39 protein-coding genes and 3 pseudogenes (2 of these 42 cut by a window edge) are annotated in these 57,671 nt (G+C 46.0%); 32 read left to right on the forward strand and 10 right to left on the reverse strand.

The window, feature by feature from the left end; all coding sequences use genetic code 11:
• The 5 genes from yycF to J2X75_RS18220 all read left to right on the forward strand — a co-directional run.
• Positions 1-674, forward strand: the 3' portion of a protein-coding gene (gene yycF / locus J2X75_RS18200; RefSeq protein WP_074092884.1) for a response regulator YycF. Its footprint begins 49 nt before the window's first position; the window shows 674 of its 723 coding nt (coding positions 50-723); the start codon falls outside the window, past its left edge; its stop codon occupies positions 672-674.
• Positions 674-2,524, forward strand: coding sequence for a cell wall metabolism sensor histidine kinase WalK (gene walK, locus J2X75_RS18205; RefSeq protein WP_076216658.1), 1,851 nt, complete (start codon positions 674-676; stop codon positions 2,522-2,524). Before yycF ends, walK begins: the two co-directional genes overlap by 1 nt.
• Positions 2,508-3,788 carry a YycH family regulatory protein gene (locus J2X75_RS18210; RefSeq protein WP_310338668.1) on the forward strand — a complete coding sequence of 427 codons (1,281 nt, stop codon included), beginning with the start codon at positions 2,508-2,510 and terminating at the stop codon, positions 3,786-3,788. The genes walK and J2X75_RS18210 overlap by 17 nt, the downstream gene beginning before the upstream one ends.
• A gap of 272 nt (positions 3,789-4,060) precedes the next feature.
• Positions 4,061-4,804 (forward strand): two-component system regulatory protein YycI, encoded by a 744-nt coding sequence (yycI, locus tag J2X75_RS18215; RefSeq protein WP_036612041.1) that lies wholly within the window; start codon positions 4,061-4,063, stop codon positions 4,802-4,804.
• A 6-nt stretch (positions 4,805-4,810) separates the two neighbouring features.
• On the forward strand, positions 4,811-5,617 hold the full coding sequence (locus tag J2X75_RS18220) for an MBL fold metallo-hydrolase (protein WP_036671861.1): 807 nt from the start codon (positions 4,811-4,813) through the stop codon (positions 5,615-5,617).
• Here the strand turns inward: J2X75_RS18220 and J2X75_RS18225 are convergent.
• Positions 5,586-5,798 carry a hypothetical protein gene (locus J2X75_RS18225; protein WP_310338672.1) on the reverse strand — a complete coding sequence of 71 codons (213 nt, stop codon included), beginning with the start codon at positions 5,796-5,798 and terminating at the stop codon, positions 5,586-5,588. The genes J2X75_RS18220 and J2X75_RS18225 overlap by 32 nt on opposite strands.
• 757 nt (positions 5,799-6,555) lie before the next feature.
• Here J2X75_RS18225 and J2X75_RS18230 point away from each other — a divergent pair.
• The 4 genes from J2X75_RS18230 to rlmH all read left to right on the forward strand — a co-directional run bounded on the left by J2X75_RS18230 (position 6,556) and on the right by rlmH (position 9,903).
• The gene (locus J2X75_RS18230; RefSeq protein WP_091012220.1) at positions 6,556-7,833 is read left to right on the forward strand and encodes a S1C family serine protease; all 1,278 of its coding nucleotides are present in this window, start codon (positions 6,556-6,558) and stop codon (positions 7,831-7,833) included.
• A gap of 299 nt (positions 7,834-8,132) precedes the next feature.
• Positions 8,133-8,657, forward strand: coding sequence for a hypothetical protein (locus J2X75_RS18235; RefSeq protein WP_310338676.1), 525 nt, complete (start codon positions 8,133-8,135; stop codon positions 8,655-8,657).
• A gap of 349 nt (positions 8,658-9,006) precedes the next feature.
• Complete coding sequence (locus J2X75_RS18240) at positions 9,007-9,174, forward strand: CxxH/CxxC protein (RefSeq protein WP_017691462.1); 168 nt, start codon at positions 9,007-9,009, stop codon at positions 9,172-9,174.
• Positions 9,175-9,423: 249 nt separating this feature from the next.
• Positions 9,424-9,903, forward strand: a complete 480-nt coding sequence (gene rlmH / locus J2X75_RS18245) for a 23S rRNA (pseudouridine(1915)-N(3))-methyltransferase RlmH (RefSeq protein ID WP_310338680.1) — start codon at positions 9,424-9,426, stop codon at positions 9,901-9,903.
• 153 nt (positions 9,904-10,056) lie between these two features.
• Here rlmH and J2X75_RS18250 read toward each other — a convergent pair whose 3' ends face one another.
• On the reverse strand, positions 10,057-12,081 hold the full coding sequence (locus tag J2X75_RS18250; protein WP_310338681.1) for a right-handed parallel beta-helix repeat-containing protein: 2,025 nt from the start codon (positions 12,079-12,081) through the stop codon (positions 10,057-10,059).
• 274 nt (positions 12,082-12,355) lie between these two features.
• On the opposite strand from J2X75_RS18250, the gene J2X75_RS18255 reads away from it, so the two are divergent.
• Positions 12,356-13,441: a 5-methyltetrahydropteroyltriglutamate--homocysteine S-methyltransferase gene (locus tag J2X75_RS18255; RefSeq protein WP_310338683.1), complete on the forward strand. Its 1,086-nt coding sequence runs from the start codon at positions 12,356-12,358 to the stop codon at positions 13,439-13,441.
• Positions 13,442-13,469: 28 nt separating this feature from the next.
• Complete coding sequence (locus J2X75_RS18260; RefSeq protein ID WP_310338685.1) at positions 13,470-14,960, forward strand: aldehyde dehydrogenase family protein; 1,491 nt, start codon at positions 13,470-13,472, stop codon at positions 14,958-14,960.
• 251 nt (positions 14,961-15,211) lie between these two features.
• Here J2X75_RS18260 and J2X75_RS18265 read toward each other — a convergent pair whose 3' ends face one another.
• The 4 genes from J2X75_RS18265 to J2X75_RS18280 form a co-directional block, all read right to left on the reverse strand.
• Positions 15,212-15,664 carry a HEAT repeat domain-containing protein gene (locus tag J2X75_RS18265; RefSeq protein ID WP_150365056.1) on the reverse strand — a complete coding sequence of 151 codons (453 nt, stop codon included), beginning with the start codon at positions 15,662-15,664 and terminating at the stop codon, positions 15,212-15,214.
• A 91-nt stretch (positions 15,665-15,755) separates the two neighbouring features.
• The gene (locus tag J2X75_RS18270) at positions 15,756-16,721 is read right to left on the reverse strand and encodes a YndJ family transporter (RefSeq protein ID WP_310338688.1); all 966 of its coding nucleotides are present in this window, start codon (positions 16,719-16,721) and stop codon (positions 15,756-15,758) included.
• A 262-nt stretch (positions 16,722-16,983) separates the two neighbouring features.
• Complete coding sequence (locus J2X75_RS18275; RefSeq protein ID WP_310338691.1) at positions 16,984-18,891, reverse strand: ATP-binding protein; 1,908 nt, start codon at positions 18,889-18,891, stop codon at positions 16,984-16,986.
• A 40-nt stretch (positions 18,892-18,931) separates the two neighbouring features.
• The gene (locus tag J2X75_RS18280) at positions 18,932-19,645 is read right to left on the reverse strand and encodes a response regulator transcription factor (RefSeq protein ID WP_105600608.1); all 714 of its coding nucleotides are present in this window, start codon (positions 19,643-19,645) and stop codon (positions 18,932-18,934) included.
• Between the two features lie 205 nt (positions 19,646-19,850).
• Between J2X75_RS18280 and J2X75_RS18285 the strand changes: the two genes are divergently transcribed.
• Positions 19,851-21,215 carry an ABC transporter substrate-binding protein gene (locus J2X75_RS18285; protein ID WP_310338695.1) on the forward strand — a complete coding sequence of 455 codons (1,365 nt, stop codon included), beginning with the start codon at positions 19,851-19,853 and terminating at the stop codon, positions 21,213-21,215.
• Positions 21,216-21,421: 206 nt separating this feature from the next.
• Here the strand turns inward: J2X75_RS18285 and J2X75_RS18290 are convergent, their stop codons facing one another.
• Complete coding sequence (locus J2X75_RS18290) at positions 21,422-22,048, reverse strand: hypothetical protein (RefSeq protein ID WP_310338697.1); 627 nt, start codon at positions 22,046-22,048, stop codon at positions 21,422-21,424.
• A 577-nt stretch (positions 22,049-22,625) separates the two neighbouring features.
• Here J2X75_RS18290 and J2X75_RS18295 point away from each other — a divergent pair.
• The 8 genes from J2X75_RS18295 to J2X75_RS18330 all read left to right on the forward strand — a co-directional run bounded on the left by J2X75_RS18295 (position 22,626) and on the right by J2X75_RS18330 (position 38,317).
• The gene (locus J2X75_RS18295; RefSeq protein WP_310338700.1) at positions 22,626-25,313 is read left to right on the forward strand and encodes an Ig-like domain-containing protein; all 2,688 of its coding nucleotides are present in this window, start codon (positions 22,626-22,628) and stop codon (positions 25,311-25,313) included.
• A gap of 265 nt (positions 25,314-25,578) precedes the next feature.
• A complete protein-coding gene (locus J2X75_RS18300) occupies positions 25,579-27,702 on the forward strand; it encodes a 5'-nucleotidase C-terminal domain-containing protein (RefSeq protein WP_310338702.1) in 2,124 nt (707 codons plus the stop codon).
• Between the two features lie 386 nt (positions 27,703-28,088).
• Positions 28,089-34,076 (forward strand): DUF7601 domain-containing protein, encoded by a 5,988-nt coding sequence (locus J2X75_RS30425; RefSeq protein ID WP_310338705.1) that lies wholly within the window; start codon positions 28,089-28,091, stop codon positions 34,074-34,076.
• A 22-nt stretch (positions 34,077-34,098) separates the two neighbouring features.
• A complete protein-coding gene (gene srtB, locus J2X75_RS18310; protein WP_310338707.1) occupies positions 34,099-34,875 on the forward strand; it encodes a class B sortase in 777 nt (258 codons plus the stop codon).
• 457 nt (positions 34,876-35,332) lie between these two features.
• Positions 35,333-35,878: a 50S ribosomal protein L25 gene (locus tag J2X75_RS18315; RefSeq protein WP_091035311.1), complete on the forward strand. Its 546-nt coding sequence runs from the start codon at positions 35,333-35,335 to the stop codon at positions 35,876-35,878.
• A gap of 664 nt (positions 35,879-36,542) precedes the next feature.
• The gene (locus J2X75_RS18320) at positions 36,543-36,830 is read left to right on the forward strand and encodes a hypothetical protein (protein ID WP_310338711.1); all 288 of its coding nucleotides are present in this window, start codon (positions 36,543-36,545) and stop codon (positions 36,828-36,830) included.
• Positions 36,831-37,149: 319 nt separating this feature from the next.
• Positions 37,150-37,710 carry a DUF4303 domain-containing protein gene (locus J2X75_RS18325; RefSeq protein WP_310338713.1) on the forward strand — a complete coding sequence of 187 codons (561 nt, stop codon included), beginning with the start codon at positions 37,150-37,152 and terminating at the stop codon, positions 37,708-37,710.
• 265 nt (positions 37,711-37,975) lie between these two features.
• Positions 37,976-38,317 carry a hypothetical protein gene (locus J2X75_RS18330; RefSeq protein ID WP_047841001.1) on the forward strand — a complete coding sequence of 114 codons (342 nt, stop codon included), beginning with the start codon at positions 37,976-37,978 and terminating at the stop codon, positions 38,315-38,317.
• 81 nt (positions 38,318-38,398) lie between these two features.
• Here J2X75_RS18330 and J2X75_RS18335 read toward each other — a convergent pair whose 3' ends face one another.
• Positions 38,399-39,121: a YheC/YheD family protein gene (locus tag J2X75_RS18335; RefSeq protein WP_289390758.1), complete on the reverse strand. Its 723-nt coding sequence runs from the start codon at positions 39,119-39,121 to the stop codon at positions 38,399-38,401.
• 125 nt (positions 39,122-39,246) lie between these two features.
• On the opposite strand from J2X75_RS18335, the pseudogene J2X75_RS30390 reads away from it, so the two are divergent.
• From J2X75_RS30390 to J2X75_RS18365, 7 genes and pseudogenes are all read left to right on the forward strand, one after another.
• Positions 39,247-39,378 (forward strand): annotated as a pseudogene (locus J2X75_RS30390) (DinB family protein); the annotation flags it as partial.
• A gap of 211 nt (positions 39,379-39,589) precedes the next feature.
• A complete protein-coding gene (locus J2X75_RS18340; protein ID WP_310338719.1) occupies positions 39,590-40,684 on the forward strand; it encodes a bifunctional glycosyltransferase family 2/GtrA family protein in 1,095 nt (364 codons plus the stop codon).
• Positions 40,684-42,975, forward strand: coding sequence for a glycosyltransferase family 2 protein (locus J2X75_RS18345; RefSeq protein WP_310338722.1), 2,292 nt, complete (start codon positions 40,684-40,686; stop codon positions 42,973-42,975). Before J2X75_RS18340 ends, J2X75_RS18345 begins: the two co-directional genes overlap by 1 nt.
• A gap of 11 nt (positions 42,976-42,986) precedes the next feature.
• Positions 42,987-44,840 carry a hypothetical protein gene (locus J2X75_RS18350; RefSeq protein WP_310338726.1) on the forward strand — a complete coding sequence of 618 codons (1,854 nt, stop codon included), beginning with the start codon at positions 42,987-42,989 and terminating at the stop codon, positions 44,838-44,840.
• 338 nt (positions 44,841-45,178) lie between these two features.
• The gene (locus J2X75_RS18355) at positions 45,179-48,046 is read left to right on the forward strand and encodes an S-layer homology domain-containing protein (protein WP_310338729.1); all 2,868 of its coding nucleotides are present in this window, start codon (positions 45,179-45,181) and stop codon (positions 48,044-48,046) included.
• A 132-nt stretch (positions 48,047-48,178) separates the two neighbouring features.
• A complete protein-coding gene (locus J2X75_RS18360; RefSeq protein ID WP_310338732.1) occupies positions 48,179-49,933 on the forward strand; it encodes a sensor histidine kinase in 1,755 nt (584 codons plus the stop codon).
• A complete protein-coding gene (locus J2X75_RS18365) occupies positions 49,908-50,633 on the forward strand; it encodes a LuxR C-terminal-related transcriptional regulator (protein WP_310338734.1) in 726 nt (241 codons plus the stop codon). The genes J2X75_RS18360 and J2X75_RS18365 overlap by 26 nt, the downstream gene beginning before the upstream one ends.
• Positions 50,634-50,736: 103 nt before the next feature.
• Here J2X75_RS18365 and J2X75_RS18370 read toward each other — a convergent pair.
• A pseudogene (locus J2X75_RS18370) lies at positions 50,737-50,917 on the reverse strand (ABC transporter ATP-binding protein); the annotation flags it as partial.
• On the opposite strand from J2X75_RS18370, the gene J2X75_RS18375 reads away from it, so the two are divergent.
• The gene (locus J2X75_RS18375; RefSeq protein ID WP_310339495.1) at positions 50,911-51,231 is read left to right on the forward strand and encodes a leucine-rich repeat domain-containing protein; all 321 of its coding nucleotides are present in this window, start codon (positions 50,911-50,913) and stop codon (positions 51,229-51,231) included. The pseudogene J2X75_RS18370 and the gene J2X75_RS18375 overlap by 7 nt on opposite strands.
• Before the next feature lie 158 nt (positions 51,232-51,389).
• Here the strand turns inward: J2X75_RS18375 and J2X75_RS18380 are convergent, their stop codons facing one another.
• Positions 51,390-52,481: a GntR family transcriptional regulator gene (locus tag J2X75_RS18380; protein ID WP_310339464.1), complete on the reverse strand. Its 1,092-nt coding sequence runs from the start codon at positions 52,479-52,481 to the stop codon at positions 51,390-51,392.
• 439 nt (positions 52,482-52,920) lie between these two features.
• On the opposite strand from J2X75_RS18380, the gene J2X75_RS18385 reads away from it, so the two are divergent.
• From J2X75_RS18385 to J2X75_RS18400, 4 genes and pseudogenes are all read left to right on the forward strand, one after another.
• Complete coding sequence (locus J2X75_RS18385) at positions 52,921-54,537, forward strand: xylulokinase (protein WP_310338738.1); 1,617 nt, start codon at positions 52,921-52,923, stop codon at positions 54,535-54,537.
• A gap of 1 nt (position 54,538) precedes the next feature.
• Positions 54,539-55,234 carry an L-ribulose-5-phosphate 4-epimerase gene (locus J2X75_RS18390; protein ID WP_047840995.1) on the forward strand — a complete coding sequence of 232 codons (696 nt, stop codon included), beginning with the start codon at positions 54,539-54,541 and terminating at the stop codon, positions 55,232-55,234.
• Positions 55,235-55,509: 275 nt separating this feature from the next.
• On the forward strand, positions 55,510-56,928 hold the full coding sequence (gene araA, locus J2X75_RS18395; RefSeq protein ID WP_310338743.1) for an L-arabinose isomerase: 1,419 nt from the start codon (positions 55,510-55,512) through the stop codon (positions 56,926-56,928).
• A gap of 166 nt (positions 56,929-57,094) precedes the next feature.
• Positions 57,095-57,671 (forward strand): annotated as a pseudogene (locus J2X75_RS18400) (AAC(3) family N-acetyltransferase) (its annotated part continues 173 nt past the right edge of the window); the annotation flags it as partial.

Below are 57,671 nucleotides of genomic sequence, written 5' to 3' on the forward strand. Positions count from 1 at the left end.
TTCTGAAGTTTAATTTGGAAAAAGAGGGGTACGAGGTCATCTGTGCATTTGATGGCATTCGTGCGGTTGAACTGGCGTTATCCGAGAAACCGGATCTGATGCTGCTGGACCTGATGCTCCCGGGCAAGGACGGTATGGATGTCTGTCGTGAGGTGCGCGCTCATCTGGAGATGCCGATCATCATGCTTACCGCCAAGGATGGCGAGATCGACAAGGTACTCGGATTGGAATTGGGTGCGGATGATTACGTGACAAAGCCGTTCAGTACGCGTGAGCTGCTTGCACGGGTGAAGGCACAGATGCGCAGACGGCAAAAGCTCGCGATTACGGCAGAAGCGCCGGAAGATGAGGAAAAGCAGGTTATGCGGTTATTTGATCTGGCGTTTGATATGGACATGTACACGGCTTACAAAGGCGGGGAACCGCTCGATCTGACCCACCGTGAGTATGAACTTCTCTATTATATGGCGAAGCATTCTGGCAAGGTTATGACACGGGAACATCTGCTGCAAGCGGTGTGGGGATATGAATATTTCGGCGATGTACGCACCGTGGATGTTACGATTCGTCGTCTGCGTGAGAAGATTGAGGAGAATCCAAGCAAACCGGAAACGATTCTGACACGCCGCGGGCTCGGTTATCTCGTGCGCAGTGCCAAAAGCGTGGGGATATAATGGGCCGATTCGCGCGATTCTCGTTCTTCCGAACGATTCAGGCGAAATTGATCATTATCTATGTACTGCTGATTCTGATTGCGATGCAATTGATCGGGGTTTATTTTGTGAGCGCGATGAAGAACTCACTAACGAGCAATTTTACGGAAGACTTGCAGGCGCGTGCGGAAATGCTATCAGTTCTCGTGGGGGAGACGATGGCGGGTGGAGAAGCAGAAGCTGGCGAGGACAAAACGGAAAATCTGCGTGTGCTCGTGAACAACCTGTTCAACATTAACGGTGCCGAGATTCAGGTGCTGGATGCCAGCGGCAAAGTTCTGACAACCTCGCTAAGTTCACATTCGGATTATGTGGGGCGCAAAAATACCCAGACCGTTGTCAGCCGTGCGCTGCAAGGCATTCGGGACAATGAGGAATATATCGTGGACGAGGATAATGTTCGCAAAAAAGTCGTCGCCAAGCCGGTGCTGTCCGGCGGCAAGATCATCGGCGCGGTCTACATCGCGGCATCCATGAACGAGCTGTATTCCACGATGGAGGGAATCAACAAAATCTTTATCTCCGGCATTCTGATTGCCTTGGTGTTAACGGCGGTACTTGGCGTGATCTTGTCCCATACGATAACGCAGCCGATTAAAGAAGTGACTCGGAGAGCGACAGCGGTCGCAGAAGGTAACTTTGATCAGCAGACACCTGTATTTGGCACGGATGAGATCGGTCAACTCAGTCGGGCTTTTAACTATATGACCAGCAGGCTTAGGGATGCACTTTCACTGAATGAAGAGGAGAAGGAGAAGTTGACTTCCATTCTGACGAATATGAGTGATGGTGTGGTGGCTACGGATGAGTACGGTAAAGTCATTCTCGTAAACCGTCGTGCCAGCAGCATTCTGGGTATGCATCCTGCGGATATTGAAGGAAGACACTTCGCCATATTACTGGGCATTGATCCGGAGGATGCGGAAGCCCTCGCGAGTGGTTTCACAGGTTCAACTTTGCTGCAGATTGCACCCGCTGGACAAGAAGAGCCCGTGGTTATTCGGATGACGTTCACACCAGTTCATCGGCGTGAACGGGGGATCACGGGAACGATTGCCGTACTTCAGGATGTTACTGAGCAGGAAGAGCTTGAGGCATCCCGGCGTGAATTCGTGGCCAATGTATCCCATGAACTGCGTACACCACTGACTACGATCAAGAGTTACGCGGAAGCACTGGATGACGGTGCACTGGAAGATCCGCAGCTTGCCGGTCGTTTCGTTGGTGTTATACAGAACGAGACGGAGCGAATGATACGACTGGTTACGGATCTGCTGCATTTATCGCGGCTTGATTCCAAAGAGGCTTTGCTGCGGAAACAACCAACTGACATTCTGGAAATGTTGGAGGAAGTGACGGATCGCTTCTCATTCCAGATGCATCAGAAGGATATTCAGCCTGTACTATCTGTGGAGAATGATATTCCGGCTGTTCCACTGGATCGTGACCAGATTGATCAGGTGCTCGATAATGTCGTGTCCAACGCGCTGAAATATACATTGGAAGGCGGCACCATTACGATTGCGGCTAGACGCAGTGATGAACACACACTTGCCATCTCGGTATCGGATACCGGAATGGGTATCCCACAGCGTGATCTGGATCGCATTTTTGAGCGGTTTTATCGGGTGGACAAGGCTCGTTCCCGCAGTATGGGAGGCACAGGGCTAGGACTGTCCATTGCCCGGGAAATTGTGAAGGCACATGATGGCAGTATTTCTCTGGAATCTGAAGTAGATGTGGGCACGACAGTAACGTTTACACTGCCGATGCGTGAGAAAGGGGGTGAGCACCGTGAAGGAACGGATTAAATCCTTGGTGCTTGCTGCCCTTGTTGTAGCCAGTCTGGTTCAGAGTTATTTTCTAATCTACCGTTTGCCCGGAGGCGGGGATTCCATCGTGACGTCAGAGACGAACTATGTGAAGACGGAAAATATGGGTCAGGAACGCAATATTGAAGAATTGATTTTCCCCGATCAGATGATTATTCATCTGGGCCAGGATAAACATACGGTGTTTTACCCTGGCAATACGTTCTATCAGTTGATCTATTCAAGGTTGCAGGGGCGGGCGTTCGATGATTTTCAGCGCCGCAGTGTGCAATCGGTGAACTGGGATCAGATTCGCAAGGAGAACCCTGGGTTTGAGCTATCGTTCAAAGAAGGTATTCCCGTAGCATTGTTACAGCGAGTGATGAGGCTCGGGACGGATTCCTTATTCCAGGGGGAGACCATAAACCGAATCTCGATCTATACGTCCAAAAATGAAACGAAGGCCCATGCGCTGTTCTTCAGCGCCAAGGGAGACGTGGTATACGAAGCAACGCAGGCGGACCTGACAGTACAAGACGTACAGCAGCATGTTGACTTCGGTACGAACTGGACGCCATATACCTTGATGGAGGGCGGGTATTATATCCCGACGGAAGCGTTGGAGACGATTGAGGCGGATGTGCCAACAGGCCAGTTCACGGTTGAGCAGATGCAGCGCAGTCTGTTCTTCGATCCAAGCATGACCCGGAATATCCGGGAAAAAGATGGATCGGAGATCTATACTGATAGTAAACGTAGTCTGCAGGTAAAACAGGAACAGCGCTGGATCAGTTACACCGATCCGGCGGCACCGCCTGCGGGACAGATTGATCCTGCGAAGGATGCGCTGTCTGCGGTTGATTTTGTGAATCAGCATGGTGGCTGGAAAGGCCGGTCGCGCATGATGCTGGAGACCGCCGACAGCAAGACACGGCTTGAATTCCAGCAGTATTACGGCAGTTATCCGATTATGGATTCCATGCAGTTCCGCTTTGGAACGATCAGCATGGAGATGCAGCAGGAGACGGTATCCAGCTATGAACGATCACTGGAATACCTGAACGAAGGTGCAGAGACGAAGAAATCGGTCAAACTACCTGGCGGAGACAAGCTGAAGGCTCTTATTAAAAAGGTAGCAGGTGAAAATCGCCAGGTTGTGGACGTGTACCCGGCTTATCGTCCTTCTTCGATTGAGGACGGACTAAAGCTGATTCCGGTATGGGTGATCCGCTTTGGCAATGGTGAGGAGACCACCGTATCTTGATGGGTTGTAGTCATTAAACTAAAGAGTAGCTGTACTTTATCACTACGCGTGCAGAATAACCTTCCGATCGCTGTTACCCCCAAATTTCTTGAACTCCCTTTAATAAGGGGAAATCTGTTGGTAAAGGCGAACGTTCCGCTTCTTCAGGTTATTTCTGTCCTCTCCGTTGTCGTATAGCTTTAAGTTCAAAGGCTAGTAAACGGCTAGTTCCGGTGGAAGGGTAGGCAATTTGAGAAAGTATTTCAGCCAGTTAACTGAAGGAGGTGGATGTTTTGGATTGGGGACGGGCAAAAAATGTGTTGATCTATGCCTTTCTGCTGCTTAATCTGGTGCTGGGATACCAGATCTGGATGGATGCACGAGAAACGGCCGGAGCCAATCTGGACTTCACCTCACTGGCAGATAATACACAGCAGGCGATGGAAGAGAAGGGCATTCAGGTGCTGGCTCCGATTCCAAATGAAACGCCGAAGCTGCCAAAGTTGTCCTATGAGTTCATTGAAGAGGACAAGGCCGGCGTTGATATGGAACTGGAACAGCCTGTAGATAGCAAGCTGATCTTCTCGCAGAGTGAGCTGGAAGATGCATTAGAGCGTGAGATTCCACAGATCGGGACATACCGGCTGGATCAGCTGATGGCCGAGGATGGGGCTTTTGTGCTTCACCCACTGGTGGATGGCAAATGGCCGCTCTTCAATGTGAGTCTGGAGCTATTCTACAGCGACCAGAAAATAACGGGTTACCGTCAAACTCCAGTGCGGATTACAACCGCAGAGGAGAGCGATCAGCAGGTGCTTCCGGCGTCGAAGGCGCTGGGAACGCTGATCGAGAACTTTTTGCCAAATGATGCAATTGTCAAAGATATTCAGCTGGGCTATTACGGCCAGTTGTTCAATTCAGATATACAGGTAGCGATGCCGGCATGGCGGTTCGTGCTGGAAAGTGGCGAAGTGTTGTACGTGCAGGGCATCAGTGGGGATGTATTCAGTCCCAAGACAGACAAACCAGGGGAGTAATGCGTTATGGGGATATATTTTACCGTGTTATCCAGCGGTTCGACAGGTAATGCCACAGTCATACAGCATGGGGGTACCTCTCTCATGATTGACGCGGGTCTTAGTGCGAAGCGATTGGATGCACTGTTTCAGGAAAGGGAGATTTCTGGGGCAGAATTGGACGGGATTCTGGTTACACATGAACATTCCGATCACATTAAAGGACTAGGCGCGATGTCTCGGAAATATAATTTACCAATCTACGCGAATCTGAATACGTGGGCGGCACTGGAGAAGTCGGTTGGGGCGATTCCAGAGGAAAACCGGAGGGTATTTGAGACGGGTGAAAAGCATGATTTTGGGTCACTGCGCGTGGAATCCTTCGGGATATCGCATGATGCAGCTGAGCCGGTAGGTTATACATTCGATGATGGTACGGAGAAGTTGTCTGTTGCAACCGATCTTGGGTACATGAGCGACAAGGTTCGCGATGCCATCTCTGATTCTGACGTGCTGGTGCTGGAGGCGAATCATGATGTCGAATTGCTGCGTATGGGGCGTTATCCGTGGAACACCAAGCGCCGGATTTTGAGCGACATTGGGCATTTGTCGAACGAAGCGGCAGGGGCAGCGCTTAGTGAACTGATGAACGGACGCATCAAGCGCACGTATCTGGCACATCTTAGCCGAGATCATAATATGATGGACTTGGCGAAAATGTCGGTGCGCGACGCGATGGAGAGCCGTGGATGTTTTTATCGGGACCATGAGTTCAAACTCTGTGATACGTATTACGACCGTCCTACGCCATGGGATAGGGTGGGTGAGCCATAAAGCTGTCCAGTTCGGCGGCTTTGAGCTCGACTTCCTCGCGGGTTAGAATGCCTTTATCAATAAGCAGTTCAATGATGGTACTGAGTGCAAGCGTGTTGCGATAGTGTTCTTCCTTGAGATCGGCCAGCTTGGCCGCCATATGAACTTCATCCATGGCTGTGAGTGTACGTGTGCGATCCATATATATCCTCCTCTATGAAGCTTCGAAATGTCTTTTACTATTATTGTAGTCAGGCTTGATGGAAAACATTCCTCTTTTTGCCGCTAACATTTGTGTGATGAGACGTGTATGCTGAACCTGTGAATATGCAGGGGTAAAAAAGTTCTTCAAATTTGCCAAAATGGCGCTTAGCGGACCGGATTTTGTGGTGATAGATACTATGGACCTTTATTGTTAAGCGCGTTATAGCGGAAATTTGCTTTAATTTTCGTAAATATGCAACTTTTTGTGATTTGACGTGTTTAGTATATGAGGAGCATTGTGATTTTGGCTGTTTTGCGTGTGAAATGGCATGTCATAGAATGCGAGAGCATGATTGATAGAGTCACTGACAGAATGGCGTGTCCGTTCTGTTGTACATAGACGCTGTATCTTGATTTGATGCCGGGATGCGGCGATATGCAAGACCATTTTATAAAATTGCAAAAAAGCATGGGAAGCGAGAGGTTATTTACGGTACGCACGTAACGAAAGACACAGAACGAGGCTGGAGAAGCGTAGCGTTCGCCGGAAAGCTTTCTGAAGGAAAGCTACTTCGGGAGCATACGCTATGAACAAATTTCACCCTGAAAGTGGGATGGAAATTTGTGAGTAACAGCGATCGAAAGCTCGGCTGTGGCTGGAGTGGGGTAACGTAAGAACACCATCGTTGAACCATGCGACAACTTAGGCGGCAGTCAGGGTCTTGATGCGTGACAACGAAGGGGAGAGGATCACGATGGGATTGTTTGGAGACGATTTTTATTCAACCAAAGTATCAAGACGCGCCGAACCTGAACAGAAAGGCAAACTTCAGATCATCCGCCCTGGAGGCAGGGCACGTGGACGTGACCGCTGGAGCAATCCGCGCAGATCGCGTACGGGAATCAGTTCCACAGTGAAGGTAGCTGTGATTAGCTCGGTGATCAGCTCCATCGTGACCGTCATGCTGTTTAGCTTCATCACACAGCCCACATCGTTACCGCTGGCGAATGCTACAGGCAACGGTGGTGGAGGCAGTGCACAGGCAACACAGGCAGCTGATCCATACGACCGGATTATCCAGGCAGCAGCCCATGTTCGTCCTTCCGTGGTGAGCATTGTGAACCATAAAACGGGTAGCAGTCTGTCGATGGAAGATTCGGCGCTGGGCTCAGGGGTCATTTTCAAGAAGGAAGATGGCAAGGCCTACATTATGACCAACCACCACGTCGTGGAGGGTGCGAGTGATCTGGAGATTGTGACCGTAGATGGGGAGACACATAAAGCGAAGCTGGTCGGTAAAGACCGTGTGAGTGACATTGCTGTACTATCCGCAGAAGATAAAGGGCTGGGTGCAGTCGCGGAGATCGGTGATTCCAGCAAACTTCAACGCGGTCAAACGGTGCTGGCGATCGGGAACCCGCTCGGTCTTGGCGGTACGCTGACATCCGGAATTGTCAGTTACACGGATCGTATTCTACCTGTATCGATTAATCAGGACGGGGTGTACGACTGGGAGCAAAACGTGATCCAGACGGATGCGGCGATTAACGAAGGCAATAGCGGCGGTGCTTTGGTTGATCTAAACGGCAAAGTCGTAGGAATTAATACCATGAAGATCTCGGATACGGGTGTTGAAGGACTCGGCTTCGCGATTCCGATGAACGAAGTGATGAAAACGGTAGATTCCCTGCTACTGAACGGCAAAGTATCTCGTCCATACCTGGGCGTGTACACGGTTGATCTGAGCAACCCTTATGCACCACTGGATGACGAGCAGCGCAAAGATCTGAAGCTGCCATCTCATGTGGACAGCGGTGTGGTTGTGCTGGAGGCATCGGGTCCGGCATCTGATGCGGGTATGAAGCTGAATGATGTCATTACGGAATTTGACGGGCAAAAAATTACCTCCACGCTGGATCTGCGGAAGTATCTGTACGATGAAAAGAAGATTGGGGATACGATTGAAGTGACCTTCTACCGGGATGGCAAAGCTGAGAAGGTATCAGTGAAGCTGACGGATAAACCGGAGTAAGGGAAGATCAACGAGCGATCCCATAATGTTGCGTGGATTGAAATAGGGAATGCTAGAAGAGTGATCAGATCAACTGACCACTCTTTTTTAGTTATTATGGTGGACTTGTTCGTTCGACAGTAAATGAGTAGATCAACCATTTTTATGTTCTCATGATCAGTTAGACCCGGAGCCAAAGGAGCAGATACATAAGACTAGGGCTGTGGTAAACTGTTGTCAATATGTTGGAGACGGTCGCTGATGCAATAACATCTGTTTGTCGATCACATTTTTATTTTAGAATGGAAGGGGTATTTATAATGAAACGGTTGAGGAAAACGATGCTTGGGGGAACGAGCTTGGCGCTGTCACTGTTTATGCTGTCTGCTTGTGGATCTGAGGTAGCTACGACAGGAGCATCCGTGGATACAAGTGCTCTGCAAGAGAAAATTGCTGGGCTTGAGAAGAAACTGGTGGAGCAGGGAGCCAAGAGCGTTGAGCAGGAGCAAAAGATCGCAGCACTTGAGACCAAGTTGAATGAGCTGAGTACAAGTGTGATTACGGTAGGTGAGGCTGGTGGTCAAACGCCTGTAGCATCGGGAAACAACGGATCGGCCGGGAAAGGCGATGGGGTGCTGATTACCTTTGCCCAGTATGAGAAGCTTGAGGTTGGCATGTCTGTGGGAGATGTCATCGAGATCCTCGGCGGCGAAGGTGAAGCGCTGAGTGAAGCGGAGAATATGGTGGTTTACAACTATAAAGGCACAGCCGGCAATGGTGCCAATGCAGTTATTGCTTTTCAAGGTGGCAAGCTGTTGACGAAGGCACAGTCGGGATTGAATTAAAAGAGTATGGGTTAGAGGCTATTCTTAGAATGGATTGGAACAGAATAGGGGAATACGTAACTCTGTTTTCGCAATTCAGGCGTAGGCGCAGGATTCATTTGCTATGTGAATTGGATTGTTACTGTCAGAGGAGCATTCTTTTCAGGGTACCGTGGAGGTATCGGGAAGGATGCTTTTTGTGTTCTTTTACGGCGAATGGAGAGGTTTGGTGGAGGTTGGGCACGATAAATTAGGGCTGGGGGTTTCTTTTCGGCGGCAGGTGTGATAGAACTGAGAAGTGGCTATCCTGTAATGGGATAAGCGGTTGTGAATCGGGAACATAGCTGGTTACAGAAAGGATGCTTAACGGATGTACGTTGTATGCAAAGAACACGTGGACATTGCCATCGACATGTTTGTCGATGAGTATGAGGACGCTCCAGATATCGTTGATCTGAAGGAGACGGAATTTGCCGATTGGGACCCGCCTGCGAAGTGCGCAGAGTGCGAACAGCATGCGGAATTTCTCGTCGTTTAGCGTACTGTAGGACTTAGATGGCCGGTGGCGTGACTTAAGGTGACGCTTCGGGCTGACTTTCCATCCGGTATGAACATCACAGCAAGAAGCCAAGGAGAGCGTGATGAGCGCTCTTTTTGTCTTTGTGGGAGAATCACGTTAGAATTTGGAGAAATGTGTAGTATAGATAATATGGTTGGAACGAACGATGCTATGAAGCATCTTACTTATAGAATATCTCGCAAGACAATTCAGGAGGAATGGATTTTCATGTTTATTCAGATTATTGGCGTAGGCAAATTGAAGGAAAAATATTTGACGCTGGGTATTCAGGAATATGCCAAGCGGCTCGCCCCGTACATCAAGTTTCAGATGATCGAGGTCGCAGACGAAAAGGCGCCCGATACCCTGAGCGAAGCTGAGGTTCGGGCGGCGAAAGAGCGCGAGGGCGAACGCATCCTCGCGCATGTGAAGAGCGAGGCGCATGTTGTCGCGCTCGCACTGGATGGCCAGCTCTGGAGTTCTGAGGAGCTGGCATTGGAGATCGACAAGCTCGGCACGTATGGGACGAGCCATGTCGTGTTTGTCATCGGAGGAAGCCATGGGCTCTCCGATGAGGTGCTGCGCCGCGCGAAGCAGCGCTTGAGCTTCGGGCGCATGACCCTGCCGCATCAGCTTATGCGGCTGGTATTGGTGGAGCAGATTTATCGCGCTGTGAAGATCAATCGGGGGGAACCGTACCACAAGTAACAGCGGAATGCTTTTGATAAAAGTAGAGATCACCCTAAAGAAAAAAGAGCATCTTTCACCAAAAGAGCCTTTATCCCGATTAGCGGAATAGAGGATTTACACACAAAGAGGATCCAATCACCTAAAATCATGACTGGACCCTCAATCATAAACTTAAATTTCAAAATCAAGAGTACCCTTTTTGGTTAATTCAAAGGGACCAGGTGTGACAACTGCATCGGGTCTCTTTGTTCCGAAGAAATCGGAGTCGAAATGATATGGAGTGCTGTCCGGCTCCTCATACTTCATATCGGCGTGATACGTTCTTCCAAGCAGATCTGTGGTAACTAACATTGCAGAGGTTCCCCGAAGCAATTCCGGATCATGGATCTGAATGTGCACCTTACCTAGCGCAGGATCAATCTCAACGTTTATACCCTTCTGAGTATATATATCCGCATCGGATTCATGAGTACTTGGAACCGAATGGTTAAGAAATACATTGCCACCCATAGCTACCGGAAGAACCGCATTGCCTATAAAGAAATCCTTCGCGGCATCACCAAGCTCCATAAGCTCCTCTTTGGTGTATTCCCACCATTTCTTATCTTTCACATCAGGATGTTGATCGTAGCCTCCAAGTCCCACAGCATGCAGATAACATATGGAATTGTCCGGAACACCATCCATGACCGTCTTCCCGTCCGCTCCAACTTCATCTCTTGGTTTAAGTGGAAGATGCTCAAAGAAGGTAATAGGCACAGGCTCCTTATTAGGATCATTGTCACCCAAGAAGATATTGTTGTAGTACCTGTCATCGCCCCCCGTGATATTGGAGTATCCGGCCATGGCCGTCTCGTGAGGGAAGTGATATGGGGTAATACGGGTAATCTCGGAACGAACGACAAATCGGCCTGCAAATAAATTATGAGCAAATGCCCCGCCCTGAGCCATATTTCTGAAATTCATCGGAGAGAGAAATAGATTGTGATCGACCATATATGGACCATGGCACACCTCAACGAAGAGGTCTTCTGAAATGTTGTCAAAAAATACATTACGGCTGATGCGAGTGCCCTGTGCCTGCCAGTCCAGCCAAAGCGCACGGTAGCAGCTATACATGATATTCTCGCTGATTTGAGTATCCAGGGAAGCATGCAGTTTAATTCCCGCAACTTCGGCACCATGTCTGAGTCGTTTGTGGTGAATATTATAAATACGGTTCCGATAAATGCGGCTGAACGCTGCTCCCATATGACCCACAATGCCTGCCTGTTCACAATCATGAATCACATTACCTCGAACAGTGTGACTACCGACGCGATCTTTATGCCAGCCGGAGCGTAATGCTCGTAAAATAACCTCCTGCTCCCGTTGAGTACCACCTTTACTATGCTTCTCCAAAGACTTGCTGTGACCTGTACCGATTTCGGTACCCAGGCTAATCCCAACGCACTTCGATTCACTGATGATATTGTTCTCAATAATCCAGCCCTTGCTCCAGTGAGGTCCAATCAAACCTTCCTGATAGTCCGTAGGCGGTGCCCATTGAGGAGAGGCTTGACGAAGTGTGAAGCCACTCACGGTGATATAGTTAAGTCCCGGTTTCTCAGGCCAGAAGCAATAAGGACGTACATTAATTTCTACATTTTCCTTACGAGGGTCTTTTCCACCAAAGTTGGCCCAGATTTTGGTTGTCGTAGAACCAACCTCGGCATACCATTTTAACAATGAATCCTTGGGATACTTGGCTTCGGACCAAACTTCAGGGTTGTTAACGCTTTCAATACTATCGCATTCATACAATGATTTGCCATCCAAATAGACATCGCCGAGATGAATTGGGAAGGGCCCATCAAATAACCAGTCTCCACTGAGCTCTACCTCATAGGGATTACGAACGGAAAAGATGGAATTGAGCACTTCTGTGCTCCAGACATGGTTTCCTTCAGACTTCCAGTTGGTAATCCGCTCAGCTCCTGTAATCACTACTTCCCCGTCTCCTGCGGATCGATATACGATTCTATGCTCCGCTGTTCCCCCATTAGCCGGGTTAACCCATTCCCTGTATACTCCCGCATGAACAATAACTGTATCACCAGCCATGGCATAAGCCGCAGCGCGTGATATGGTACGAAGGGGCTGATCCGCTGTTCCTTTTCCTTGATCATTCCCATGTATGGATACATGATATTCCATAACAACTCTCCTTCTATTTTAAAATTATTGTTGTATCCCGTTATTATACTAGGAAATAAATATAATGGGAGAGATAGGAATTCGAATATTAGGCTAAATTGATATTGATATAAGGTAAACTACATCCACTACCCTATGAAGTTGTGTTTTTTTGCTTTTGAGGTCTTCTAGCTATTGTTAAAAGCTATGACCAGTCATGCATTTTTCATATAACAAGCATTCCTTTCCATCATGCTATACTCATTAGACTAAAAAGTTAGAAGGAGAAATAGTTATGATACCATTTCGTAATGATCATGTAGGTAGCTTTCTACGTCCTGCAGATTTAAGTCAGGCACGTGAACAATATAAATCAGGTAACATCACATATGAGGAATTAAGAGCTGTGGAAGATAAAGAGATTATTCGAATTATTGAAAAGCAAAAGGAAAATGGCGTATTGGCAGTTACGGATGGTGAATTCCGCAGAAGCTGGTGGCATTTTGATTTTCTGGGCGGCTTGGATGGCGTAGAGTTGTATGAGCAAATAGACGGGCCAAAATTCCATAACATGCAGACTCGCAAGGGCGGGATTCGTGTTGTTGGTAAAGTTGATTTCTCGAGTCATCCCTTTGTTAAGGATTTTGAGTTTTTGAAAAAGCATGCAGGTGACGCAGTGGCGAAACAGACCATTCCAAGTCCCAACATGCTTCTATATCGTTTGGAAAATGGCGCCAATATCTATACGGATCGGGAGCAATTCCTTCAGGATACGATTTCGGCATATCAAAAAGCCATTCAAGCTTTCTATGATGCGGGATGTCGATACCTGCAATTAGATGATACCGCTTGGGCAGACCTATTCTCAGAAGCTGGTCACGATAAGCTGCGTGCTAAAGGTCTGGAACCGGCAGAAGAGTTGAAAACGATGCAGCGAATGGTTAACGAAACTTTGGCTCATAAACCGGCAGATTTAGTTGTGACGATGCATATTTGTCGCGGTAACTATAAATCAAATTATTTCTCAACGGGTGGTTACGAGTACGCTTCTGAAGTTATCTTTGGAGGCTTAAACGTAGATGGATTATTCTTGGAATTTGATGATGAGCGCTCAGGTGGTTTTGAGCCATTACAATATGTGAATCGAAAAGATTTGAAAATCGTACTTGGTTTACTTACATCGAAAACAGGCGAGTTAGAGGATAAAGAACAAATTAAAGCCCGGATTGCAGAGGCGGCAACCTATGTACCACTTGAGCAACTTTGTTTGAGCCCACAATGTGGTTTTTCATCTACAGAAGAAGGTAATATTCTAACGGAAGAACAACAATGGCGTAAACTTCGTTATGTGAAGGAAATTGCAGAAGAAGTTTGGAATTAATCCAACTAAATAACGGAGGGGATGTAAAATGACAATTCAAGCAGACCAAGAGACAGTTATCGTTGAAGCGTTCATTAATGGTCAAAATGTAAAATCCCTTTCGCAGTTTACAAAAGAAAATCCGGCCAACCCAACCGAGATCGTAGGCTATTTCCCTGTCACTACGAAAGAACAAGCGGTTGAAGCGATTGAAGCGGCGGCAGTGGCCTTTAAAACCTGGAAGCAGACCTCCATTGATGAACGCATTACCATGATGCGCAAGGCGATCGAGAAGATTAGAGCAGCTGAGAGTGAAATTGTGCATTTGCTGTCCAGAGAGCATGGCAAGCCCCTGTATGATGCACACGGTGAGATATATGTTTCGTTAATGTGGATGGAGTTTGCATGTAATGAAGTTACATTGGCTCTACAGGAAGAGATTCAAGAGCATGAGAATGGTAAAACGATTCTTTCCTATGATCCCATTGGTGTGGTGGCAGCGATTAGTCCATGGAACTACCCCATTGCTTTATCTACGATTAAGATCGCTCCTGCCTTACTTGCGGGCAACACGATTGTGCTTAAGCCCAGTCCATATGCGCCGCTGGCGGCAGCGAAGGTGGCAGAGATTATTGCGAGTGAGTTCCCGGCTGGTGTAATCAATGTCGTTCATGGTGATGCGGATGTGGGCGTTGAACTGACTACGAATCCTCATGTTACGAAGATCGCCTTTACAGGTGGGACCGCGACCGCTAAGCATATTATCAAAGCAGCTTCGGAAACGATTAAGGATATGACGCTTGAGCTTGGTGGTAATGATGCGGCTATCTTCTTGGAAAGCTTTGATGTTCATGATGAGCGAGCCATGCGCCGGATTGTCATTTCTAATTTTTTGACAACAGGACAGATCTGTATGATTGCCAAACGTGTGTATGTACACCGTTCTATTTATAATGAGTTCGTGGAAAAATATATAGAAGCGGCGAATCGTTGGATTCGAATTGGTGATCCCTTTGATTCAAATACGACGGTAGGCCCGGTTAATAACCTGAAGCAGAAGAATTACGTGCTTGGTTTGGTGGAAGATGCGCAAAAGCGCGGGGCTAAGGTCATCCCTCTCGGGAAAATTCTGGATCAGAAGCTGTTTGACCAAGGTTACTACCTACAACCTACGCTTGTTTTGGGTTGCGATGTTCATGATCCGATTGTCGTAGAGGAACAGTTTGGCCCTACGGTTCCGATTCTGCCATTTGACGATGAAGAGCAGGTTATTCATCTACACAATGAAAGCATATATGGATTGACGAGTTCTGTGTGGGGGAAAGAAGAGGATGCCATCTCCGTCGCACGTCAACTCGAAGCTGGAACGACCATGATCAATACAGCTGCTGTGCAGGGGCTCGACGTTCGGTTCCCTTTCGGTGGCTTCAAGCAATCGGGTATTGGCCGTGAATACGGCGCGGAAGGTATCCGCACGTATACAGAAAAGCATGTCATCAACGTTCCGAAGACACTGGATCTTCCTTATATACCAGAATAAATCTTATAGCACACAACTTCTCATCATACAGGGAATGTGTATGTGAAATTGAATGTATGCTCTAACTTTGCGCTTTGTTTACTGATTTTTAAGAATCAGTAGACAGGGCGTTTTTTTGTCAGATCAGTTTGTCAGTGGTGACTTTTTTAGAGAAAAAAAACCATATCTGGTGGAGATGACGCAGAAGAAATAAAGAAGCCACTCCATTTTTGGAGTGGCTTTGTATTCAGCTATTACACGGTGAACGGCGGCTATCTTCTACCTAGTGTCTCCCAAATTCCATGGAGCCAGGAGTCGAACTCAGCATCTTTGTCGCCCTCGTAAGTATCATAGAGATCCAGACGTGTCTTTTGCAGTTTTTCCTTAAATTCCTCAAATGTGTGACCTTCAGGAAGGCTTTTTTTGATCCGCAGCAAAATTTTGTTAGTCCCTTTAAACAGCTCACCTTTGTTTTTGGCAGGCATTTGTACATCTTCATCCAACTGGTTCAGCTTGAGATATGCGGCTTCGCGCACTTGAAACACTTGATCATTTTTCAAAACATGCTGCAGCAACTTAATGGTAGGTTCTGTATTCCAGTTCCCCAATTCGTTCACCGCATTCAGTCTGTCTCTCCAGCTTGACGTCCGATTAGCCGCTCGTTTGAGCTCTTCAAAGTTTTCCGGTAGTTGGTTAACTGCTCCAGTATCATGGTTGTTCGTCAAAATTCAATCTCCTTAATCATCGCCATCTCGGCAGAATGATGAATGTTATTTATGTGATCACTATTATAGCACGAACCTGACTAAACTACTCCTATGAAGCCGATTGGCTAGCCTTTTCCTTAATGAAGTTTACTGTGTACACCCAACCAATCAGTCCACATAAAACAAAACCAAACGCATACAGAGATCCGTAAATGGGAATAAAATCGAGTATGGTTAAGGAGTACATATTTTTCAGTAACGGATAGAAGATGGAAATAACAACCACTGTGTAAAAGGCTAGGCAAGAAAGGCCTAAAAAGATGGTTGCCTTAATATCCAAAGTTTTTTTTCTCAAGTAAGTAAGGAGATAAGCGGTGTAAACCACAATATTACAGGCGAACAAACTGACACCAATGTATTCAATTGGCTTGGAGAAAATCATACCAATAGCAATCAATATGGGTCCGATGATATCGATGGCAACAACCCAAGGATACCAGCTTTTCTTCGTCATGATGCGTCCCAGTGCACCAATAAAAATTGGAACGATCGCAGATGAAAAATGAAAGTGAACCGAGCTTAATGCATGCGTTGCAGGATTAGCCTGGAAGAGGTTTACTTGATATTGATATAAAGTAAACCAAATGCCCCCAATAAAAAAATAAACGAGCCCCGCGCCAATCGCTATTTCCGCTGCTTTTCCTTTAGAGATCACAATAGTGGTCAAGCCATAGATGCCAAGCAGCAGTGTGAACAGTAGCCACCCAAGGGACAGAATCCCTGGGATTGTCGTACTTTCTAACCCCCACATCTTATTACTCATTACCGAAGCTAGAGTAAAAAGCGCAGCGGGAAATTGAAGCCATTTCATAGCAGCATAAATCACTCGTTGATGTTTACTTTTTACGTCATGGTTCAAAAGCGAAATCACAAGAGGCACAATGACGAAAGCCGCAAACAGTAGAAATTTTTCAACAAGTTCGAATTGAAAGTAATCAAGGGAAAATATCAGAATGGTTATGATTCCACCGGGAAATGCGGGTGATCTCATGAGTTGCTTTAAGGAACTATTCATGGGGTTTCCTTTCTAACCTACGTTTATCGTAAGATCTGTCTGCCGATCAGTACTATGATTTTCCCAAGAAGACGAAAGCTGGATATATTATGAAACAGTGCTTTAGTAAAGGAAAAGGAGCTGTGGTATCGAATGAATAAGAATATAATTTCTTCCTGGCTTAATATTGTAGGGTTAAACATGCCGATACTGATTTCCTTTACTAGGTCTGTCCGGCGATACTCTTATTGTAATTCAGTGGTACTGAAATGTAATATTAATTTCAAAAATCAGTTGAATCCTGTAAGGGTGCGCTTTGACCATTAGCTTTTCGTTCATAATTTTTCTTCACAGGAATTTCGAAGCTCCAGTCTCCGGGGAGCAGACCCTGCTGACCCGGGCCATCGGATAGGATTAACTGGTTTACGTTGATCCTCAGCAGGAACTGGTCTGGAGGTGGCGAGCTCCCAATAAAGTAAAATCGGATGGTTCCGTTTTTGGCCAAAACTACACCTGAATCCGTGGCGATTCCGGGAACCGCCTTTATCGTTGAAGCATCCAAAGTAAAAGTTGGCTTGACCGATTTTTTTTTCACCCACTGCAACTCCGATATCTGGTTAGAATGCTTCATTGAGTATTGGATGCTGAGGCTCTGACCGTCGAAAAGGTAATCATGAATGAGAAGTGTATAGCCTTTGTCTGTCTTGCCTGTTATTAAAGCCATCTCGTTATTTCCGCTTGTTGACGTCAACGTTGAATCGTCATTTTCAGAGAAGATGGAAGGCAACTTCACCACGAGATTAGAGGTAAATGAATTCTTCATACTGAATAGTACCACTGCACAGACGAGCAGCAAGATCATGGGTACAGCAGCTATCCTGGAGAGAGACAGGTGTCGAAGCCAAGGAAATATTCTTTGTTTTGGTAAAAGGTCTTGTTCCGGAAGCACGGTCGGTAACCGATTGATTTCGTTTTGAACTTCTTCCGCAACAGCCACTTGCGTCTGATTAGGTCCGAACCTCGATAACCGTGTTTCAAACCAGGTTGCCTTTTTGTTGCTGTGCGCAGTGATGCCTCCTCCGTGCACCTCGACAATACTTTTTGTTATGGCGAGACCGAGACCTGTACCTCCGGTCTGCTTCGACCTGGAGCTGTCTACGCGGTAGAAACGATCGAAAATAAAGGGTAAATCCCGCTCGGGAATGGGGACTCCATAGTTTTGGATTCGCACAACTAGCATATCTCCATCTTGTGCAATATCAATATCGATATATTTGCCCGTCCGCCCGTACTGGATGGCATTGGCGAGTATATTCTCGTAAGCCCGTACCAACAATGCCCCGTCCGCTTGAATTTTGAAGTCTCCCTCTTGGACGTTCAGCCTAATTACCATGCCTGCACTCTCGGTAATCGGTACGAATTCTTCGGCAAGCTGGCCAATTAACCCGGTCATATTAAGCTCGCTGAGTTCCAGAGGCATGCCGTTGTTGACCCGTGTATATTCGAATAATTCGTCGATCAATCGCTGAAGCGCCAAAGATTTCTCGTATGCAATGTTGACGTAATAACGCATCTCCACCTCATCCTGATAACGATCGTTCTCAATGACTTCGAGAAAACCGAGAATCGAGGTCAGTGGAGTTCGCAGGTCATGAGATACACCAGTGATCAGATCATTTTTGGTCTTTTCCGCCTTGCGTTCCTCTGCAATCGAATGCTTCAACTGCATGCTCATACGGTTGATGCTGAGTGCTACCTCTCCCAGTTGATGATCGGCAATTTCCGGGATTTGATGGTCAAACTGCCCGCTCGCAATCTCCCCCAGACCGCGTGTGATTTCCGCAAGATAATGATCCCATTCGCTGCTCAATTGATTCATACTCTCCGTGATGACGCTTAACTCATCCTTACCCTTAACCCTTACAACTTGCCCGAACCGCCCTGCCGATATTTCCTGCAATCCTGTGTTGATTTCGCGTAAATCCCGAACCAAGCGGAGGCTGGTTAGGAAGAAAGTGATGGGAAACAGAACGATACCGGTAATGATCATCACGCGAACGGACCCGGCATATTCAATGAGCCAATTAATCGGGACAGCCACATATTCAATTTTTTGCAGCGCTCCCGCCATGACATACCCCAAAAAAATAGCTGCGCCTGTTAAAACCAGGCTTGCAACCATGATCAGCATTAATCTCCACCGAATCGTATACAGCCACTGTGGTTGGATCCTACTCACCCCTTGCTTTTAAATCGCTTTCGATTTTGTATCCAATCCCCCACACGGTTTTAATGATCCGCGGTTCACGTGGATTGGATTCTATCTTCTCACGGAGCTTACGGATATGAACCATGACGCTATTCTTCGACTCCATAAAAGGCTCGTTCCAGACTTCTTCGTAGATGCGATCCATACTCAGCACCATCCCTCTATTGACAGCCAGCATATGAAGGAGCGCGAACTCGCGGGGAGTCAATTTGATTTCCTGTTGATCGACCGTTACCGTGTGGGATGCATTATTAATCACTACGTTTTCGATATGTATTTCGTTCGCATTGCCCAAAACGGAGTTGAACTGGTTCATTCTTCGAAGCTGCGACTTGATCCGTGCGATCAGCTCGAGCGGGTTGAATGGTTTGGTTACGTAGTCATCTGCGCCGATGCTGAGGCCTGATATTTTATCGATATCTTGGCTTTTAGCGGACAGCATAATGATGGGAATTGGATTCGTCTCTCGTATTTTCATACACGCCTGCAAACCATCCATCTTGGGCATCATTAGATCCAGTACAATTAGATCAACCTGCTTGGTCTGCAGAATCTTCAACGCCTCCATCCCATTTGCTGCTTGCAGAAGCTTGTAACCTTCGTTATTGAAATAAATACTCATTAATTGGATAATTTCCGCTTCATCATCCACCATTAGAATTGTGCTTTCCGCCATAGATCCTCCCTTGATTCCTGTATCTCCCTTAAATTGAAGAGTAGCACGATAATTATAAGCGATATTTCTTATGCATTGAATAACGTCAGGATGATTTAAGGAAATGATAAGAAGTTCGGTAGTGAGATGATAAGCTTTCACTTCTATACTGAGTACAACACAAGCGAATAATCGTTTGAACAATACATGAGTGGAGGTTTTATTTTTGAAGCATAAGGTATTACAGAAGGCCATGCTCGTTAGTCTAAGTGTTATGTTAATCGGTATTTCAACCGTTTTTAGCACAGGCAAGCAAGTTTTTGCAAATTCGGACAACGAGGCAGATTCGACACGTACTTTAAAAGTATTGTACTGGAATGAAGATGATTTCAAAATGACATATGGAGATCTGTTTAGTCAGAAGTACCCGAATGTAAATATTGAAGTAGTTACACCTGGAGGTATGGAAGCGATTAGGGATTACAACGGGGCCATCCAAAAGTATTCACCGGATCTTGTGATGCTACCCCCTTACCAATACCAACAAATGTCTAAAGATAAAAAACTGGTCGATTTAGAACCTTTAATTAAACGAGATACGTATGACACGACAACGTTATACCCCGGCTTGCTTGATGAATTGAAGGAACAAGGCGGTGGCAAACTTTATGGGTTAAGCCCAAAAGCGGATTCGTACGCTCTTCTGTATAATGCTGATTTATTTAAAAAGTACAATGTTAAAACACCAACGGATGGGATGACATGGGAAGAGATATTGAATCTTGCTAAGAAATTCCCAACCAAGGGAGATAAGAACTCCCGAATTTGGGGCCTAAGCTCCTTTGGATCCAGCAATTTGGTAATGGATATCGCCAGAACAGAAGGATTAACGTACTTGGATCCAAACACCCTAAAGGCTACTGCAAATACAACTGCATGGAAAAATGCTTATCGTCTATCGAGTGAGGCAACGAAGTCCGGAGTACTTGACGAGCTGATCAGTCTGTCCGGCAAAAGTTACTTGGAAAGTAATTCGTTCATTATGGGACGATCTGCTATGAAAGTAGCCTCTATTAGTCAGTTGCAGTCCCTGCAAGCAGCAAAAAATAGTGTGAAGAATTACAAACCTTTCACACTTGGTATTGCTGCCGGCCCTGCGGCTAAGGACCGAAAATCAACAGGCAACGTATATATTCATGAGATATTCGCGATTCCAGCAGGCGCATCTCATGTTGATGCCGCTTGGGATTTCATCAAATATTTCAATGGAGAAGAATACGCTAATGAATACTATAAACCCAAGAACTCGAATAATAGTATCGGTGCTCCTCTATCTCGCATGATTAAAGAGTACTCCGGTTACAAGTTGGATGCATTCTACAAATTACAACCTAATCTGGATTCATCGATAACAAGTTATGTTCTCATGAACAAGTCACCAAATTTTGAATTGAGATTTCGGTCAATTGTATTGAAAGAATTGACACAGGTAGCAAACGGGAAGAAAACATTGGACAAAGCAACTGCTGCTATCCAATCCAACACTCAAGCCGTTGCTGATAAATTGAAAAAGGCTCAGGTGGCAAAGTAATAGAATCTCTAGCCTTTTATAATTCCCCGAAATATAGAGATTGGGACAGTTCATACGACAGTATATAGAGGTCAACCGTTTTTACTGGTTGGCCTCTTTTTGTTAAGTGATGGGTCTATCAACTTCCTCGGAAAACAAAAAAAGAGCCGCGTATCACGCAGCTCTCCATCGTACTTTAGTTCATTCCGTTCCAGTTCTCTTCTCTTTTAGCGCCCGCCCGTATTCGAAGCCCAGACAGGAATCCAACTGTTCGGATAATTGCTATTGGTCAGCGTTGTGTTATACAGAACTAAATTACCATCACTTTGCATGACTAGTGTGTCACCCGTTGTGTTAGCTGGTAAGCTGCTCCCGTGATGACCTGGAATCCATGAGGTGGTATTGGGAGACCAAGCATCTACCTGTACAGAAGTATCAATCATCAGAACTTTATCCCATCCCCAACCGGTGTAATATTCGAATTTTCCTGTAGCCGGGTTGAAACCATAGCGATAGCCATATTGGTACACATCTTGATATTTCATTCCATATTTATACATGACGGGTTTCCCGTATTGTGGTTCAAACTTGAACGAAAGAGCCCCACTGTTACTGGTACCGCTACTCCAAAGAGAAGAACCATTCTGATAGATGACAAAATTCCCGTCATTCTGCCATATGGCTGAAAATCTGCCATCTTGCGAAGTGAGATAGTCTCCCTTAGCCATACTTTGACCGATCGTGAGCTTATCTCCAAGATAGCCGGCAGAAGCGGTCGCTGGTACGGCAAATGCAAGAATCAACAAGCAAGCCAAAACAACTCGAAAAGATTTGGGGAAAAATAGATTATTCATTGGACACACTCCTATATTCCTTAGAATGGTTGAGGCTTCATACGTAATACAATAAACCCTTACAGATATTGCATATGGCGACGCAGTGTTCGGTCAGGAGTGGTGAAAGAGCAATCAACACATCCCCCAATGATAATTAAAGGGAAATCAGATATACAATGCTCTCCGGTTCACCTCCTTTAATAGACAAAATTAGTTGCTTCAATGCACTATATGTAAATGGATGTGTTACTTAGAGTGGAGAGGTTGAAAACTCGGTGGAAACTTGTTATTCAGTGGACTATGTAGGTGATTGCTCAGATATATTACTTTTTATTCCATTATAGCAACTAAAAAGATAAAATACATTATTTTCTACGAAACTCTATCTGTTCAATAGAGGAAGACATCAATGAATAATGCTACTAGTTTCGATCTCGACTTACGGTTCGTAGTTTCTGCTTGGAAAATGATTTATTTTTATTTGCGGGTATAGGAATTCGAACGTATGTGTCGAATTGATTTAGAATAAATTTGAAGTATTTAAAAGGGAATTGATTTTATTGAGGAGTCCAGAGAGCGTTAAGAGGAGGAGCATATGTATTTAAGGAAGAGGATTGGAATTATTGTTCTCGTGGTATCCCTAATGGCAGGATTGTTGTGCCTCAAAGCATCAGATAAGGTGTATGCTGCGGCTCCAACATCAACAATTTCGATGGAATATACGCAGCTGGGAATCGGCAGCACCGCAAAGGTATTCTTTACGTTCTCGGAAGCGGTACAAGGTTTGGATATTGGAGACTTAACGGTTCCAAACGCTACGCTGACTGCACCTTCATCTTCGGATGGAGGCACTACTTGGACCGCAACTCTCACACCTAAACCAGATATTACAGATGCGACCAACGTCATAACCCTGAACAACGCAGGTGTGATGAATCTAGGCGGTATTGTAGGTATGGGCACGTCCACTTCGAGTAATTATACTATTGATACATTAAGACCGACAGCAACCATTGTCGTAGCCGATACGGTCCTTACCGCTGGGGAGACATCACTGATCACCATCACATTTTCCGAAGCAGTGACCGGCTTTAGCGTTGCCGACCTAATTGTTGAGAATGGTACGGTGAGTGGCCTTAGTTCCTCCAATGGAGGTATAACATGGACCGCGACATTAACGCCAGCTTTTGGTATCACCGATGCAACCAATATTATCACGCTTGATAATACGGGCATTAGTGATCTTGCGGGCAATACGGGCACGGGGACAACGCCTTCGAATAACTATGAGATCTATACCGCCCAGCCAACGGCAACGATTGTCGTAGCCGATACAACGTTGAATATTGGCAAGACGTCTGATGTGACCTTCACATTCTCTGAAGCAGTGACCGGTTTTACGCTTGCCGACCTTGTGGTGACGAATGGAACCATTAACAATCTGGCTACGAACGATAATATTACGTATACAGCAAAATTGACCCCTACCCCCGGCATCACTGCCGGAACGAACAAGATTACACTCCATAATACGGGTATAGAGAATCAAGGCGGTATAACAGGTATAGGTACAACGGATTCCAATAACTTCGCCATTGATACGGTCAGACCCACGGCAACGATTGACGTCTCCGATATGATCCTGACTGCCGGCAAGACATCAGAGGTCACCTTTACGTTTTCGGAAGCAATTACAGGCTTTACCAATGAGGACCTGACCGTTGCAAACGGTACGCTGAGTGCTGTGCATACATCTGATGAGGGGATTACATGGACTGCGACATTGATACCAACTGTAGGAATTGATGATGGAACCAATGTCATCACGCTTGATAATTCGGGCATTAGCGATATGGCAGGCAACGCAGGCACAGGAACTACTGCTTCGAATAATTACGCAGTCTATACCTCCCGACCAACGGCAACGATTGTTGTAGCTGATGGAACGCTTACTCTTGGCAAAACATCCTTGGTAACAATCACATTCTCTGAGGCAGTGTCAGGTTTTAATAACGCAGATCTGACGATCGCAAGCGGTACACTGAATACTGTCCGTTCAACCGATGGGGGAGTGACGTGGACAGCAACGTTAACCCCGCAAGCGAATGTGAGCAAATCGGTCAATGTCATCACCCTACAAAATACGGGAGTGTCCAATGGTGCAGGTAACGCAGGAGAGGGAATAACGGAGTCGAATCCGTACTCTGTTTTTACTGTACAGCCGGTACAAACAACAAGTCCGAGCAGTCCTTCTGCACCAATCGCCCCGATAGACAATACAGTCAAATCAACAACGGGTAAAATAACCGTTCCGATTGGTAAGTCAGGGTTGGTTAGCCTGGGCAAAGAGATTCAAATCTCAATTCCAGCAGGGGCATCATCTCGCGAGCTGACATTATCCATTGATAAAGTTTCCAATACGGAACCTTTGCTAACACATAAAGAAATTCTGGCCAGCCCGGTATTTGAACTTCTGAAGAATTTTACGGAGAACTTCCTCGTACCGGTAAAACTGACATTTACCTTTGATTCAACAGGTCTTGAGCGTCATCATTCGGCAGCTGTTTTTTATTTTGATGAAGTGAACAAGACATGGGAGAAAGTAGATGGAGGTATTATTCAAGGGAATCAAATCACAGTCGAGGTCAATCACTTCACGAAGTATGCTGTCCTTGTTGTTGATAAAACTAGTGGAAAGCCGGTCTTGGATAATCCAGTTGAACCCACCACTGAACCTGGTTTTAGCGATATCTCGGGACATTGGGCTGAAGCAAGAATTAAACAGGCTTCAAGCAACGGCATCATCAACGGTTATCCGGATGGAACGTTCAATCCGGGGAAGAACGTCACACGTGCCGAGTTCTCAGTCATGCTGATGGGTGCGTTGAATTCACAAAAAGCAGAAGTGGAACTGGTATTCTCAGATAAAACCGAGATCGGAACTTGGGCCAAATTGGCAGTCTCGCAAGCCGTGCAAGAAGACATTATTAGCGGTTATCCAGACGACACGTTCCGGTCGAACGCCAATATCACACGTGCCGAGATGGTAGTGATGGTTGCGAATGCACTCAAGGTATCTAATATAGACAATGCTACAACGTCTTTTGCAGATGACAAATCTATTCCTGTTTGGGCGAAAACCTCTGTGAAAACTCTGAAGGAACTTGGTCTTGTAGAAGGAATGGGTAACAACGAATTCAAACCTAAAGCACAAACCACCAGAGCAGAGGCTGTTGTTATATTAATGAACATGTTAGAGCAAAAAGGAATCATAGTTAACTGAGCAATATCTCGATCTCTATAGAGTGGAAAGTAAACTTGAATGAAAGATACTCTTGTTGCTGAACGTTGAGCTAGTATATGAGCCGTTATATGAGGTAATAAAGGCACCCTGCGGGGTGTCTTTATGTTTAGCCAGTATAAACATACCTCTTCTCTATCAATCTCCCAAATATTTTTACATACATTTAATATAATCTATGACTTTTCTGATTTGAACTATGGTAAAATATCTCAGGATGTAAAATTGGAGAGGGGTTTTGTAATTCATGTCTTGGAAAAAAGTTCTGGGCAAAAGCACAATTCGTATCGCTACTACTGCACTATTACTCACACAACTACTGGGGGCAGCAGGTTCAGTCTCTGCCGCAGGCAATGATGTAGAAGTACACTTGATTGGAATCAATGATTTCCACGGTCAGTTAGATACCACATCTATCGTTGGTGATAAAAAGGCAGGATCGGCTCCAATTCTAGCAACCTACCTGAAAGAAGCTCAAGCCAAATATGAACACTCCCTACTCTTCCATAATGGAGATTCTGTTGGTGCATCTGCTCCAGTCTCATCTATGGATCGCGACGAGCCTACCATGGAATGGATGAATATGATGGGATTTGATGTAGGGTCCCTGGGGAATCATGAATTTGACCAAGGTGTTGCTGCTTTGAAGGCACAGATCTTTGGTGGCCTGGATCCAAAAGAAGGTAAGGTAACACATGCTGGTGCAAAATTTGATTACGTTAATGCAAACGTCATTGAAACCGCTACCGGAAAAACACTGATCAAGCCTTATGTAATCAAAGAAGTAGGCGGAGTCAAAATTGGATTCATCGGACTAGTGACCAAATCAACACCTGCCAAAGTATCCCCATCGGGTACAGCTGGTGTGCGTTTCTTAAGTCCAGAAGAAGAAGTTGAAGCCGTTAATAAATATGCAAAAGAATTGCAAGATCAAGGTGTAGAAACGATCATCGTGTTGGCACATGATCCAGCAACCACCAAAGAAGGCGTAACGACTGGAGAAGCAGCTGATCTGGCAAAAGCTTTACCAGCAGATTCCCCTGTTGACGTTATCGTTGCAGGTGACAATCATGCTTTGGCTAACGGTGTAGTGAATGGAAAGTTGATCGTTCAGGCTTATTCCTATGGTACGGCGTTTGAAGATATCAAGCTGATGATTGATCCTGCCACCGGGGATGTAACTGAAAAATCAGCGACTGTTACAACGACTTTCCAAGAGGGTGTAAAAGAAGACCCTGAATCTTTAGCTATTATTAAAAAATCATTAGACAAGCATCCTGAGCTGACGAAGCCAGTAGGTACAACGGATGGTTCTGTTACCCGTACAGATGCTTATAATAACGAAGCCCCTCTGGGTAACCTCATTGCAGATTCAATGCGTGAAGCAGACTTTGGGGATAAGGCAAGTGCTGCTGACTTTGCATTTATGAATCCAGGCGGTATTCGTGCGGATCTGCCACAAGGCGATGTGACCTTTGCTGATCTTGCCAAAATCCAACCGTTTGGTAATACTCTAGTAAAACTTGAGCTGACTGGCGAACAGGTTAAAACCTTGTTGCAGCAGCAATGGGGTACCAATGCTGACGGTACACCTAATACCAAAACACTCCAAATCTCTGGTTTGAAATACACTGCAGATTTCAATAAGCCGGTCGCAGAACGTGTTACTGGTCTCAGTCTTGAAGATGGAACAACGATTGATCCTGCAAAAACATATACGGCTGTAGTTAACAACTTTATGGCTGCAGGTGGAGATAACTATAAAGTGCTGCTGGATGCTAAATCATCCCTGGCAGGTCCTATTGATCTGGATGTATTCTACCAATACATCGTAGACACGTATAAAGGCGGTAGCATCGAAGCTGAAAATGAAGGACGTATCACAAACCTGGCTGCATCTACCGAGCCAACAGAAACACCCGTAACAACAGAAGTCATTTCTCGTGCTGAATTTGTAAGTGCTCTGGTCGACATGTTGAAACTTAACGAAGTAGCTACAGCACCTGCATTCAAGGATGTTGCAGCTAATGCTGCATATGCAGATGCGATTGCTGAAGCTACGCATGCTGGATTCATTCAAGGTTATGGTGGAAACTTCTATCCTGATCGGGATATCACGCGTGAAGAAGCTGCTACCATTCTTGCTAAATTGGTAAAAGATCAAGCGACTGATAAAGATGCTGCTACGATTATTGCTAGTTTTGAAGACGGTAAATCCGTGTCTGCTTATGCAATTAAACCTATGGCAAAACTGATTGACAAAGGTATTTTTGCTGGAACAGATAAAAAATCACTTCAACCTAAACAAGGTCTTACTACTAACGATGCAAAAGCATTGATTGAAAAAGCTGTTGCAGCAAAAGCTTCATAATGTAGAACTTATTCAAACTTTATATTAAAACAGAGAAACACATCCTATCGGGAGAATGAGCATTCCTCTACGGATAAATCCTCTCATCAAGTAGTTCTTTACTTGGTGAAAAGGGTTTATCCAGGAGAATGCCATATCCCAATTTAGGATGTTTTTTTATGCTTAAAATCCACGATTCTATGGAGAAATCCATGTCTGAATTGGCTCTATGCTCTGGTTACCGCTTAGTGTTCAGAATTTGGTAAGGGCTCTAAAGTAAAATGGTAAGGCAAGCCATATGAACTTGATGAATTTTATCAGTTTCTGTTGTAAGGATGGAATGGCCAAAGGAAAGGGAAAAAGTTTCTGGTTGCTGCAAAAATTTTAGAAGTGGAGGAGATTTTCGTTTGAAACAAAAACGCAATATAGGTAAACCGTTATTGTCTTTATTTCTGGCAATGTTGCTCGTCATGCAGACAGTGATATACTCTACCGCCGCATATGCGGAGAGTGTGCCAACCGATTCCGGAATGGAAGCGGTCATTGAATCTGACTCACCGAGTGCCGACGAACCACTTTCGGAACCTGAGGCAGTGAACGAGGAACCGCTTTCGGTACCCGAGGCAATGTACGATGCACCGAACAATTTCGTAGCGATGGCGGCAGTCCCAACGGACAAAACAGCGGTATTTATGGAATCTAATTCAACCTTTCCGCTGGAAGTGACGCAGGGGAATGCTGTTATTAATCCGAACGGTATTATTCAGGGTAGACAGCCCTTTACGCTCAAATCGGAAGGTCTCAAGGTACCAGTGAATGGTGATGACCCAAATCCAACTAATGCAGATCCTGAGAAATACATCCAAAAGGGTGACTGGATCGAGCTGAAAAGAGAAGATTACTTCAAGGAAGTGATGCTGCCAACAGCTACTAAAACCTTGAATGCACAGACGGAATCAGGTACAAAACAGCTGGGTACCGCCTATTTCACTCCAAATAGCATCAAGATTGTATTTAACGGTGATGATTATTTTTTCAATGGTGTTGGACGAGGCATTGCCTTCAGCTTTGAATCTACTGCCGATGCAGATATAACGGGATTGGCGTATGGCGATAAAAAGCCGATCAACATCTTTGGTGGTGCATATCAGCTAGAGAACCCAGATGTTACAGCAGAGTATAACATTACTTTAAGCTCACCTGGAATGATCAGATGGGATCAGTATAGCTATCGCGGAATTCAACCAGCACAATTTGTTGAGGGAGCTGTTACCTGGCAGTCAACCGTATCTGCGTTTGATCAGTTTGATAAAACAATCAAATTGCCACTAGACGGAAAGACCTTTTATACGAATCCCTCAACGTATAATACCAGCTCTGGAAATGTCCGCGGCACCTATATGGAGGATTCATTTAAAGTAAATGACCAAAATGTAACTCCAGTCGTTGGTCCAGACGGATCGCTGACTTACATTTTTCCACAGGGAACAGGTCTGGATCCAAAGGTTGAATATAAAACATGGATTTCAAAGGAAGCTTATTATTACGAGTATCGGAATCCGCCAGCCAATCTCGGTCGCAGCCACCGGGATATGAATGGCAAAGTGGAACTGAGAAAAGACAATAATATGTTGGTGCAGTCAGGTTTGGAGATTGCCTTTGCTCCCGATTGGATTCAAGCCAGCGCTTCGTATGATCATGCAAATGAAACCATTACATGGAAGATCGCGGTTAACCAATATAACAAAAAAGGGTTAAAGGACTTTACCATCACAAATGTATTACCGGCTGGGCTGGAATTTGAATCAGCTGCATGGCAGACATGGGTAGATGGCGCTGTATCTGAAGAAACGCCAATTACACCAGATTCGAACGGCGTTTATTCCTTCGGGGATATTAACGGAAAAGTCGAATTGTTGATTAAAAGCAAGGCGATAAGTGGTTCCAGCTTCCAAATTGACCCTCGTGCCAACTGGAATTTGGATACACCAGGGGGTATACAGAACAACGATGTAATGACGGGTAAAAGACCTATTGCCGTGACGGATGAGGCAATCGTCAGCATTGGCGCACACACGTTTACAAAAACAGGCGCAGTATCAACCGAGGATTATAACTTGGGTAGTATCACGTGGACCGTTAATCTAGCACCACAGTACGCCTTACCTAACGCGGCAATATACGATGTCCTTGTGCATGGCGGTGACTTAAACGTCTTGGACAACGCTGTTGATGAAACCAGCGAGGTGAGTGCGGAGACAATTGCGAAAATTAAAGCAAATATCACTTCTGCGCAGCTTTGGAAGCAGTACAAAGCGGGAACTCTGAAGTCGAATGCAACCGGTTTGACGATGAAAGCTATTCCATTAACCGTAGACGGTAAAGTAGTGGCCGATTTGATCAAGGTGACCGGATACACCGAAGAAGCTGCATCCTTCAGCTTCCGTGCACTTGAGACCAACCCAAACATTCTCTTCAGACAGGATATTAACGCAGGGAAAATAAGCTCGAATCGGGCTTTGCTCATTGATGGCGAAACCGTAAAAGAAGCAAATAGCAGCGCCAACCTACACCTGCGTATGTTGAACAAGGATATGCTCTTTGCTTCGAGGCCATTAAAAGTAGATGGTACTTTTGAAAATGTGACGCCGAATAACGTTAGCAGTTACATTAGAAATGATAACAATGAAGCATGGACGATTTCTGGCTATGACAGGACAACCAAAACGGTCACATTCCGTTTAGGGGTAAATATGCCTGGATATAACACAGAAGAAATGGCTAAGGATGGCGGTAATCGAGTCATTAGTAATATTAAGCTAGTGGATACACTTCCCGAAGGCTGGGAATTCGTTCCTTTCTCTGAAACTAAGGATTTTGAGCTTTGGAAAGGATTTTCGGACAATGGCGCAGGAACAGAATATGGTGTTAGAAACGATGCTAGAACTCTAATTGAACCAGGTACTAGTTCTCATGTAGTCCATTTTTCACACATTGGAAACGAGGGTACTTTCACCTTCTCCAAGTTGGAAAGTCCTTATGTCATTCTGGTGAAGGCAAGACCTTCCAATGATGCTCTGCAGAAGTATTTAGAGGAATACACCATCAACGGCACGGACAAACAGGTGCTGTATAACAAAGCCGACCTTCATATGACATGGGGTGGAGTGGAGAAGGTTGTCACCGAACAGCGCAAAGTTATTGTACCTATTCAGACCCTTGGAAAGTCGGTAACTAAGCCAGTTCCAGGAGTGCTGGAATGGACGGTGAACTATACCCCGCCATTTAACATGAAGCAGGGTGTTTATTTGCAGGATACCCTGGGTGCAGGCATGAATTTGCGTTATGAAGAAAACGGAAAGCTTGTGCTGACTTCACCTAGTATGGCAGTCTATCCTGCCAAATTGACCGCAAGCGGCACTCTGGAACGAGAGGGCGCAGCACTGGACCTCAGCGACCCGAATGCTGAAGTACAAGTAGAAGCTGCACCAGGCGCGGATGGCACTACGGTTCTAACATTTAAAATGGACGACCCTAATCAGTTTTACCAGTTTGTGTACCAAACAGAAGTTGATCCATCTAAAGCGAAAGCTGGAGACAAAATGGGCAACGAGGTAAAACTGGAGGGCGATGACAATCTGAAATCTGTCAGTGCCAGAAGCGAAAGCACACTGGACAGTTCGGACGTGGCTGGCAGTTCAAGTTCCAATGCTCTGTTGCCCCTGAAAAAGGTCGATCCCGATGGCAATCCGCTAAAAGACGTAGAGTTTACACTCTATAAGAAAGACGGCGGAACTATAATCACCAAAGGAAAAACCGATAGCGGAGGGAAACTTAATCTGCTATTCCCTGATCCAGGGTATTATGAGCTGAAAGAAACTTATATCGACACCAATACTTGGCTGCCAACTACAAGAGTATACCAAGTTTATGTAGGGAATACGCCAGGAAAGCCCATCTGGGTAGACGGGGTGAAATTAACCTCTGATCATCCGCTGATCGTGCCTACACCGGCCCAAGGCAAGCTGACCATTACCAATAAGGTGGAAGGCAACGGCAGTGATCCGGACAAAGAGTTCGAGTACACTGTGACCATCACCGGCGAAGGTAAGGACAGAGAGTATACCTATAAGAAGTCGGATGATACGTTGGGCACGATCAAGAGCGGAGACAAGATTGCCCTCAAGCACGGGGAATCTGTGACGTTCCCAGCATTGCCTGCGGATCTGGTCTACACCGTAACCGAGGCTGATTATACATCCGTTGACGGTTATACGACGATACCGGGTACGAGAGAGCTGTCTGGCTCCATCGTGAATAAAGGTGATCACAAGGCGGACTTCCTCAATGAACGGACCGTTAACAAGCTGACCATCAGCAATACGGTCATGGGCAACGGCGGCGATAAAACGAAGGAGTTCGAGTACACCGTCAACTTTGAGGATGCAGGCAAAGAGGAAAGCTATTCTTACTTGAAGACGGATGGCAGCACAGGTTCGATCAAGTCTGGCGGTACCTTCCGCCTCAAGGATGGAGAGGCACTGGATATTTTGGGCCTGCCTAAGAATCTGAAATACACAGTTACCCAACAAGATTACACAACTGATGAATACATGACTACTCCTGAGGAACGGTATTATACCGGAGTCATGAAAGGCATTGATGAAGATGCCCCATTCACGAACGTGCGAGTCTTGAAGGGAGGCCTATTAATCAGCAACACAGTTAAAGGCAAAGATGAAGACAAGAAGAAGCTGTTTAAGTACACGGTTGCCTTCACCGGCGAGGGATCGGACGAATCCTACGTCTATGAGAAGTCAGACGGCAGCAAGGGCATGATCAAGAGCGGTGAGAGCTTCGAGCTTACGGATGGCCAGACGCTCATTGTCCAAGGGCTTCCAACCAATCTCCAGTATAAAGTGACCCAAGATGATTATATGCAAGACGGCTATGTGACTGATCCAGAGAGTCTCATTCACATTGGCACTATTCCAGAGAAAAAATGGTCTGAAGCACATTTTGCCAATACCCGACCGTATCTGGAAGGCGTGCTGCGTAACAATAACACAGGAGAAGTCATTCCGAATGCACCGATTACGATAACCGATCTGAAGACAGGCGAAGAGATTCAGACGCGGACGAATGAGAAGGGTGAATATTCAATTCCAGCCGTAGCGGATACCGACTATACGATCAGATATACGAAATTGTATCGGGTAGGCGGTAAGGATGTACCTGTTGAGTTTACGCAAAAAGCAAATGTGAACAGCAGTGTAACGGACGAGACTGTTCCAGCGGACATTACGGCCGTGGGTATCATTCTGTTCAAACAACTGGATGGAACAACAGTGCTATTCAACGATTTGTTGACTAGCCAGATGCATATCTATTTGAAAGACAAGGATGGCATTTATGTTAAGGAAAACGGGCAACCTAAAGCATTTCCTATGGCTTCGAATGGAACTTTCTCTGTGGAAGGGCTAAGCGAGCAGAAGTACACAATGGAAGTTCGCTATCAAGCTGAGACCGGCGAGGAATTGCTCCTCAAAGTGGCGCAACTTGACGTTAAAGCTAACGGTGAGCTGAATATTTCAGAGGAATTAGTCGACCCTTACGGTACGGTCTATGATGAAACGACAGGAGATGCCGTCACTGGCAAGAAAATTGATGGAGCCAAAGTTACACTGTATTATGCGGATACGCAGCGGAATAGAGATAACGGCCGCACTCCGGGTACGAAAGTAACGCTTCCAAAGGTTCCAAATTTCCCGCCGTACGACAACGAGAGCCCGGAGCAGAATAGTGATGCAGATGGCTTCTATGCGTACATGGTGTTTCCTGAAGCGGATTACTATCTGATCGTAACGAAGGACGGATACGAAACGCACACAAGTGGTACGATTTCAGTCGACTTTGACATTGTCAGGTACGATGTGCCAATGAAGCCAATTCGTTCTGGTGGCGGCAATGGCGGCAATGGTGGCAATGGTAACAACGGCGGCGGCACTGTAACACCAGATCCAGGCACCGTAACGCCTAGTCCAGGGACCGTAACGCCAGATCCGGGCACGGTAACGCCAGATCCGGGCACGGTAACGCCAGATCCGGGCACGGTAACGCCTGAACCAGGCACCGTAACGCCTGAACCGGGCACGGTAACGCCTGAACCAGGCACGGTAACGCCTGAACCAGGCACGGTAACGCCTGAACCAGGCACCGTAACACCTGATCCGGGTAACGATCAGATTAAGAACGATAGCAACGCGTTGGACGATGCTCCGAAAACTGGAGATAACAGCGTATCACCATTCTTGTATATGGTTTTGGCGCTGATGTCCTTAATGACGATCGGGTTCTGTCTGCTCGGGTACAAGAAGAAAAAGCACATCCAATAATGGAAGGGAAGGCGGTAAGAAAATGAGCAAAACTAAAAAAATTCTTATCGCTGTTTCCTTGCTTGTGTTGGTATTTTCACTTGTCAGTCTTGCGAGGACTTTCTTGCGAGACTATGCCGAGAAGCAGAAAATCGAAGAGTTAACAAAGGTTTGGAAAGAAGGATCAGAACAAGGTGGAGGGGATGCAATCCCCTCCCTTTTGTTCAATAAAGGCAATGAGCCGGTTATGCTTCCCGAATTTCGAGATCTTTACGAGAGGAACTCAGACATCGTCGGCTGGCTGAAGATTGACGGTACCCGAATTGAGTACCCGGTCATGCAGAGCCCACAGGATTCGGAGTACTATCTCAATCATGATTTTGATAAAAATGAAAACATAGGGGGACTCCCCTTTTTGGACACGCATAGCCGGGCTAATGGTTCGGACATTTTGCTGATTCATGGACATCACATGAAAAGCGGCTGGATGTTTAAAGATTTAATGAAGTACAAGGGAGAAAGCTTTTATAAAGAACATGCGACGTTCCAGTTCAGCACGCTTTACGAAAAGGAAGAGTATGAGATTGTTGCCGTTATTCTGTCAAAAGTTTATCGCAAATCGGACGACGTGTTTAAATACTACCAGATTGAGAATGTAAATACGCCCGCCGAGTTCGATTCATATGTTCAGAATATCAAAAAACTCTCTCTTTATGACACAGGTGTAACAGCACAGTATGGTGACAAGCTTATTGTACTGTCCACATGCGAGTATTCGACCGAAAACGGTAGGCTAGCGGTGGTGGCCCGAAAGCGTTAATTGACGATGCTGAAACACAAAATCAATCTGCTTTATTTCGCGTTCTCTCCATAGAGGACGCGATTTTTCTTGTCCCCGAAATAAGGTGCTCATGGACATGTGGCTTAAGGAATTACACAGATCGATAAATTCTGACGAATCCAACGAATACCGAGGATGTATACATTTGAGATGAGGACATGAAGGCCTGTTACAGTCCTCAAAATGGGATATGGCGGGTTAAATCGACAAATCTATGTTTCTATGATAGGGTTGAAGCATCCCATAGGCATTCTACTCTTCGGAGTAGAGTGCCTTCATGTATATCATGGGGACTTACATTAAATGTATTTTAAATTCAATTGGATCGTATATGGAGGTGGTGATGCTATGTTTCTCTCTTTAGCCCCAACAGGGGATGGTTGGATGAGTATGAAAAATGTGAAAATATCATTTAATAAAGAGGAGCGAACATAGCATGACTACTCGTTTTCAAGCGGAGACCCGCATTCCATTAAATTCTTCTCGACTTAAGGATCTACGTAAATCCGGACGTTTGCCAGGTATTGTGTTTGGCAGAAATACGGAGAATGAGATGATTCATATTCCAACAATAGAATTTCAAAAATGGTTAAAGCAAGGGGCATCTGGTTTTATTGAACTACAGTTTGAAGAGAAAGGCTCATTGACCGTATTATTGGAAGATCTTCAACGGGATTCGGTTACACGAGACTTGATTCATGTGGATTTTCAACAGGTGCAGACCAATGAGATCATGCGCACTAAAATTCCTGTCAAGTTCAACGGCACACCGATCGGCACAAAACAGGGCGGAGTCGTGCAAGTTCAATTATCTTCTATTGAAGTTGAGGCATTGCCTAGACACTTGCCAACGTCGATTGAATTTGACATTAGTGCTATGGAACTTGGAGAAACGTTACATGTAAGTGATGCAACGTTTGCTCCAGATGTAACGGTGATCTCTGAGGGGAATGAGTCTCTTCTCTCTGTAGTTAAACCTTAACAATTCCGAATTCGCAAAGCTGAATAAGTCAAAATTAGCCGTACGGGTGATCATCCGTACGGCTAATTTGTGCTGATTACGAGGTGTTGCGTGCTTCCATCCTCACAAGGCGGGTAGTCTGGAATTCACGTCACGTATGTCTTTTGCTCGCGTACAGGCGCAATGATCCTGATATTTCGCTACCCTTTCAAAGTTCACTCGCAAAATTCAGGTGTAAAGTAGGTAGACTCAGGAAAGGTAATCACTATAATGGAAATAAGATACATATATAGTTGAACCTGAACCGCTAAGGTCATTGGCATAACATTTCTAAACAGGGCGGTGAGCGAAAAGAAATGGACAAATTAAAGAATAGCGGATTCTATAAACTGAGATTCTTCATCACTCCTGAAGAGTTTAAAAGCCTTTTGCAGCTTTTGGAGCATCGGCAAGCGCAATTCCATCGTACCAATGCTACCCGAACAGAACATGATTATAGACAGGTGTACGAGGGGTATCAGACGTTCTATCAGTATTTTGTGGCAGGAGAAAAGAGAGATGACATCCATCCCTTCTTTGTTTACTCTATTTCGATTGCATCGGATCAAGAGAGTTCAGGATTTTTTGTGAGAAATGAAGAGGTTTCTTTTCCATATCACGGACAATGGGCAGAGGATGAACTGCCGTGTATTTTGTTTCATTTCCGAAAGGTTTTCAAGTTAATTTGGAAGATGAAGAAGGAAAGTACTATATTTATGAGGATATCCGGGACCATAAGCCGCTGACCTATGCGTTTTTCGATGAAATAAGAGATTCTATCAAAAAAATGACCAAACTCCTTCGCTTCTCAGCCTATGATGCAGATGCGATGAAGGAGCAAAAGCCCTCTGTGCGTATAAGCCATGATGCAATGCACGACTTGAGCCAATCGTGGATAATCAGTAAATATGGACTTGTGATTCATGGCAAATAGGAGGGGGACGAAATGATGTTCGCCCTAAAGCTTATCTGTACCTGGGTACTGCTAGTTGCCTCATGTTCAGCAGTATGGTGGAGTTTCAGAACAGAAAAGCTTATAACCATCTCCTGGCTGGCATTTTTGCTACCGGCTGTTTTCCAGCTAGCTACCGCTTTCCGGATCGGTCCAGGCCAAGCAAAGTCACTCATTGTGTTCGGCTGCATCAATCTGGTGTTTACTATCCTTGTGGGTGCGGGTGTTTGGTATCTAGTCCAAATAGCCAATTCATATCGAAGGGGCAAATGATCAACGAATGGAAAGGGGAACTCCACTCATGAAGCCAATGCAAGAAATAGAGACACTGGCCCTAGAGATCGCCGCTGCCGCCAGAACGTCTTTTTGCACCCTTTTTGAAAATGGTGAACGTTACTATTATTGTACGTTATACACTACTGGCGAGGGACATGCGCCAAGCATCTCTGCCTGGTCGTGGGAAGCTTTGGCGTTGGAATCGGCTAGGCAAGCAGAAGAAAGTGATACGCCGGTATCCACGATTGCGGATTTCATCAAATGGTCGTATGCGGATTCGCCCTATTGTTGTTTTGGGGATGATCACTTTGACGGTGTCAAACAACGATATAACGAGCGTCCTTTCATTGCGGAACTGGAGTATGATGATTGGAATCGCGAGTTGGATGTGAGGCTGAACGCTATGGAGTTGGCGATGAAAATGCTCGATGATGAAGGCATATTTGCCTTAAATCAACCGCGAGAGTCCGTATGTATCCTTATTGAAGTCATGCCGCCGGATAAGATCAATACCGAAATCGCCTTACGTTTGAATCGGGCGGAATCCCCGGCTATGCAAGCATGGTTGGCGGAGGCGGCAGAATAGAAGTATCTGCATTTGGGGAGTTTTGACTGTCTATGATGTACCGTTTCGACTCAATTGGCCCAATAAGAAGATACTGACAGTAGTTCTATAATTCGCGAACCACCTTTGTACATGAAAGGGTGGTTCTTTTTCATGTTTGATTTATGACCAGTTCCCCTCTCTACCACTGTACAAACACACTTTTTCTACCTTGTCCACATTTATACCTCACCAAAACTATTTAATTGCATTTAATAGACTATCAATAAAAAAGGAGGTTTTGAGAATGGGAAATAGAAGACCTGGAGCACCAAGAGGTGGTTATGACCCCGTTCAGATCTATAACTCGACTTCATTTAATGCGAGTGGAGTAGTGGAGTATGCATCTATCTTCTGTAGCAATGATAGATATAGTGTTCAGCGTGACGAGACTTGGAGATCTTCCGACCGTGGTGTGTGCCTGGTAACTAGAATCACCGCGACGGTTAGAACACCGAGTGGAAATATTGAAGCCGAGCCGTATACCTCTTCAGGTACGTCGTACAGCCAGTTCGCCATTATACAGGTAGGGGTAAATCAGTTCCGAGTGACGCGTGTTACAAGTGCGATTAGAAAATGCCGGAAATAACCGAAGAGGGTTAATATCAAGAACAGATACTAAACAGGAAGAGACGACTGGCCATGAGTAGGCTGGTCGTCTTCTTTTGCTTTAATGTTCTTTGTACCATAATATTCTGCGGTGCATCGAGGAATCTTTTAAAAGTCGGAAAGGCCGTAAGGCTGGTTGATAATTGCCTTCGATAATCCAAATTCGCCGTTTCTTGTCGATGGCTATATCGAACCCGACTTGTCTAAGCATAGGGTAATGCTCTCCCAATCGTTTGGCAGCTAATCGTGCAACTTGTTCCGCTCTGACAAGTAAGCGTCGATCTCCAATTCGAGCTAGTCTCAGTGCTTTAAGAACTGGAATGGGGCGGTTATTCACATTGGTGACTTGGTATCCTTGTGCTGCGACTTTAGCATAGGAACCTGTCACGTTCCAAGTGGACGAGGAGCTTTTTTTGCGCTGAACCATGATCCGAATGTCGAACGGCCTGTGTTTAATTTGAGCAAGCTGCAGACGCTTTTGGACAATATATTCATCACTTTTGATTGTTTGTTCGAACCATTCGAGTAACTGCTCGTTGTCTCTCATGGTGACTGTGTTATTTTCATTTTGAATACGATAAGCATTTGCACCGCTTCGTTTAATGAACAGGATCCCCCTTCCGTAACTGCCATTGCGAGGCTTCAGTACAACGCTGGGATACTGAAGAAGCATCTTCGTTAGCGTATCCTTCTCAAGCAACTGTGTTTCTGGCAACCGTTCGGCGAGAGAGGGCTCATCGCGCAGAATGCCATACTGCAACCATTTGTCTCTTTCGAATAACATTGGAATCACAGCCTTTTTTTCAATCGTCTATGGTAATTCTAATCCAATTCCGTGATTCGCATAAGTGACCATTCGTCCAGATTGTAAGTCGGAGCTTGTCCAATCGGTCGATGGCGACATAAGATGAACTATTACGAGAAACGACTGCATTCTGGGAAGGCGTGCATTCACGCTTCGAGTGGCTTCTGGATACGCAGGCGCACTTCTATCACCACCGTGGGCAACTGCATGCCATGCTGGTACATGTGCTGAAATGAGAGCCAAATGTGCAATTGTTCGAGTAGTGCTAGATTAACCCTCAACTAGCATTCAACTAGTATTTTTCGCCTATAAACTCGCTTATAAAAGAGTGCAACTTTTTTACCAATATATATACAAGTTATTCGTTTACTGTATACCTTTTCGATGTTATACTCACAATATTCAAAAAAGAATCTGTGAAAATATGTCGAATTGAGGCTTATCAGGATGATTATAGGTAGACAAAACGGCGAAACGATCATCCTCATTCCATCACTTGAACCGGATGAGAGACTTCCAGCCTATGTACGGCAATTGCGAGAGTATGGATTTACTAATATTGTTATTGTGGACGACGGATCGGGTGAGGCCTGCCAGTCGATTTTCGAGGAACTTCGTGAGAACGGTTGTGCTCTGCTAACACATGCGGAAAATCAGGGGAAGGGTGCGGCACTCAAGACCGGATTTCAGTATATTGCACAGCAATTCGATGCATCTTCCTTCGTCGTAACCGCTGATTCAGACGGGCAGCACGCGGCTGAGGATGTCTACCGCATAGCCCAAGAAGCCAGGCTTCACCCGGACTCGTTGGTGCTCGGGGTAAGGAACTTCAGTGAGGGGAACATACCGCCAAAGTCCCTGTTAGGCAATCGGATGACCTCCTTTATTTTTGCCATGCTGTATGGTAAAAAACTGTCAGATACCCAGACTGGGCTTCGTGCCTTCGGTCCAGGGTTACTTGCGTTTATGCAGGATGTTCGCGGCACTCGATTTGAATATGAGCTGCAGATGCTCATCTCGTGCATCCAATCGGGCATTCCGATTCATACCATGCCAATTCAAGTCATTTATGAAAATGGCAATGCAGGAACACATTTTAAAGCAGTCCAGGATAGTGCCCGAGTCATGGGTGTATTGTTCTCCAATTTCTTCCGCTTTATCTCTTCTTCCGTAGCCAGTTCTGTTGTTGATTTAGGTATTGCCTGGTTTTTGATCGACGCGTTGCGGCCCATGTTGGGTGAGCAGCACTATTTAAGAATTCTGCTGGCAACCGTGATTGCGAGAATTATCTCCATTGTGGTCAACTATGTACTGAACAGACACTTTGTATTTCGCAAGGAGAATAGCCAGGGAAGTCTATGGCGCTATCTGACGTTATGCGGAGTGGTGATCTTGCTGTCCAGTACCGGCGTATATATATTCCATACCGTTCTCTTCGTAGATGAGAAATTGGCGAAATTCGTCTGTGATGCCTTGCTGTTCCTGCTCAGTTTCCAATTGCAGCGAAGATGGGTATTTGCAGCAAGGAGGAAGCAGCTGTAGTGCAAAACGAAAAAAGGCAGAATATCTTTTTTATCATCACGATGATCCTGATGTCGATTTATCTGGTATGGCGTACGTTCTTTACGTTGCCATGGGGTGAAGGCGTTCTGAACGTCATTTTTGGTATGCTGTTGATTGTTGCTGAAACGGTCACCGTACTGACAACCTTTGAATTATTCTTTCAAAAGATGCAAAAAGAACGTACACAGCTTGACTTTCCAATCGTTCCGCCGGAGTATTATCCGGATGTGGATGTATTTATTGCTACGCATAATGAGCCCGTTGATCTGTTATATAAAACCGTTAATGCCTGTACATTCATGGATTATCCGGACAAGCAGAAGGTTCATATCTATCTCTGTGACGATGGAGCAAGACCTGAGGTGGAGGAGCTTGCCAAACAGTTTGGCGTGGGATATCTGGGGTTCCCCGGAAACAAGGATGCCAAGTCTGGTAATCTGAACAATGCACTGAGCAAAAGCTCTTCTCCGCTCATTGCAACGTTTGATGCAGATATGATTCCACAGCACACCTTCCTGATGAAAACGGTCCCCTATTTCCTGCTCTCTACGTTTATTAAGGAGAACGGGGAATGGCGTCCTCGCCGAGAGGATGAAATGGACCCTACGTTCAAGCTTGGACTGGTACAGACCCCGCAGAGCTTCTACAATCCGGATCTATTCCAGTTTAATCTGTATGCAGAGCAAGGCATTCCGAATGAACAGGATTTCTTCTCCAGAGAAGTGAACATCCTGCGTAATGCCTCCAATGCGGTAGCCTATACAGGAAGTAATACAATTATTTCCCGGCAAGGTATGGAAGACATCGGAGGTTTTCCGCTCAATACGATCACCGAGGATTTTGAGACAAGCATCCGCTTGCAGCAGGAAGGTTACATTACCTATGCCACTCAAGAGGTTCAAGCTGCCGGGCAGACAACAACAACAGTGAAGAGCATGATTAAGCAACGGATTCGTTGGGCACGGGGTATCATTCAGAGCCTGCAGAATACGCGTGCACCCTTGTCTGGGAAGCTTCCTTTCTGGACGAGAGTGACCTACTTAAGCAGTTTCTTATACTGGTGGTCCTTCTTTAATCGGTTGATTTTCATTTTGGCACCTATTTTATTTGCGTTATTCGACTTCCAGATTGTGAACACAACCTTCTGGCAAATCTTAATATTCTGGCTTCCATCTTATTTCTTCTACAGTGTATCCATGCGATATCTGTCCAGCAATATTCGGAATCAGCGCTGGAGTCAGGTTATCGATACCATATTCATGCCTTATCTGATCTGGCCGGTTCTCCTGGAGACGCTGGGTATTCGTGAGAAAAAATTCAAGGTTACCAACAAAAGCAGAGCAAGCGGTCGACAATGGATGTCTGCTCTGTTATATGCACTTCCGCATATCTTCTTGCTGTTGCTTTCCATTGCAGCCGTGATTCGGTATGTCAATGGCAAGTACGGCATTGCCTTGTTCTTCAGCAGTATCATTATTTTCTGGCTGATTCATAACATGATTGCGCTGTGTTACGCCCTGTTCTTCATGATCGGCCGCCGTGCGTACCGGGAGACAGAACGGATTCGGGCGCAGGAAGATGTCACGATTCACGACCAAGCCAACAATCTGCGATATCAGGCCAAGACAGTGGATGTATCAGAGCAAGGTATTGCCTTCTATGTCCCTTATCCCATTTACTTGGCTGAACAGAAAATCATCTCTTTGGTCGTCAAAACCGACCGGTATGAGGCCAATCTCGATGCAGTCATCGTTTATGTGAAACAGGATGGAGAGGGCTGGCGATACTCCGCAACGGTTCAGCCGATTGATGAGAATGATAACCGCCAATACATGCAAATCATCTACGACCGTAAACACTCCTTGCCAGAGCAGATGAATCTGTGGGATACGGCTTATGACGATATGTTACGTAATGTGAAAAAACGGATTGTTCAACCCAGATCTGATCAGCGAAAAATGCCGCGGCTTTCCCTTCAGCTTCCAGTTCATTTCACCAATGATGCTAGCTGTACGCTGCGCAGCTTCAATTATCGTTTCTTTTCCGCGACGGGTTTCCATGGGGATATTGCGGCAGGAGCGGTGGTTACTTTTTATACGAAGAGTAATATTGAAGTCATTTTGCAACATACGGGAAAAACGACAGCCCGTGAGCGCGAAGTGCTCCTCTCGGTGGAGAATATCGATGATATTGTAGAGAAGGGCCTGATCGACCAATTGCTGACGGATCTGATTCAGCCACATTCCGATCGTTCCACCAGAGAGGGTTAGGAGAGATAGAGATGCTCATTGTGCTTCATTTTGTGATGGGAGTTTTATTGATATTCTCCTTTCTTGGTTATATGCAGTTTGTACGGAAGGCACTATCACTACGTTGGGAGTTCATCCCTGTATTTGTGTTTTCCTCGATTGCCTGCTTTGTTTTTCTGAGTGGTTTGGCAGGGCAGCTCTTTACGGGCAGCCTTGTCATTCTAATTGTAGGTTTACTTTTGTATGGGGGAATGCTGTTTCTCAGGCTGCGCCGAGGGGCATCATTACGTATGTCCTTTTCCATATTCCAATTTTCATTTCTGGCAGGGACTTTTGTTTTCTTGCTGGTACTCTTTCAGAACCAATTAACACATTACGATAATTTCTCACACTGGGCTATCGTATTGAAGCAGATGTTGAGTACAGATGCCTTTCCGACGCCAGACTCCAACCTGATTGATTTTAAAAACTATCCGCTGGGGACTTCGTCGTTTATTTATTATGTCTGTCGCTTCATGGGGCACTCCCAGTCCGTGATGCTTTTGGCACAAGGTTTGCTTATCTTTTCTTGTTTTTATGCCATGTTTGGCATTGTTTCGGAGAAGAAACGCTTTCTTCTGTACGCTTTTCTCGGCCTCGGATTATCTACACTTTCTTTTTTCAATCTTACGATTCGGATCACCAATCTGCTCGTGGATTTCTTGCTTCCGATCTACGCGCTCGCAATCCTGGCGGTTATTTACCAATATCGTAATGAGATAAAAAAGGCATGTATTGTCGTTCTTCCGCTTGCGGGATTACTGACCATCATCAAAAGCACGGGTATTATTTTCACCGCGATCGGTCTGATTTTCCTAGTGTATATATGGCTAAAACATAAGCAAAAGCTCAGTTGGAAAACAGCGCTCGCTGTAGTGGGTACGATCTGTGGTGCGCTGATTCCCTACTTCGGATGGAGCTGGCGAATGGCAACGGTGTTCCAAGGGATTGATAACAAGTTCGATGTGGCTACCTCGGGGATTCAAGCCGGCAAAACGCCAGAGCAGATGCGTGATATTCTGTGGACTTTCCTCAAGGCCAGTACGGATCTGACGACACGGCCAGTGATCGGCATTGTTATTTTCCAGCTTTTCGCGATTGCAGCATCTGTATTTGCCATCGTTGTGCTCAAGAAGAAGTGGAACTTGTGGAAAGCATTGATTGCTTTGGACGTTGTTCTGTTACTGTACTATGCGGGTATTCTGGCGTTGTATCTCTTCTCCATGCCATTGGATGAAGCAATTGTCCTGGCTGGATTTGAGCGTTATGCGTCCAGTATCGTGGTGCTGTTCGCCGGTGGACTGGTGTTGTGCGCTGCGATCGACCTGGAGCGTTCGTTCCACTATCGGATCGGTGAAGTGCCTGATTATCAATCTTTTAAGACGGTTGAGACGAAAGGCCATTATCAAAAAGGCATTATCGGCTGTATGGCGGTTGCGGCCACCATCCTTTTGTCCGAATACAATGGTATCGTGTCTATCGCCCAAAGCTATGATACAACGCTCCCTTACAAGATTCATGCGGTTACTGGTGATCGGTGGTACTCAGGTGGGCAAGAGGATAATAATAGATATCTCTTCTACGCCTCAGACAGGGACCAACAGGTCACGAACTATTACATGCAATATGTAGGGAAGTATTTCTTGTATGCTCCTCACGTGGACGGAATTGTGTTGTTCTATGAGGACAATATGGACAACCTGTTGAGCGGCTACGATTATCTGGTGGTCGTCGAGACCGATCTCAACGCCAAGTGGTTGCTGAAAAAGCATTATGGCATTGACATGCAGGAAGGTATCTACAAAATCACCCGTTCCGGGGATGAGGTTGTTCTTACACTGACTTAGGCTATACATGCTGTTCCAGTCAAGTCATGATGTGGATGGGAAAGAAAGAGGTAGGTGCGGTTAGCTAGCATCTGCCTCTTTTTAGATTAGCCAGTTACTCTGGTGGTTGAGAAATAAACAAGCTGATTCCATCAACGGAGTTGGCTTATTTCTCTTAACTGCTGGCTAGTGAAGGCCTTGGCCATTTCCGTTTCACTTCCTCTACTCCTTTCGGTCAATAGATAGGATGGGCAATACAATGTATAGTAGGACTTTAATATGAATGACCGATGATGCTTACAAAAGCGTTGAGGTGAGAGACGGATTGTGAAAGCGGAAAAAGGAGTGGGGAATACATAATGAAAAGAAAATGGATGGTTGTTATCGTTGTTTTGCTTGCGATTGGGCCTTGGATGGGATTGGGGCCGTTGCCTGTTCAGGCGGCACATGTCTTCAGCGGAGGAGGAAATGGCAGTCCAATCGATCCGTATATCATACGTACAGCAGAGGATTTGGATCATGTTCGAGATGACTTGAAGGCAAGTTATAAGCTCCAATCTGACATTGATTTAACCTCCTATGACAATTGGAATCCGATCGGCACCTCACTCGCTAATGCGTTTGAAGGTCAATTGGATGGAGCTGGTTATACGATTAGTGGAATGAAAATCGTCTCATCTGCTGATTACATTGGTCTGTTCGGTGCTATGCGCGAGCCTGCAACGATTAACAATGTGCGACTGGTGAATGTGAATATTACATCATCTAATACGTCCGCCCAAGTCGGCGGAATTGCTGGTGTAGCCTTTGCTTCGAGTACTCACCATATGTTAGACCGTGTTTCAGTAACCGGTGAGATACGTAATAATGGTTATTCAACTGGCGGGATAGTCGGACAAAGTTCATATATTACTCTAGTGAACAGCGATGCGCACGTTCGCATATATTCGGACGGCCCTAATGTAGGGGGATTAGTGGGGTATAACGGTAATAGTATTATCGAAAAGAGTTATGCAACAGGTGACGTGTCAAGCGACAGAAATGCTGGCGGGTTAGTTGGTTATTATAGTGGCAGTAGCAATATTCGTAACAGTTATGCAACGGGTCATGTGACGGGCGTTGGTAATGCGGCTATCGGCGGGTTAATAGGTGCAGGGAATTCTGGAACTGTTGAGAATAGTTATGCAACGGGGACTGTCACGCGTGACAACGGCTTAGCTGGTGGTTTGGTCGGAGATAACAACATCATCATTGGCAGCGGTATGTCCATCGCCAACTCTTATTGGAACTTGAGCGACAATCCCGGGCTCAATACGACAGGCAACCAATCGGGAACAGACGGAGCAATGAGTCTGGATGCAATGAAAGAATGGGTCACTTATATAGGGTGGGATTCCGCGATTTGGGGAATTCAAGAAGACATGAGCCACCCCTACTTGAAGTCTTTCTCTCCCGTGTTGAGGGTGGATCCGCTCTCATCAGCGACGTATTCCACGGAACTAGGGGATAACCAGTTCATGATCTCCGGTTATGTCCGGGATGGTAGCATTGGTGAGCCTCTGGAAGTTAGCTATACGATCAAGAATGCTTCGAATGGTACTGTAACTCAAGATGTATATGCAATTAACGCTACAAGTAGCAATCAGACCTTTAACTTTCCGGTCACGATCGACGAGAGCACCTACACACCGGGAACCTATACGATAAAAATAACAGCAAGCGATTCGGTTCCAGCGCATGAGCAGTTGCAATCCTTAACGTTTGAGGTAGAGGATAAGACACCTCCAGCGGCACCGATCATTACGATTCCGAGCAACGGACACATGACGAATAATGCGACGCCAACGGTTAGCGGCACGTCGGAAGCGGGAGCTACGGTCACGGCTGTACTGGACGGAACTGTTGCGGGAACGGCAACGGCAGGGAGTAACGGAAGCTGGGCGTGGGCGGTAGAATCGCCATTGCCAGAAGGCACGCATATGGTGAAGACGAGGGCAAGCGACGTAGCGGGCAATGTGGGCCCGGATTCAGCGATACATACGTTCACAGTGGATGTGACGCCGCCGATCATTACGTTGATTGGAAGTCCGTCCATGCAAATTAAGATAGGCAGTGCCTACACAGATCCTGGCGCAAAAGCGCAAGATGCGGTTGATGGTGATTTGACCTCGCAGATCAAGGTGACCGGAACGGTAAATGTGAATCGAGCGGGAAGCTATGTACTTACTTACAAATTGCAGGATAGCTCTGGAAATGCAGCCGCGTCCGTGCTTCGGACAGTAGATGTCGTAAGCTCCGGTGGAGGATCAGGAGGAGCAGCAGGAGCAGGAGCAGGAGGATCGGGATCATCCAGCGTAGAGCAATCTCCTAACGCAAATCTGGCTCAATTAACTCTTCGTGTTGGAGGTTCCACAGAGGAACTAACGCCTCAATTTGCTCCAGAGATTACGGAGTATACCATGGAGACATCTGGTGAACAACTGGTGCTTCACTGGGTTGCTGCTGATTCGAAGGCAGTCGTTAAGCTGCTGAGTAAGCCTGTAATTGATACGACAAGCATTCCTTTAGTCGTGGGAACTCAGACGATTAAGATTACCGTCCAAGCGGAAAATGGAACCCGTAAGGTCTACACCATTACGGTTACACGTCTTGACGATAACGAAAACACATCTGCGAGTCCCGAATGTGCTTTTACAGACATTCAGGCTCACTGGGCAAAGACGGATATTTGTGAAGCAGCGAGATTGCAGATCGTTGAAGGTGTGAATACAAATAGCTTTGCTCCTGATAGAACCGTAACACGGGCAGAGTTTGCCGTCATGTTGCTGCGAACACTCCAGATTCCAAGCGTGCAACAATCAGTTGCCAATCCCTTCAGTGATAAGGACAGTACACCCGAATGGGCGCAATTGGCCATTCACACGGGAGCAATCGAGGGAATTCTTAACGGATACCCGGATGGAACATTTCGCCCGCAGCAGGAGATCGATCGGGCAGAAATGGCAGTAATGCTTGCAAAAGCGCAGAAGTGGGAGACAGATATCGAGCCTGATCTAAACTTCTCTGATCGTGCAAGCATTCCAGCTTGGGCACGATCTTATGTGAAAGCTGCACACGAGAATGGGCTCCTGCAAGGTCGGGGAGACAACCAATTCGTACCGGATGGAATGACAACCAGAGCGGAAGCGGCCGTCGTAATGCTCAGACTCTGGAAGTCACTGTACTAATCTCAAGGGGAGATAGAACTTACTGCAATTTGTTGTCTTGTATTAGAGAGACCTATATAATGTGGAGAGAAACTCCTGTTATATAGGTTTTTTTATATTATTTTTCTAATTCATCCATAAAGGACCTCCCTCATGAATTCCACAATAGAGCTTGTTGTTATGATTGCTTCGGTAATGATGACCTGCATCATTCTTATCTCGGTATACGGGTTCAGAAAAGAGCGTGGTGTAAAGTATCTTCTCGGTGTCATTGTATGCCGAATTATTTACTCCATCGGTGTCATTCTGGAGAGAAGCAGCTATGAATTAGGAGACAAGCTGATTTTTCGCAATGTACATCAAACGGCTCTTAGTTTAATGGTGCCTTTCTTTTTATTGTTCACCCTCGAATTAATCGGCCGAGACAAGTTTCTTAGACCCCGCTGGAAGATTGGGCTTTTCATCATATTCGCACTCTGGTCACTGCTCATGTGGTTCAATTCAGAGTTACATATGATCTATCGATCAATAGAACTTCATGATGGTCATTTGGCCACAGTAAAAACGGGATATTCCATTATGTTCTCGATGATTTGTTATAGTATTGTAGCTATATCTTTTTATTTGTTATTTCAATATATTCGGAATATTCGTGGTGATTTGCGAAAACCGATCATGTGGGTTCTGTTTTTCGCCTCTTTTTCTGTTGTTTTTGAGATTATTAGATTCGTGCACCCTGCATGGTCCTCGTGGCTCCTTTCGTTTACGGTTTATTGCAGTTTTATAGGTATGATCATGCTCGTGATTGTGTTGCGATTCAAGTTTTTCTCTATCGTTCCATTTGCAAGGAATATGGTGCTTGATACACTACAGGAGAGTATTCTGATTGCGAATGCTTCGGGCAAGATCATCGACAACAACAAACAAGCCTCCGAGTGGTTCACGAAGCTGGGTCATCCCTCCATTTCTGGTCAGAATATTACGGATCTGCTTGCAAGATGGCCCAATTGGTACACGTTGTGCGAGTCTATGCAACCGGGCAATGTCGAGATTGAAGTTTGGTTGGATGGCGAAAGAAAAATGTACAGTATTAACGTATATCCGCTGCATACGCAGCGTAAGCAGAGACAAGGGGTTATCTCTCTGATTTTCGATATTACGGAGAAACAGCAGCATTTGGATCAAATTGCTCAACTCAGCCAATTGAAAGATCAACTGGTTACAATCGTATCACACGATATTCGTACTCCGCTGGCGGTGCAGTTTCAACTCGTTGAGTTGTTGGAAGAAGATAGAGAAAGCTTCAGGCCAGGTCATCGGGAAATCATTGAGCAGTTGGGGAACCAGACTCGCACTACACTGGGAATGACGAATAATTTATTAGAATGGTTCCGCAGTCAGAGAGAAGACATGGTGCTTCGTCCACAGTTATTGGAGTTAACTGAAGTTGTGGAGGAATGCTTTCATATGCTGCATATTCAAAGTGAGGTGAAACAGATTAGGGTGAATTGCAGTATTGCTTCAGGCACTCGTGTGTATGTAGATCGGGAAGCACTTGGATTAATCATTCGTAATCTGTTATCCAACGCTATTAAATTTACCGGGGTTGGTGGCTCCATCCATGTATCCGCTCATCTATCGGGAGATAAGGTAATTGTTTCTGTCCGCGATAATGGGATCGGTATGGAAGAGGAGTACGTTCGGCAATTATTCGGAGAAATGCGGCTGGGTTCATTGCCGGGCACCTTGGGCGAGAAAGGTACGGGACTTGGACTGATCGTGAGCCGACAATTCGCCCAGCGAAGCGGCGGAGTCTTGTGGGCGGATAGCAAATTAGGCGAAGGAAGTGTGTTTCACTTCACCATGAGAGGCGGAACAGGAGATGAAAGTTCTTATCGTGGACGATGAGTTCGCGATGCTGCTCGCTATGAAGCGAATGCTGTCGAATATGGAAGGCGTTAATCTTGTCGGAAGCTTCCGAGATGCGGCAGAGGCACTGGACTTTGTCCGGGTCAGCAACGTGGATCTAGCTATTTTGGACATCATGATCGCTGGGGACAATGGATTAGACTTGGCTCGCAGCTTGCGCTCAATTCGTGCTGAACTTGATATTGTGTTTACAACCTCCCACGCAGAATTTGCGCTGAATGCCTATGACGTTTATCCATTAGACTATATGGTCAAGCCAATTTCTAGAATTCGGCTGGCTCAGACGATCACAAGAGCAATGAATAAACGCAGTATTTCGTCGGATGACTCAACTGAGAAATGGACTAGTAACCATGCAGACAATGAAGACGAGTCTATATCCAATACATCATATGTGGTGGAAGCACCGGCGTTGGTCGCACTACTGACATCGCGCGAGAGAGAAGTGCTACAGGGCATTGCAGCCGGATCGACTAATGAAGAAATAGCCGAACAGCTACAGATCAGCTTGAGCACCGTCAAGGTTCATGTAAGACATATATTCTCGAAACTTGAGGTACATAATCGTGTTAGTGCGGTTGCCCGGGCTCATGACCTTGCCGTTATAGGTAGCGGGAGTAACCCTATCATACGCAGGGAGAAGTTTCCCAATGAAAAGAGTGATTCCGAATTATCATGAAGATAGCAAGCCGCCTAATGAACATTGGGCATCCGTTCATAAAAGAATAAGAGAATAGCGGCAGTTAGGACAAAGGTACTTTGTCTCAACTGCCGCTATTTGTCTACTTCGCATGATGTCGCCCTTTGGGCACCACCATTGGTGGAAACGGGGTCTTCAATGACCGTACATTCCAATCCGAAAATGTCTTTAACCTTTGGGGCGGTTATCACCTCTGTGGGCTTACCCTCAGCCACAAGTTTTCCGGTATGAAGCGCAAAGATATGATCTGCATACCGTGCTGACTAGTTTACTCGCCAGCGGTAATCAGGTGACCGATCTAAGTCCTCTTCAGAAATTAAAGTTGGAATGGGTCATTATGAATGATAATAAAATTCAGGATCTAACTCCTTTAAAGAACCATCCGACCTTGGAGTACCTTTATGTAGAAGATAACCTCATTGAGGATATTGCAGTGCTCGAAACCATCCCACATCTGACAGAGGTATATTTGGCTAACAATCCGTTGAATGAGCGTTCAGAGCAGGTTGTGAAAAACTTGGAGAAGAAAGGCGTTGTTGTAAGTATGGTGAGTGATGAAGCGAATCATTCAAAGTAGTTTTGATTAGACAAGATGTATATGTAAGAAAAATTTTAATTCCTCATTAATATTGAACATAACAAAGAAAGCCTCAGATAATTCTGACGGCTTTCTTTGATGTACACTGGAAAAGAACGCTATGAAACACCTTTACCTGCTCCGTTCCCGTACCAACATTATTCCACTTCGATCTCCTTCACCGTCTCTCCCTCAACCAGCACCGGCTGATAGTAGGTGTTCGTGGGCAGATCCTTTTTACCTTGCAGATTCTTGATCACCCAGTCTGCGGCGTCTCGGCCCATTTGCTCCTGCGGGTGAGTTAGCGTTGTTAGCCTTATGTTGGCGTTCTTGGCGATGTACGAATTGTCCTGTCCAATGATGGATAACTCATCCGGGATCGAGATGCCGAGTTGCCTACAGGCGTTCACGACCTCCAGTCCCACCTCATCGTTGTAACAGACGATCGCGGTGAGCGCATCCCTGTTTTCGTCCAGATACGTGGCTACATTGGAGGATAACTCCGGTTTCGATGCGGTATCAAAGGAAAGCACTTGATCAGGATGGAACCGTAATTTTGCTTCACCCAGCGCCTTGATGTACCCCTTCATCCGGTACTTGCCCTGCAAATCATCCATTTTGGCAATAATGCCGATCTGGGTATGGCCTTTGGCAATCAATTCACGTGTGGCGAGATAACTGGATTGCACGTCATCCAGACAGAAGAAAGGAACCTCCAGCTCTTCATAGAACGCGTTAATCATCGTAAATGGCACATCCTGCTCTTTGAACGAAAGGTAGTACGCAATATTGGGATTATACAGATTACTTTTGGTCGGTTCGACGATCAGGCCATCCACACCGTAGGAGAGCATCATTTCGAGTGCTTTTTTCTCCTGTGCCACATCATTATTGGTGCTGGCGAGCAGTAGCGAGTAGTTGTCCTCATTCAGACGACTCTCAATACCGCGGATAATGGAAGGAAAGATGTAATCCGAGATGTATGTTGTGATCACGCCAATGGTTTTCTTTGACGTATTGCCGCCTGATCGTGATCGATACTGATTGCTAACGTAAGTTCCTGAACCCTTTTCGCTTCGTAAAAACCCTTCGTTCGATAACTCCAAAATGGCTTTTCGCACCGTCTGGCGACTTACATTGTAGCTTTCCTGTAATGCCAACTCGGTTGGAATCTGTTCGCCTATGCTATATGCCCCCGAGAGGATATGACTCTTTATTTCATCAATGATGACCTGGTATTTTGGCTTCACGTAGTCCACTTCTTTCATCGTTACTCATCTATATCAACGTTGTTGTTCAAATAGTTGTACGTACATATTTTAGCATGATTCAGTTTGAATGCATATAAAACAGCATATTTTTCGAAATGAACCGTACATATCCAGCCTTTTAGCAATGAGGTGTACCTTACAACATAGCCATTTTATAGCCGCATGAGACCTTTGGATAGCCAAATAGAGCACAATATGTGTCCTTTGTAAGTATAACTATTATATATTATTGACAAATGTACGTACAAAAAATATACTAAGGCTGTCAGAAAAGGAAAGCGCATTCTTTGAAAACACAGATTTTTGAACAACCTCTTATACAAAATTCATGATTAGTTACTGCATAAGTAGAAGCTTCACCTTATATATGCATCCTTAGGGATGTGAAATCGCGACCGGAGAGGGGATACACGTGATTATGAGTCAATTGGACTTGAAAGAAGCCATTACCAAGGGCGCTACTTCGCTCGGAATTGAATTTGGATCAACGCGGATTAAGGCGGTGTTGATTGACGAGCGTTTTGAGACCATCGCGTCAGGCAGTTATGAATGGGAGAACCTCCTGAAAGATGGATATTGGACGTACAACCAGGAGGATATCATCACAGGTCTGCAAACGGCTTATCGTGAGATGAAGCAAGATGTGGAACAGAAATATGGAATTACGCTGCGAACGGTCGGTTCTATCGGATTCTCGGCCATGATGCACGGATATGTGGCATTGGATAGCGCGGGCGAACTGCTGGTACCTTTCCGCACCTGGCGTAACGCTACGACGGGAGCAGCTGCAAGGGAGCTAACGGAACTTCTGCAATTCAATATTCCAGAACGCTGGAGCATTGCTCACTTGTACCAAGCCATCTTAAACGAAGAGGTACACGTATCTCAGATCGATCATCTAACTACTTTGGCTGGGTACATCCATTGGTTGCTGACAGGCAATAAGGCGATTGGGATAGGCGATGCTTCAGGCATTTTCCCAATTGACGAGTCTACACATAATTACCACCCATCCATGATCCAACAGTTCGATGAACAGATCGCAAGCAAAGGTTATCCGTGGAAAGTTGAGGACCTTCTGCCTAAGGTATATCTCGCTGGTGAGAAAGCAGGTGAGCTAACGGAAGCGGGAGCCAAGTTGCTCGACCCTTCGCAAGATCTGCAAGCAGGCATTCCGCTCTGCCCGCCAGAAGGCGATGCCGGAACGGGTATGGTGGCAACGAATAGCGTGAGAAAACGTACGGGGAACATCTCCGTCGGCACATCCGTATTTGCGATGATCGTACTGGAGAAGGAATTATCCAAAGTGTATCCCGAGATCGATATGGTCACCACACCGGATGGTAGCCCAGTAGGGATGGTGCATGCCAACAACTGTTCCAGTGATATCAACGCTTGGGTGGGACTGTTCCGTGAATTCTCTCAAGCGATGGGATATGAAGTGGATAACGCCAAGTTGTTTAGCGTGTTGTTTAACAAGGCTTTGGAGGCAGACCCTGATGGTGGCGGCTTGCTCAGCTACGGATACTACTCCGGTGAGAACATTACGGGACTTGAGAAAGGCCGTCCATTGTTTGTCCGCTCCCCGGAAAGCAACTTCAATCTGGCAAACTTCATGCGGACACATCTGTTTAGCGCCTTCGGTGCACTTAAGCTGGGTATGGACATCCTGACGGAGGAAGAGAATGTAGCCATTGATAGCATTTTGGCTCACGGTGGCCTGTTCAAGACCCCTGTCGTCGGACAACGGATTGTAGCTGCTGCGATGAATGTACCGGTGTCGGTCATGTCTACCGCTGGTGAAGGCGGCGCATGGGGCATGGCACTTCTGGCTTCGTACATGATCAACAAGGATCAAGAGGAGAGCCTGGATGTGTTCCTGGAGCAGAAAGTCTTCAACGATGTTGAGGGAGTTGAAGTGGCGCCGGATGCATCGGATGTGAAAGGGTTTGAAGCATTTATCGAACGCTACCGGCATGGGCTCACAATTGAGCAGGCAGCTGTAGATCATCTGGTAGAGAACGGGAGGGAATAACATGTTAGAACAACTGAAAGAAGAGGTATTCCAGGCGAATCTGGAACTGCCCAAGCATGGACTTGTAAAATTCACTTGGGGTAACGTCAGCGCAATCGATCGGGAAAGCGGTCTGTTCGTAATTAAACCAAGTGGCGTTAGCTACGATGTGATGAAAGCAAGCGACATGGTTGTGGTTGATCTGGACGGTAACGTGGTGGAGGGTGAGATGAGACCTTCCTCGGACACTGCAACACATGCCGTACTATATAAGCATTACTCGGAGATTGGCGGTATTGTGCACACACACTCCACATGGGCGACCATCTGGGCGCAAGCCGGACTGGACGTACCTGTAATGGGAACCACTCATGCGGACACGTTCTATGGGGCGGTGCCTTGCGCACGTTTCCTGAACCAGGACGAGGTGGATCGCGGATACGAAGCGGAGACAGGACGCGTCATTATTGAAACGTTCGAACAGCGCGGAATTGATGTGATGGCCGTTCCGGCAGTACTGCTCCATGGTCACGCACCATTTACGTGGGGGAAAGATGCCAAGTCAGCGGTGGTGAACAGCGTTGTACTGGAGGAAGTATGCAAAATGAACCTGTACGCGCGGCAGTTGAACAACTTCGCGAAGGAACTACCACAAGGCATCCTGGATAAACACTATCTGCGCAAACACGGAAAAGACGCGTATTACGGACAGAAGTGATTAGTTTGTGTATCGATCGGATGACACTAATCCAATCGAATAGGTCTTGTGCTACTACTGCCAACGAAGTTGTATAAAACTTTTACTCGATAACGGAGAGGGCAGAACCAATCTGAAGAAGCGAAGCGCTCGCGTTTATCACAGGATGTTCCCTTTGCAAAAAGGGGAATCAAAAAAATCCGGGGATAACCAGCGATCGGAAGATGGTACTGCAATCGGAGTAGTAAGTGTAACCCATTTGTTCAACTATAAATTAATGAAATGAGGATGATTATATGTCAGCAGCAAAAGAGTTCTGGTTTGTGGTCGGTTCACAGCACTTGTACGGAGAAGAAGCACTGGGCGAAGTAAAAGCTAACGCACAGAAAATTACGGATGCCCTTAATGCCAGCGGCGTACTGCCGTACCCGCTTGTATTGCAGGATCTGGCGGTAACCGCAGATAAAATCACGAGCATCATGAAGGAAGTTAACTACCGCGACGAAGTAGCGGGTGTCATTACGTGGATGCATACCTTCTCCCCGGCAAAAATGTGGATCCGTGGTACAAAATTGCTGCAAAAACCTTTGCTGCACTTGGCGACTCAATTCAACGAAAGCATTCCGTGGGCAACCATCGATATGGACTTCATGAACTTGAACCAAGCGGCACATGGTGACCGCGAATATGGCTTCATTAATGCTCGTTTGAAAAAACAAAACAAAATCGTTGTTGGCTACTGGGAGCGCCCGGAAGTGCAACAACAGGTTGCAGACTGGATGGACGTAGCGGTTGCCTTTAACGAAGGCTTCAACCTCAAAGTCGCTCGCTTTGGTGATAACATGCGCAACGTTGGCGTGACCGAAGGCGATAAAGTAGAGGCACAAATCCAATTCGGATGGACGGTTGATTACTTCGGCATTGGCGACCTCGTGCAATACGTGAACGCCGTAACGGAGCAGGAAATCGACCATCTGATTGCTCAGTATAAAGACCTCTATGAATTTGATTATGGTACGAACAGCAAGGAAGCTTGGGAAGCCAGTGTACGTGTACAAGCGAGTTATGAGATTGCGATCAAACGTTTCCTGGACGAAGGTGGGTACAGTGCCTTTACGACAAACTTCGAAGATCTGCATGGCATGAAACAGCTTCCGGGTCTGGCAGTGCAACGCCTGATGGCGCAAGGGTACGGATTCGCCGGTGAGGGTGACTGGAAAACAGCCGCGCTGGATCGCTTGTTAAAAATCATGGCCCATAACGAGAACACGGGCTTCATGGAAGATTACACCTACGAGATGGCTGCTGGACAGGAAGCAATCCTGCAATCCCACATGCTTGAAGTAGACCCTACACTTGCGAGCACGAAACCGAGAATCATCGTGTCCCCACTGGGTATTGGCGATCGCGAAGATCCGGCACGTCTTGTGTTCGACGGCAAAGCAGGCGAGGGTGTCGTGGTATCCATGGCAGACTTCGGTACCCATTACAAACTGTTGATCAACGAAGTATCCGCATTTGAGCCAACCGTTCCAGCACCTAACCTGCCGGTAGCTCGTGTATTGTGGAGCGTGAAGCCGAACTTCCAGGATGGCGTTAGAGCATGGATCGAAAATGGTGGCGGTCACCATACGGTTGTATCCTTGAACCTGACGACAGATCAGATCGTGACATATGCGAAACTGGTGAATCTGGAGTACGTTATTATTAAGTAAACGTAGATTGGCAGCTACTGCCTGAACTCAACCAATTTTTTTCTCTGTGGCCGGGGGTTAACCCTCGGCCCTTTGTTTGTTATGCTGAGAAGCAAGATGTGAAGCTGAGCAAGGATTTGCTTTTCCATTGAAAAGGGATAAGAAATGAAGGAGGTAAGAAAAGGATATGTACACAAAAGAAAGCTTGATGCAGCAACTGGAGCAGCTTGGTTTGGATCGCCAAGGTACGTTGCTTATGCACTCTTCAATGAAGAGTTTGGGCGAGGTTGAAGGTGGAGCAGATACGGTGTTGGATGCCTTTAGCGATTATATGAAAGACGGATTGTTGGTGCTTCCCACCCATACGTGGTCTACCATCAATGCGGATAACCCAATGTTCCACGTGGAAAATTCTGTATGCTGCGTAGGGATTCTGCCTGAGCTTTTCCGTAAACGTCCGGGCGTGGTTCGTTCGTGGCACCCTACGCACTCGGTAGCGGCACTCGGGAGAGATGCAGAGGTATTTACGAAGGACGATCAACTCTTCGATACACCATGTGCGAGAGGTTCAGCATGGGGGAAACTGCTGGATCGGAAAGCGACGATCTTGTTAGTAGGCGTTGACTTGAAGCGGAACACATTTATCCATGGAGTCGAAGAGTGGGTGGACATTCCAGGCAGAATGACGGACGAGCATGAGATGTTATATACGATTTTACCGGATGGAAGCCAGATTTCAGTACCGTCCCGCAGACATAGTGGGT

The sequence above is a fragment of the Paenibacillus sp. 2003 genome (assembly GCF_031455635.1).
GTDB lineage: Bacteria > Bacillota > Bacilli > Paenibacillales > Paenibacillaceae > Paenibacillus > Paenibacillus amylolyticus_B.

Coding starts and splice junctions, on each gene's coding strand:
- J2X75_RS18260 (WP_310338685.1), top strand. CDS start 13,470: ATGACAATTCAAGCAGACCAAGAGACAGTTATCGTTGAAGCGTTCATT.
- J2X75_RS18270 (WP_310338688.1), bottom strand. CDS start 16,721: ATGAATAGTTCCTTAAAGCAACTCATGAGATCACCCGCATTTCCCGGT.
- J2X75_RS18240 (WP_017691462.1), top strand. CDS start 9,007: ATGTACGTTGTATGCAAAGAACACGTGGACATTGCCATCGACATGTTT.
- J2X75_RS18235 (WP_310338676.1), top strand. CDS start 8,133: ATGAAACGGTTGAGGAAAACGATGCTTGGGGGAACGAGCTTGGCGCTG.
- J2X75_RS18255 (WP_310338683.1), top strand. CDS start 12,356: ATGATACCATTTCGTAATGATCATGTAGGTAGCTTTCTACGTCCTGCA.
- J2X75_RS18360 (WP_310338732.1), top strand. CDS start 48,179: ATGAATTCCACAATAGAGCTTGTTGTTATGATTGCTTCGGTAATGATG.
- J2X75_RS18330 (WP_047841001.1), top strand. CDS start 37,976: ATGGGAAATAGAAGACCTGGAGCACCAAGAGGTGGTTATGACCCCGTT.
- walK (WP_076216658.1), top strand. CDS start 674: ATGGGCCGATTCGCGCGATTCTCGTTCTTCCGAACGATTCAGGCGAAA.
- J2X75_RS18295 (WP_310338700.1), top strand. CDS start 22,626: ATGTATTTAAGGAAGAGGATTGGAATTATTGTTCTCGTGGTATCCCTA.
- J2X75_RS18390 (WP_047840995.1), top strand. CDS start 54,539: ATGTTAGAACAACTGAAAGAAGAGGTATTCCAGGCGAATCTGGAACTG.
- J2X75_RS18335 (WP_289390758.1), bottom strand. CDS start 39,121: ATGTTATTCGAAAGAGACAAATGGTTGCAGTATGGCATTCTGCGCGAT.
- J2X75_RS18225 (WP_310338672.1), bottom strand. CDS start 5,798: ATGGATCGCACACGTACACTCACAGCCATGGATGAAGTTCATATGGCG.
- J2X75_RS18385 (WP_310338738.1), top strand. CDS start 52,921: ATGAGTCAATTGGACTTGAAAGAAGCCATTACCAAGGGCGCTACTTCG.
- J2X75_RS18325 (WP_310338713.1), top strand. CDS start 37,150: ATGAAGCCAATGCAAGAAATAGAGACACTGGCCCTAGAGATCGCCGCT.
- J2X75_RS18220 (WP_036671861.1), top strand. CDS start 4,811: ATGGGGATATATTTTACCGTGTTATCCAGCGGTTCGACAGGTAATGCC.
- J2X75_RS18340 (WP_310338719.1), top strand. CDS start 39,590: ATGATTATAGGTAGACAAAACGGCGAAACGATCATCCTCATTCCATCA.
- J2X75_RS18365 (WP_310338734.1), top strand. CDS start 49,908: ATGAAAGTTCTTATCGTGGACGATGAGTTCGCGATGCTGCTCGCTATG.
- J2X75_RS18250 (WP_310338681.1), bottom strand. CDS start 12,081: ATGGAATATCATGTATCCATACATGGGAATGATCAAGGAAAAGGAACA.
- J2X75_RS18280 (WP_105600608.1), bottom strand. CDS start 19,645: ATGGCGGAAAGCACAATTCTAATGGTGGATGATGAAGCGGAAATTATC.
- srtB (WP_310338707.1), top strand. CDS start 34,099: ATGAGCAAAACTAAAAAAATTCTTATCGCTGTTTCCTTGCTTGTGTTG.
- J2X75_RS18275 (WP_310338691.1), bottom strand. CDS start 18,891: ATGCTGATCATGGTTGCAAGCCTGGTTTTAACAGGCGCAGCTATTTTT.
- J2X75_RS18300 (WP_310338702.1), top strand. CDS start 25,579: ATGTCTTGGAAAAAAGTTCTGGGCAAAAGCACAATTCGTATCGCTACT.
- rlmH (WP_310338680.1), top strand. CDS start 9,424: ATGTTTATTCAGATTATTGGCGTAGGCAAATTGAAGGAAAAATATTTG.
- araA (WP_310338743.1), top strand. CDS start 55,510: ATGTCAGCAGCAAAAGAGTTCTGGTTTGTGGTCGGTTCACAGCACTTG.
- J2X75_RS18315 (WP_091035311.1), top strand. CDS start 35,333: ATGACTACTCGTTTTCAAGCGGAGACCCGCATTCCATTAAATTCTTCT.
- J2X75_RS18230 (WP_091012220.1), top strand. CDS start 6,556: ATGGGATTGTTTGGAGACGATTTTTATTCAACCAAAGTATCAAGACGC.
- J2X75_RS18290 (WP_310338697.1), bottom strand. CDS start 22,048: ATGAATAATCTATTTTTCCCCAAATCTTTTCGAGTTGTTTTGGCTTGC.
- J2X75_RS18355 (WP_310338729.1), top strand. CDS start 45,179: ATGAAAAGAAAATGGATGGTTGTTATCGTTGTTTTGCTTGCGATTGGG.
- J2X75_RS18350 (WP_310338726.1), top strand. CDS start 42,987: ATGCTCATTGTGCTTCATTTTGTGATGGGAGTTTTATTGATATTCTCC.